This is a genomic window from Aeromonas sp. s9 (assembly GCF_040907765.1).
Classification (GTDB): domain Bacteria; phylum Pseudomonadota; class Gammaproteobacteria; order Enterobacterales; family Aeromonadaceae; genus Aeromonas; species Aeromonas caviae.
The window spans coordinates 56,168-112,023 of record NZ_JBFOCK010000078.1; the positions used below are offsets into that span (position 1 = coordinate 56,168).

The following is a 55,856-nucleotide window of genomic DNA, read 5'->3' on the forward strand; positions in this document are numbered from 1 at the left end:
GGGACTCAAGACCAAGGTGGGAGGGGCCCTCAACATTCGCCAGGATCCCTCCAAGCCGCTCTCGGGCAACGGGCAACTGGAGCTCAGGGACGGGCGCTTCAAGGCCTATGGCCAGAACCTCATCATCAAGGAGGGGCGGATCCTCTTCTCCGGCCCCATTGATCAGCCCTATCTCAACATCGAGACCTATCGGGATCCGGACACCATCGAGGACAACGTGACCGTCGGGGTGCGGGTGACGGGGCCGGCCACCAAGCCGAAGATCACCGTCTATTCCGAGCCGCAGATGGCGCAGTCCGAACAGCTCTCCTATCTGTTGCGGGGCAAGGGATTGCAGACCAGCGGCGAGGATGGCGGCTTCAACGGCCTGCTGGTGGCGGGGGCCGTGAGCCAGGCGAGCGGCGTGGTCTCCAGCATCGGGGAGTCCCTCGGCATGAGCGACGTGGCCCTCGATACCGCAGGCAGTGGTGATGACACCCAGGTGACCCTGTCGGCCTACCTGCTGCCCGGCTTGCAGTTCCAGTACGGGGTCGGGGTGTTCAGCCCCATCGCCGAATTCAAGCTGCGCTACGAGCTGATGCCAAGGCTCTATCTGCAGGCCATGAGCGGGGTGGCCCAGGCGGTGGATATCTTCTATCGCTTCACCCTGTAAGGGGGGCGGATGACAAGACAGATGCCTGGGGGGACGCTTATCCCCCTCTGCCTGAGCGGCCGATGACAGCTGTCTCCAGCAGGTTCGGGGTGAGAGCGTGCATATATTGACGGGAGGCCAGGCCTCCCGTTTTTTTTTGTAGAGAAGAAGGGGATTTGTGGAAGGCAGAAAAGCGAAAACCCGGCACAAGGCCGGGTTATCTGAAAGATGGTGGAGGGAGAAGGATTCGAACCTTCGAAGGCAGAGCCGTCAGATTTACAGTCTGATCCCTTTGGCCGCTCGGGAACCCCTCCCCAAGTGCGAGGCGCATACTAACAGATCTGTCGCGCTTGTGAACCCCTCTGCCGGGATTTTTAATGCTTAAAGGATCGGGTTGATGGCCGATAAGCAATGAAACCTTCATTTCCAAGATTTATCTCATGCTGCCCAGTGCGATTCGTGACCGCTTGCTCGTGGATGAGGCCCAGTTGGGCCAACGGCTCAACCAGGATCTCCGTGCGGGGGACCGTGCCGACTTCAGGCTGCACCTGGCGCTGCTGACCGATGCGGTGGAAGAGCAGCCCTGGTTTGATGCCCCGCCCAAGCCTGCGTCGGGTGAGCTGGATTGGCGCTCCCGTTTCGGTCTGATGCCCCGGGCGTCCCTGCAAGGCGGGGTGGAAGAGAGCGATGCCACCAGCCTCAACGAGCGTCTGCAACAGGGCGGGTGCATGACGGATGTGAGACTCTGGCTGGCGCTGCGCTCCCCGCCACTGGTGAGCCGAATGCCCGCGCTGGATCCCGCGGTGTACGACAACCTCTCGGCACTGGGTCGTGAGCGATGGCAGGCCCGACCTATGGGCGCTGACCCCAGGGAGGAGGCTCCGCTGATGATGCTGCCGCTGCTCGATGAGCTTGCGCAAGGGGTGGATGCCAGGCTGCGCTGGCTGGGGTGACGGCACGGTAGAATGCAAAAAGGCGGGATAACCCGCCTTTTGCTTTATGAGTGGTGAACCTTGTCAGGCGTCTGCTTCGTCCGGTTGGGGCACTTCCTTGCCGGCGGCACGACGGGCGATGGGTTTTTCCGTGTGACGGTTGAGCTGGCGTTCCAGCTTCTGGCCCAGGTCCGTGATGGCGGCATAGAGATCCTCGTGCTCTGCCTGCGCAAACAGTTTGCCGTTGGGAATGCCGATAGTGGCTTCGACGATATACATCAAACGCTCTTTGGAGATGATCACATGGGGTGTGATAAGAGGCACCTGAAGACGCTCGAGCTTTTCAAAACGGGATTCAATGCGCTCGCGGATGGCTGGGGTGATGTCGATGATTTTACTGGTCATTTCGATTTTCATAATGGCCCCCTTCGGGTCGTCTTGCTTGTGTCTTCACCTCCAGATTACCCATGTCGCCAAATCAAAATGTGATCTGCGTCACGAAAAATCCCCTTGGGAATCCCGCTGTCCATAAATTGTGAGCTTTTCCCGTTTCATGCCAAAAACCGCTTGAGCTCAGTGAAACAGGCAGGCAGTATCAGCAAATAGGATCGTTTCTGTCCCCCCTCGGCAGCGCCTTGTGTCGACCCGATGTTTGGTTTTTGCCGCATAGTCTCGAATTTTCTCCACCCACATCGCCTCATCGCATCGCAAAATCATTGCCATGCGCCGGTGGAGATATGCGCGCAAACGGATATGCTTTTCTGCAGGAGTCGGGGTGGATAACGTGGTTGTAGTGGTTGGAGTCGTAGATGAAGCAGCAAGCCACCCAGATGATGTGGTTTTATGATCGGCAGCATGGGCAATGGAGCCTGTCTGATCATGTCTCTTGTGAACCCTGGGCAGGGGAGGGAGCCCACCCCTGGGCCACCCAACTTGAGCGGGAAGATGAAGCGGGTTTCGCCGATTTTCTTGCAAGACTCCACGATTCCGGCCAGCCTGGCCAGTTCATCGGTCACCTGCGCGATGAGGACGGCAAGGTACACCATGCGCTCTGGTACGGCCAGTATGTGCCTGCACAGGGGCTCTGTTGTGGCTGGCTTGCCCCCCTCGAAATGATGCATCGCGAGATGGATCGCGCCAACTCCCCCGCAGGCGTGACACCGCCGCTTCCCATGTTGCAGGCCCCCTTGCTGGCCAAGCTGGCGCAGGCGCTCTCCGCCAAGACGGGGCTCGATTTTTGCCAGACCCTGGTCAACGAACTGGCCCATATCCTGGGAGCCACTGCCGTCTGGCTGACGGAGCGGGTCGGTCTCGACAGGCTCAGAGTGCTGGCGAGCCACGGCATCGACGTCAAGGAGTATGCCCTCTGTGACATGCCCTGCCAGCAGCTCTATCGCCAGGGGGCCTCCTGCGCGGTCCCCGTGAGTGAACCCCTGACCGGGTATCCCGATCTGCCCCCGGGCCAGCACTATTACGCCCAGCCGCTGCTCGATCGCAACGGTCAGATCCTGGGTCATCTCGCCCTGCTGTTCCCGAGCCAGACCCGGACCACGGATCTGGACTCCGTCCTGACCATCTTCTCGGTGCGCATGGTGGCCGAGCTGGAGCGCCTGCAGAGCGATGCCTTGATGCGGCTGTCTGCGGTGGCCTTTGAAACTCACGAAGGGATCATCATCACGGATCCCGAGTTCAAGATCCTGCGGGTCAATTACGCCTTCAGCCAGATCACCGGCTTTGACAACCAGGGGGTGATTGGTTTGCATCTTGGCAACGATCTCTGGTCGGGGTTGGGAGGGCTGGGTTACGAGCTCAACGCCCTGGATCGCTGGCAGGGGGAAACCCTGCGCCTGCACGCCGACGGTCACGCCTATCCCCAGTGGGAGATCGTCACGCCGGTGCAGGATGAGAAGGGGGGGATCAGCCACTATGTCATCTTCTTCGAGGATATTTCCGAGCGCAAGGCGGCGGAGCGCCGCATTCAGGATCTCGCCTTCTATGACGAGCTGACCGGCCTGCCCAATCGTCGTCAGCTGCACGAGACCCTGACCCAGGCGTTCACCGATGCAAATCGCAGTCACCTCATCGGGGCCCTGCTGTTCATCGATCTCGACCACTTCAAGACCATCAATGATTCCCTGGGTCACGCCACCGGCGACTGGCTGCTCAAGGAGGTGGCCAGCCGTCTCAAGCGGCTGGTGCGCCAGGGGGATTGTCTGGCCCGTCTCGGCGGCGACGAGTTCGTGTTGTTGCTGCCAGCGCTCTCCATCAGCCCGCCCCAGGCGGAGATGCAGGCCGACCTCATCGCGGAGCGGCTCATCGGGGAGATCGCCGCCCCCTATGATTTCAGGGGCCAGGTGCTGCACATCGGCGCCAGTGTCGGCATCACCCTCTTCCCCGGTCGGGAGCAGGAGGCGGGGGATCTGCTCAAGCAGGCTGACACCGCCATGTATCAGGCGAAATCGGCGGGCCGCAAGACCCGGCGCTTCTTTGATGCCTCCATGCAGTTGCAGGCCGACCGGCGTCTGCACATTCACAACGAGCTGCGCAGTGCCCTCGACAATGGGGAGCTGACTCTCCACTACCAGCCCCAGCACATGGTAGCGGGGGGGGAGATCATCGGTGTCGAGGCGCTGATCCGCTGGCAACCCCCCGGGCGTGCCCTGGTGTCGCCTGCCGAGTTCATCCCCATTGCCGAGGAGACGGATCTCATTGTCGACATCGGTAACTGGGTATTGCACGAAGCCTGTACCCAGTACGTCTCCTGGGAGGAGAACGGGATCCACGTCCCCCAGCTGTCGGTCAACGTGAGCGCCAAACAGTTCCATGCTCCCGACTTTGTCGATCGCATTCACGACGTGCTGGCTGCCACCGGCATGGATCCCGCCTGCCTCAACCTGGAGATCACCGAGTCGGTGGTGCTGGGTCATGCGGAAGACACCATCAGCAAGATGGCGGAACTCAAGACCCTGGGCATCAGCTTTGCCATCGATGACTTCGGGGCGGGGTACTCTTCCCTGAGCTACCTCAAGCGGCTGCCGGCGGACGAGCTCAAGATCGACCGCTCTTTCATCCAGGACATTCCCAAGGATGGTGACAACATGGCCATCGTCGAGGCCGTGATCGCCATGGCCCGCCACATGGGGTTCAACGTGACGGCTGAGGGGGTGGAGTCCCGCCAGCAACTGGAGTTTCTGCAGGCACAGGGCTGCCATTTCTTCCAGGGATACCTCGCCTCCAAGCCGCTCCCTGTTTCCTACCTTGAACGCTATGTCAGCCGCCAGGTACGCGGTGATCGCCCCGTCTGCACCGATAAAAATAGTGTGGCGTAGCCCCCGTGCTTAGCGGGTAGAATGAAGGTATGTCACCACCGCACTTTGACGGTGGTTATGCCTTCAAGGGGAGAATGCCATTCGTGAAAGTCGTGCAGGGAATCATCTTGTCTGCGCTCTGGATGCCGGGGCTGTTGGCTCCTGCCTTCGCGCAGACCATGGAGCAGTCTCTCTATCGCCAGGCCCATGAGGCCGTGCGTGCCAATGATCAGGTCAAATTCAGCCAGCTTCGGGCACGCCTGATCCACTATCCGCTGTTGCCCTATCTGGATTACTACCAGCTTGCGTTCCGTCCCGGGGCGGCAGACTACAACGATGTGACCCGCTTCATCCGCCAGCACGGGGACACCCCCCAGTCCAACCGGCTCGAGCGCAGCTATCTCACCTATCTTGCCCAGAGCCAGCAGTGGTCCCAGTTCCTGCGCTTCTATCCGGCCAAGCCAAGCTCCACCGATCTGCTCTGTCAGCACTATCAGGCCCGCTACTACACGGGGCACCAAAGTGAAGCCCTGCAGGAGGCAGGCAAGCTCTGGTTGAGCGGTCAATCCAGGCCCGATGCCTGCGATCCCCTGTTCCAGCTCTGGCAGCAGGCAGGTCTGCGCACTCAGGAGAAGATCTGGGAGCGTATGAACCTGGCTTTCGAGGCCCAGAACCCCAACCTCATTCGCCACCTCGGGGCCCAGCTCGGCAGCGGCATGAAGGGGTATGGCGATCAGATGATCGCCCTGTATGACCAACCCGTGCGGGCGATGAATCCTGCCAACTTCACGGCGGCGCCCCCGTCGCGGCATCTGCTCTCCCTGGGGCTGGCCCGCTACGCCAACCAGGAGCCCGACGCGGTTCTGCGCCAGCTGGGGGAGATGACCCGTCGCTTCGGCCTGAACCATGCCGAGGTGAGTCGGGTGGAGAAGGCCGCCGCCCGTCGCCTGTTGCTGGACCGCTCTTCTGACCAGCGCGCCTGGCTGGATACGGCCCTGGTGCGGATCAAGGATCCGGAGCTGGTGGAGCTGCGGGCCCGTCTTGCCATCTGGGAGCAGGATTGGCGCGGCCTCGAAGGCTGGGTCAAGCGGATGCCCATGGGGCTGCAAAAAGAGGATCGCTGGCGTTACTGGATGGCGCGCTCGCTGGAGAAACAGGGGCGGCAGAAACCGGCGCGGGACCTCTATCTCGAGACTGCGAGTCTGCGCGGCTTCTACGGCTTCATGGCGGCCCAGCGCACCGGTGTGCCCTATCGCATGAAGAACCAGAGCGTGGCGCACAAGGTGCCGGACTGGCAAAGTGCCAGCCGCCGCTGGCCCTTCCTGCTGCGGGTGCGTGAACTGCTGGCGATGAACGAGATCACGGCGGCCCGCTCTGAGTGGATCCACAACATGGATCGCAACAGCGTGGCCCAGCGCCTGGAGTTTGGTCACATCGCCCTCAACCAGGGCTGGCACGAGCTGGCGATCCTCTCCAGCATCCGTGCCGAGGCCTGGGATGCGCTGGACCTGCGCTTCCCGCTGCCCCTCAAGCGCACCTTCTCCCAGATGGCACAAGAGCGCACCATGAACACCAGTCTGCTCTACGCCATCTCCCGTCAGGAGAGCGCACTCTATCCCCTGGCCCAGTCACCGGTCGGGGCGAGGGGGTTGATGCAGCTGATGCCTGCCACCGCGAAAGAGACGGCCGGCAAGCTTGGGGTGCCCTATCGCAACGAGCAGCAACTGTTCGACCCGGCCATGAACATTCGTCTTGGCAGCGCCTACCTCAAGCGCCTGCTGGATGTGTATGACGGCAACCGGATCCTTGCGGCGGCGGCTTACAATGCGGGTCCTGGCCGGGTCAAGCGCTGGCGCGAGCAGAGCGACAACAAGCCGATGGATGTCTGGGTGGAGAGCATCCCCTATCGGGAGACGCGCAACTATGTCCAGAACGTGCTCTCTTTCGATCTCATCTATCAACACAAGCTGCAGCAGCCTTTGCGTTTTATGTCGGAACGCGAGCTGAATCACGCCTATTGAGTTCGGGGGCAGTCGTTGTGGCGGCGGCCTCCCATTCTTGCCCCAAAATGGTTATCATCCCTTAAGCTTTGTTACAAAAGGAAACCTGCCAGGTGATCGGGCGCCGCGTCTTGGTCTGTCAGGTTCGATACAATGCCCGATCATCACTGACAGGCTTTTCCAACAAAGGAATCGAGAGTGGCAACGATCAAAGATGTGTCTCAGCTGGCGAATGTCTCCATTTCGACAGTGTCTCGAGTGATCAACAACACGGCGCAGGTGGCGCCCGAGAAGCGCGAGGCTGTCCTCGCGGCCATGAAGGAGCTCAGCTTTCGTCCAAACAGCTTCGCCCAGGCCCTGGTGAGCAAGCGCTCCAACTGTATCGGTGTGCTGGTGGGGGATCTGTGTGGCGGCCCCTTCTTCGCCCAGATGATGCGCGGCATCGAAAGCATGGTCGACAAGGCGAACAAGTTCACCATCGTGGTGTCCGGCAACCACGACGCGACCCGTGAGCGGCACGCCATCCAGGCGCTGCTGCAGCGCCAGTGTGATGCCCTTATCCTTCACAGCAAGGCGCTGCCTGACGAAGAGCTCAGCGAGCTGGCGTCGGGCACGACCCCCATCGTCTTCATCAACCGTCAGGTGCCAGGCTGCGAGGATCGCTGCGTCTGGCTGGACAACCAGGCCGGCATCACCACGGCTTGCCAGCATCTGCTGGACGCGGGACATCGCAAGATTGCCTTCGTCACCTCCGATGACGAGGAGTTTGTGGATGGTCAGCAGCGGATGGCCGGCTATCGCTTCGCCCTGCAACGGGCAGGTATCGAGCTGGATCCTGCCCTCATCGGCCGTGCCTATGCCGACGAAAAAGGTGGCTATGTGGCCATGAGCGAGCTGCTGGCGCGCGGCGTCGAGTTCAGCGCTGTGCTGGGTTTCAACGATGCCATGGTGGCGGGGGCCATCTCCTGTCTGCTGGAGCGGGGTTACAAAATACCCCAGCAGGTCTCTGTGGTCGGTTTTGATGACATCCCCTATGCCCGATACATCTATCCCAAGCTCACCACGGTACGTTACCCCATCGAGGAGATGGGAGAGCGGGCCGCTGAGCTGGCCCTGAGGCTGCTGGATCACAAGCCGGTAGAGGGGCTGGCGCTCAAATTCGAAGCCGAACTGGTACGGCGGGAATCTGTGGCCTGAGTCATGAAGTTGGCCCCGTGCGGGTCGACTTTTTTGCAAAACAGTGAAAGCGCTTTCAGAAATCCTTTTCAACTGTGATCCGCTTCAAAGCTTTTTGACCGCGCTGCCACTAGGATAGGCCCACGAATTAGGAGCGTGCGCTCCCGATTTTCCCGCTGTGGGAGGTAACCGGTTAATCCGGCTATTTCCTTCGTTACTTTCGACGGTCATCATTGGATGGCCGTTTTTTTTGTCAGGATCCGGGTATGACGAACGAATTTGAGTATCAGACGGGTATCGTGGGCGCCGGCTGGCTGGGGTTGCCCCTGGCCAGGGCATTGCAAGAGCAGGGGCAATCTATCGCGGTGACGGTCAGTACGGCCGAAAAGGCTGAACGGCTGCGGGGGGAGGGTATTGCCGCCTGGCCGCTGTTGCTCACCCCTGACATGGGGCCACTGCCTTTTCGTTGTCATGACCTAGTGATCTGCGTGCCCCCCAGCAAGACCGGTGATTACCCGGCGTCCGTGGCCAGTCTGTGCCGACAGGCGAGGGAGGCGGGTGTTCAGAGGGTTCTGTTTATCAGCGCGACTTCGGTCTGGGGGGCCGGACAGGGGGAGGATGATACGCCCGCTCCAGCCCATGACAGAGGCTTGCGGATGCGGGCGGCCGAGCTTGCCGTGCTGGAAGGGCATGTTGACTGCGCCATGATCTTGCGCCCGGCCGGACTCTATGGTCCTGACCGTCACCCCGGCCGTTTTCTGGCGGGCAAGACGCTGGCCGGGGGAGGCCAGGCTGTGAACCTGGTGCATCTGGACGACGTGGTGGCCGCCTGTGAGCTGATGCTGGCCCGGGGGCAGGATGGGGATGCCTACAATCTGAGTGCCCCCGTTCACCCACGCCGGGAGCAGCTCTACCCCTTCGCGAGCCGCCTGCTCGGGCTGGTGCCGCCGCAGTTCGTCGAGCCGGCGGGGGAGTTTGCTCCCATCGAAGGTCAGCGCATCTGCCAGCAGCTTGGTTTCGTCTATCGCTGGCCGGATCCGGCCCACTGGTTTGCGGACGGTGCGGCCTTGAAGGGCTGAACGGGTCGTCGCCATCCGGGCCCCGGAGTCGGTCATCTGGCGTGCAAACCAGATACGGCGCGCGCTCCGGGACAATTGAGGTTTGCCAAGGGGGGGATCGCCCCCTATCATGCCGCCATCCATGATAAAGAGAGCGGTAATGATGGAAGAGACCAAGCGCCACCCCGATGGGGAGCTGTTGCTGAGAACCCTGGCAATGCCAGCCGATACCAACCCCAATGGCGATATCTTCGGCGGGTGGATCATGTCCCAGATGGATATAGGTGGGGGCATCATGGCCAAGGAGCTGGCAAAAGGGCGCATCTGTACCGTCTCGGTGGAGGGGATGACCTTCCACAGCCCGGTCAAGGTGGGTGACGTGGTGTGCTGTTACGGTCGCTGCCTCAAGATTGGTCGCAGCTCCATGCGACTCAAGCTGGAGGTCTGGGTCAAGCCGGTATTGCGGGAGAACGAAGCCCAGCGGTACTGCGTGACCGAGGGCGTCTTCACCTATGTGGCCATCGACGATCAGGGCAAATCCCGCCCCGTCCCGGTCTGAGTCTGCTCAGATGAGCCGGGCATTGATGATGGATATTTCCTGCTCAAGCCCGGTTTTTTGCCGTATCATGCGCTCCAGCATCTCTTCCGACCCCACGCACTGCCGGGTGTCGAACAGACAGAGATCACATTGGGGAGCCCGCCTGATTTGATAGACGGTGGAAAGCTCCACTTGATGACAGGTTCCCTGTTGATCGTAAAATGTCACGCGGTACTGGTGCTGTCTCGCCATCGTTGAATTCCTTCTGGATGAGTCGGGCCGGACACGAATAATGAGACTAGTCGGCGACCGTGGCCTGTGTGAGTGCCATGTCGTCTTGCAGAGGCAGGTGATTGTTAGCCAATGAAAAATAGTTATCGGATTCTGGGAACGTCCCTGCTGACGTTGGGGCTGGTCGGTTGCTTCGAGGTACCGGATCAAGATCATCTGGTGACTGCGGCAGGTATCATACCTGGCGCAAGCTGTGACAGACCGCCTCTGGTGGCGCTCGCCTCCACGGCCTTGCCGAGGGAGTTTGGCATCACCGTCTGGAACCTCTACAAGGGACAACGCAAGAACTGGCGGGAAGGGCTGGATGAGTATGCCAAGTCCCAGGATCTGGTGCTGCTGCAAGAGTCGGCGACCCGGCCCGAGATGCTGGACTGGCTGAAGAGAGGGGATTTCCAGTGGCAGCAGTTGCAGGCCTTCACCCAGGGAGGTGTCTCCTTTGGCGTGATGACAGTGGCGAAAACGCCGCAGGCGTTTGTCTGTGGCGTCCGTTCCCCCGAACCCCTGCTGCGCATCCCCAAGTCAGGTCTGGTCAGTCTCTATCCCTTGCAAGGGGATCCTGACGGCGTGCTGGTGGTGAATCTCCACGCGGTCAATTTCGAACTGGGCATGGCGACCTTCCGCGAGCAGCTCAACGATCTGACTGCATTGATCCATCGCCACCAGGGGCCGGTCATCCTGGGTGGCGATTTCAACACCTGGAGCGACAAGCGCGCGTTCTGGTTGAACAAGCTGGTGGGCGAGCTTGGTCTGCAGGAGGCCATACCTGTGCCTGATCTGCGTCGCACCGCTTTTGGCCGCCCGCTGGATCACCTCTACTATCGCAATCTGGATCTGGTGGAGGTGAGTTCACCGGCTACCGATGCCTCTGACCACAACCCCATTCTGGCGCGCTTTGCGGCCCAGGCCATCACTCCCTGAGTCATCCCTCAGGGGAGAGCGGCGTCGCCGCTGGTTCATGCAGACAAAAAAATACCCCGCATCAAGCGGGGTATTTTTTTGTCTGCGACGAGCGATCAGCTGTTGTTCTTCACGAACAGAGTCAACTCCTGACCCGGCTTGAGATAGTCACTCTTGCCGAGCTGGTTCCAGCGCATCACATCGTTGACGGCGACCTGGAAGCGGGCTGCGATGGAGGAGAGGGAATCACCGCGGCGCACCTGATAGACCATGGACTTGTTGCTGCTCTTGCCCTGCTTGGGCCAGACCACCAGCTTCATGCCAGGCTTGAGGGCCGACTTGGCGTTCAGGCCGTTCCACTTGGCCAGGTCGGCGTGGGTGACCCCGTGTGCCTGGCTGATGCTCCACAGGTTGTCACCGGAGCGCACCTGATAGTTCACCTTGCCACCACTGCGGCTGGCGAGCTGCTGCGGCTTGCTCTGGGCAACCTGGGTTGCGCGCCCGCCATTGGGGATGATCAGGCTCTGGCCACGGCGCAGGTTGTTGCCACGCATGTTGTTGGCCAGCTTGAGCTGTTGCACGGTCACCCCGTGATTCTGGGCGATCCGTGACAGCGTATCACCACTGGTGACCTGATAGGAGCGCACGCCACGGGTACGTTCACGCTGGGGCAGATCGGCCAGGGCCAGCTCCAGGGTGTCGGCGTACTCGACGGGGACCAGCAGGTTGTAAGGGCCCTGCGGCGAGGTCATGCCACGCTTGAGCGCAGGATTGAGCGCCTTGAGCTGGGAGGCGGAAACGCCAGCCAGCTGGGCGGCCACGTTCAAATCAATCTGACCTCCGGTATTGATGGTTCGCAATTGCGGCTTGTTGGCCAGCACCGGCAGGGTGACATTGTATTTGTCCGCATTGCGGATCATGTCGGCCATGGCCAGGATCTTGGGCACATACATCCGGGTTTCGCGGGGCAGGTCCAGCGACCAGTAGTCGGTCGGACGACCAGCCCGTTCGTTGCGGGTGATGGCGTTGCGCACCCGACCTTCACCGGCATTGTAAGCGGCCAGGGTCTGCAGCCAGTCACCGTCGAAGAACCGGTTCAGGTACTCCAGGTAATCCAGTGCGGCATTGGTGGATGCCAGGACATCGCGTCGACCGTCGTACCAGTTGTCGTGGCGCAGGCCGAAATTCTTGCCGGTTGCAGGAACGAACTGCCAAAGACCGACCGCATTGCTGCGGGAGCGGGCATTGGGATCGAACATGCTCTCGATCATGGGGATGGTAATAAGCTCCATTGGCAGCTCACGCCGTTCGATTTCCTCTACCATCAGATACAGGTAGGGCTCAGCCCGGCTGGCAATGGTCGCCATATGCTTATCATTGCGCAACAACCAATCACGCTGTTGGCGAACCCGGGCATTATCGTGCGAGTCCAGCTGCATATCATCGCTGATACGCACCCACAGGTTATCAGTGTCATCCAGCTCTTCTATCTGTTCGTCGCCGAACAGCATCCGCGAAGAGTGTTTTTTGTACGTTTTCTTGCTGACTTGGGGGGATTTGATCGGCTCGATTGCCGTTACCGCCCGGTCATCCTGATGGCTCAGGTTTTGACAGCCGCTGAGAAACAGCGCTGCCAATAAGGCCGTTCGTAGCTTCATCTCGCTCAGGTCATCTGTGGAAAAACAGCTCGCATCATAAGGGGCAATGCCCCCCTGATCAAGGTTTGTTCAAAAAACGTCCTTCCAGGCCCGCAGAACAGCGAAGGTATCCTCTGGATTTTCCAAGCATTTAAGGGCGTATTTCTCAGCAGAAAATTTTACCGAGTCCTGCTCGCATCGCAGAAAAACATTGAAATTCCGCTCATCTCCCAGCCGGGAGGGGAGACTCGGGAGGCCCTGCTGACGCAGTTTGCTGATCACGCCGATCTGCCGCTGGATCGCCAGGTTGTCGGGCTCGACCGCATGGGCGAAACGCAGGTTGGAGAGCGTGTATTCATGGGCACAATAAAGGAGGGTCTCATCGGGCAATGCCGCGAGCCGTTGCAGGGAAGTGTGCATCTGTGCCGGGGTACCTTCGAACAGACGGCCGCAACCGGCGCTGAAGAGGGTATCGCCACAAAACAGCATGCCCTGGCCGTAATAGGCGATGTGCCCCAGGGTATGACCGGGCACATGGAGGACATCCAGACTCAGGCCATGCCAGTTGATCTGAGCCCCATCGTCGAGCCACTGGCCGTGATGGTCCGGCATGGGGTCATGCTTGGGACCATAGAGACGAGCGTGGGGGAAGTGTTGCAGCAACTCGGATACGCCCCCGACGTGATCGCGGTGGTGATGGGTCAGGAGGATGGCATCCAGCACCAGATCCAGCGCAGCCAGCCGCTCCAGCACGGGAGCGGCCTCGCCCGGATCGACGACCAGGCAGTGATTTTCATGACGGATCAACCAGATGTAGTTGTCGCTGAAGGCGGGAACTGTGATGACGGTATACATGGGTCGAGGTCTCTTGTGTTCTCTTTAAGGAAGGGATCTTATATAACTGGATGGCATTCGCCCCCGAGTTGGTCCCATTATGCAACTGGCACGTACCGAACAACAGATCGCGCTTCCGACCAGTTGGTCCGCACTGCCCATGGGGGACTGGGTGGCCGCCGAGCTTCAGGAGCGCCTCGACAACTGGTGCCCCCACCTCTTTGGCTATCACTTGCTCAAGATAGGTGCCCTGAGCGCCGAACTCTCCTGCGGCTGCTCCACCATTCGCCATCAAATAGGTGTCGCTCCCGGCGGACGGCTGCTGGACATCCAGGGGGATCCGCTCGCCTTGCCGGTGCGATCGGGGAGCGTGGATGCCTGCCTGCTGGCTCACTGCCTCGATTTCTCGCCGGATCCTCATCAGGTGCTGCGGGAGGCAGAACGGGTGCTGACCGACGATGGCTGGCTCATTGTCAGCGGTTACAACCCGCTCAGCCTGGTGGGGCTGGGTCACTATCTGCCCTTCATGCGGCGGCATCTGCCCTGGTCTGCCCGCATGTTCACGCCCGCACGGGTGACCGACTGGCTGCAATTGCTCGGCTGCGAGGTGATGTTCGACGAGCGGTTCGGTTTCTCCTTCATGGGCAGGCAGAGCAAGATCGGCTGGTGGCGGGAGAGTCTGGGGCGGGACTATTGCCGCTCCCTGGCGTCTGTTTACGTGATTGCCGCCCGCAAGCGGCGTTTCCCCGTGACACCGGTACGTCGCCGCTGGCGGCTGCCGGAGTCGATGGCCGCGCCAGGCATGGCGCGCCAGGGCGGCTAGCGGGCATCAGGGCTGGTAACCGCTGTCTTCGGCAAGCTGCTTGCCGCTGGCGGCCTCACGGGCCAGCTCGTCACAGCGTTCGTTTTCCGGGTGGCCTGAGTGTCCTTTCACCCAGAGCCATTCGATCTGGTGACGGGCCACTTCCGCATCCAGGGCCTGCCAGAGATCGACGTTCTTGACCGGCTGACGGTTGGCGGTCATCCAGCCCTTCTTCTTCCAGCCGATGATCCATTGGGTGATCCCCTGGCGCACATACTGGCTGTCGGTGGTGAGCCGCACCTGGCAGGGTTCGTTCAGGGTCCGCAGCCCCATGATGGCGGCCATCAGCTCCATCCGGTTATTGGTGGTCAATCGAAAACCGGCGGAGATCTCCTTGCGATGCTTGCCATAGACCATGACGGCACCATAGCCGCCGGGGCCCGGGTTGCCTAAGCAGGAGCCATCCGTGAATAAATCAATCTGTTTCAACATGAGCAATCAATCTGTTTTAGCGAGAGGCTTGGGGTAAACTAGCGAGTAAAACCGAAGTTTGACATGGATTTGATCATGAGCACACCCCAACTGAATCGCCAGATCATTCTGGATACCGAAACCACCGGCATGAACACCGCGGGCGGCCCTGTCTATCTTGGGCACCGCATCATCGAGATCGGCTGTGTGGAGGTGATCAACCGCAAACTCACCGGCAACCATTTCCACGTCTACATCAAGCCGGATCGGCTGGTGGACCCCGAGGCCATCGCCGTGCACGGCATCACGGATGCCTTCCTGGCGGACAAGCCCTCTTTTAGCCAGATAGCGGACGATTTCATCGAGTTCATTCGCGGCGCCGAGCTCATCGCCCACAACGCCCCCTTTGACGTGAGCTTCATGGACTATGAGTTCAGCAAGCTCGGTCTGAACTTCAAGACGGCGGATATCTGCGGCATCACGGATACCCTGGCGATGGCGCGGGATCTCTTCCCGGGCAAGCGCAACAACCTGGACGTGTTGTGCGATCGCTACGGCATCGACAACTCTCACCGTACCCTGCACGGCGCCTTGCTCGATGCGGAGATCCTGGCGGACGTCTACCTCCTGATGACGGGTGGCCAGACCAAACTCAATCTGGCGAGCGAAACCAGCGAGAGCGAGACCAGCCAGGATACCGGCATTCGTCGTCTGGAGAGCAATCGCCCGCCGCTCAGGGTGGTGCGCGCCAGCGACGAGGTGGCGGCTGTCCATGAAGCGAGGCTGGATCTGGTACAGAAAAAAGGAGGTGCCTGCCTGTGGCGGCAATGAGATCGCTTTGGGGGCTGCTGCTGCTGGCCTCCCTCCCGGCCGCGGCCAACGAGGTGTTTGCGCCTTCCGACATTCCTCTGCTCGACAACCGCTTTCGCATCGATTACGGCGTGAAGGAGATCACCTTCATCATCAAGCGCAAGCCGGGGACGCCCTCGGTGATCCTGGTGCGACCCGATGGCAGCAAGCTCTATGTGGGCAAGGTCAAGCCGCCCGACGTGGGCTGGTTGCCCCTCAAGGATCAGGATCTCATCACCATCCGCGACCCTATGCCCGGCCCCTGGCAGGCGATCGGGGAGGTGGACCCCGACAATCGGGTGCGCCTGCTCACCGACATCCAGGTCGAGAGCGAGCCGCTGCCGGCCCGCCTCTATCAGGGTGAGCGGGTCAAACTGCAATCCCGTCTGCTGATCGATGGCGCGGCGCCTGGGGCGGGTTACTACCTCACCGATCTGGGCATGACCGTCAAGCTGCAGCAGTTCAACGATGCCAGCCAGAGCGGCGATCCCGTGTTCGAGGAGACCCTGGGACGCTACATGGATGATGGCAAGGGGGTGGACGAAGTGCCGGGGGACGGTATCTTGACCGCCGAGGCGGTACTGGACGTCCCTGCGGGAAAATACCGAGCCCTCTTCAGCACCGGCAATGAGGTCTTCTCACGAGCCCAGTCACAGCAGGTGCTGCTCTACCCCTGGCCGGTCAGCTATTCCCTGAATCCCCCCTCCGGGGAGGGGGGAGCCAAGCTCTCTCTGGTCATCGATGTGGATGAACTGGATCCCGCCTCCGTGGTCATCCAGGGCAAGGCCATCGACGGCGGGGGCAGTAGCATGACGTTCAACGAGGTGGCGACAGCGCCGCGTTTTGGCGTGGATCTCTCCGCCCTCAAGGCGGCAGGGCAGTACAAGGTGGAGGCCACCCTCTTTGGAACAACCCGGCTCGGTCGCGAGGTGCAACTGCAATTGCCGGCCAAGTCGTTCACCATAGCACCGCCTCCCCCCCCTCCTGCACCCTCTGCGGCCATGCCCGCATCCGCCGCCACCCCCGACCGGTTCGAGGAGCGGGAGAGTCCGGTCTGGCTGCCCTGGGCGTTGGGGGGAGGTGGCGTGTTGCTGCTCTTGCTGGGGGCCGGTGGTTTCATTCTGCTGCAAAAGCGCCGCACCCTGCACAAGGCGATGGCGGCGCAGAAGGCGCAACTTGAAGAGACGCCAGTAACCCCCAAACTGGATCTCAATCTGCCGGAGCAATAATTCCGCGCACATTGCAAAGAAGCCGCCCAATGGGCGGCTTCTTCATGGTGGCAAGTGGATGGGGTGAATCCGATATCAGTGAGCGCCGATATAGATGTCTTTGTACTGCTCGCGAATATCGAGGAACTTCTCCAGATTGGCCAGCATCAGGTCCACCAGGAGGGGGTCGAAGTGCTCTCCTTTCTCCTCCTTGATCAGCGCCAGCACCTGATCCAGCGGCCAGGCCTGCTTGTAGCAACGATCCGAGCCCAGGGCATCGAACACATCCGCCAGGGCGACGATGCGTCCTTCCAGCGGAATGTCCTCTCCCTTCAACCCGCGGGGATAGCCGCTGCCATTCCACTTCTCGTGATGGTTGCCCGCGATGGTCGCGCCTATCTGGAACAGGGCCAGGTCACTGCCGGAGAGCATGTCCTGCCCAAGCTGGGCGTGGGTTTTCATGATCTCCCACTCCTCGGGAGTGAGTTTGCCCGGTTTGTGCAAGATGGCGTCCGGGATCCCCACTTTGCCGATGTCGTGCAGGGGAGAGGCACGCTTGATGAGCTCGCACCTGTCCTCATTCATGCCGAGCAGCTTGCAGAACAGTTCGGTGTAGAGGGCCACCCGCTTGACGTGCAAGCCGGACTCTTTCGAGCGGCTCTCCACCAGTTCGCCGATGCGATAGATGATCTCTCGCTGGTTGTCACCGATCACCTCGTTGAGCCGGATATTCTCCAGCGCCACTATGATGTTTTCGGTGAACAGGCTGAGCAGCCCGGTATCCATCTGGCTGAGCGGGCGAGTGGTCTCGATGTGGAACAGCAGGTGATGACGGGCATTCTGGCAATAGAGCACCATCTGGTTGCCATCGTAGACATTGGCTCCCTTGGCCATGGCACAGCGCAGGATTTCCGGCGCATCGACGAGGCGCAGCATGGGACCATCGCTGAGCAGAGGCTCGAGCACCTGATCCCGCACCTCATACGCCAGGTGCTTCACATCGTAAATCTGGGACTCTTCCAGATTGAGCAGGGCGCTGAGCTGGGTCTGGGCTCCTTCGACGAACTGGCGCAGGGCACGCTGCTCGAAGATCCCCTTGGACGCCTCGATGACCTTCTCCAGCCCCTGTCGATTGCTCTCAAGGGTTCGGATGTCCCGGTAAGAACGCAGGCTGGCGCGCAACAGGGTGCGCAGTTTCTGGGAGGTAAGTTCGGTCTTGTCCTTGTAGTCGTTGATGTCGTAGTTGGTCACCACGTCATCTTCCGGGGCCTGACCGGGCTGACCGGTTCGCAGCACGATGCGCACCATCTTGTTTTGCAGCTCGTCGCGCACGAACTTGACCACCTCGAGACCGGCATGGTCGACCTCCATGACGACGTCGAGCAGCAGCAGGGCGACATCCGGGGTGAGGGCGAGCAAGGCTTTGGCTTCAGCCGCAGAGTAGGCGTGCAGAAAATCGATCGGCTTGCCGTCGAATTCAAACTTGTTCAGGGTGATTTTGGTGATGCGATGCACTTCGGGTTCATCGTCCACTATCATCACCTTCCAGCCGGCGGGACGCGGTGCTGATTGGGGAAGATCTTCATCATCAATAATCAGGATTTGATCATCCATTATGCAATCCTGTGTGTGATCCTGTGCTTACCTTAACCGCTTCATTCAATATAGGAAACGGATTGATATCCAAAATATGATCCAGTCGGTTTCTCTTTCTTCGTATCGAATGCCATCCACCAGCCCTTTCATGAAAAACGCCTCCACAAGGGAGGCGTTCTGGCATCAGAGGCATCAAGCTGCCCTGTGATAAGCGGAGGCTTCAAACAGTGCCTTGTTGGCCACCAGGTCGACGGGATCGAAGTCATCGACGTTGATGGTGCGAAGGCGACTCTCCTCGGCGCGCCGCAGCAGGTCCGCTTCGGCCTGGTTGATGACACCGAGGCTCAGGCCCGCCTCTGCCACCTTGTCGAGCTGGGTGAAGGGGCGTTTGCTCCCTTCGGCTTTGCACACCTTGTCAAACAGCGGCTCTGCGGTCAGCACATCGTCCAGCGCCTGTTCCAGCAGCCCGAAGGGGTTGCCCTCCTCGCGCGTCAGATATTGGCCCTCGGCCAGACGGCTGCGCGTGGCACTTGGCACCTGGAGCAGGCGGGCCACCTGGCTGTCGAGCTTGTCGGAGGGACGCTTCAGGTCGCGACCAAGGGGCAGCACGATGGCGCGCAGGGCCAGACCAATCCAGCGGTTCGGGAAGTTGCGCAGCAACTCGTCGATCGCTTCCTGAGCCTTGAACAAAGCGTCTTGCAGTGCCCAGTGCAGCAGCGGCAGGTCGGCTTGCTGGCGTCCTTCATCCTGATAGCGCTTGAGGGCGCTGGAGGCCAGATAGAGCTGGCTCAGCACATCGCCGAGGCGGGCAGAGACCCGCTCCTTGCGCTTGAGCTCGCCACCCAGGGTGCCCATCGCCATGTCTGACAGGAAGGCCAGGTTGGCGGAGAGGCGGGATAGTTGCTGATAGTAGCCCTTGGTCTGATCCTTGTAGGGCGCGGCGGCGAAGCGGGCACCGGTCAGCCCCAGCCAGAAGCTGCGCACCAGGTTGCTGATGGCAAAGCCCACGTGGCTGAACATCGCCTTGTCGAAATCTTTCAGCGCCTGCTCTTTGTCGGGGTGGCTGGCGGCCAGCATCTCCGGCAACACGTAAGGGTGGCAACGGATGGCTCCCTGACCGTAAATGATCATGCTGCGGGTCAGGATATTGGCTCCCTCGACGGTCACGGCGATGGGCGCCCCCTGATAGCCACGGGCCAGATAGTTGTTCGGCCCCATGCAGATGGCCTTGCCGCCATGAATGTCCATGGCATCGATGATGCACTTCTGGGCGCGGTCGGTGAGGTGATACTTGACGATGGCGGAGATGACCGAGGGTTTTTCACCGAGATCGATGCCGGTGACCGTCAGTTTGGCGGCGGCGCCCATGATGTAGGCGTTGCCACCCAGGCGTGCCAGCGGCTCTTCAATCCCTTCCATCTTGCCAATCGGCAGCTTGAACTGGCGACGGATGCGGCTGTAGGCTCCGGTGGCCAGGGCCAGCATCTTGACGCCGCCCGTGCTGTTGGAGGGCAGGGTGATGCCGCGGCCGACGGAGAGACACTCCACCAGCATGCGCCAGCCCTGACCGGCCATGGCTGGACCGCCGATGATGAAGTCGAGCGGTACAAACACGTCCTTGCCGCGGGTCGGGCCGTTCTGGAACGGCACGTTGAGCGGGAAGTGGCGGCGACCGATGTCGACTCCCTTGATGTGGGTCGGAATGAGGGCGCAGGTGATGCCGAGCTCTTCTTCCTCACCCAGCAGGTGGTCAGGGTCACGCAGCTTGAAGGCGAGGCCGAGTACGGTGGCGATGGGAGCCAGGGTAATGTAGCGCTTGTTCCAGGTCAGGCGCATGCCGAGCACCTCTTCCCCTTCCCACTCGCCTTTGCAGACGATGCCGAAGTCGGGAATCGAGCCCGCATCAGAACCCGCTTCCGGGCTGGTCAGGGCGAAACAGGGGATCTCCTTGCCGACAGCCAGACGGGGCAGATAGTAATCCTTCTGCTCGTCAGTGCCGTAGTGTTGCAGCAGCTCCCCCGGCCCTAAGGAGTTGGGCACGCCGACGGTAGAGGCGAGCACGGCGCTGGCGCCGCACAGCTTTTGCAGCACGCAGGACTGGGCGTAGGCGGAGAACTCCAGCCCGCCATATTTCTTCTTGATGATCATGGCGAAGAACTTGTTGTCCTTCAGGTATTGCCACACTTCGGGGGAGAGATCGGCACGCTCGTGGGTCACTTCCCAGTCGTTGACCATGCGGCACACTTCTTCAACCGGGCCGTCCATGAAGGCCTGCTCCTCGGCGCTGAGGGTGCTCACCGGAATGGCGTGCAGCTTCTTCCAGTCCGGGTTGCCGGCAAACAGATCCGCTTCCCACCAGGTCGTCCCCGCTTCGATGGCTTCCTTCTCGGTACGGGACATCTCCGGCATGATGGACTTGTAGATCTTGAACAGCGGCTTGGTCAGCTGGTTACGGCGAAACTCCACCAGATTGAGGGGCAGGGCTATCACCGCGAACAGCGCCCACACCAGCAGGGGTACATGGCCATAGAAGGTGCCGGCGACCAGGGCGGCGGCCGTGGCAAGCGTGGCGGTGAACAGGGACGCACGGCGATAGGCCATGGCGCCGATCACCAGGATCACCCCGAGCAGAGTGAGGGTCGTCGTCATTATTTGCTCCTTGCATGAATTGCCGAGGTTGGGAAATTGGCGTTAACTGATCCAGAGGTCTGACCTGTTGGATGTGGCCCCTGTTGTAATTCATACGCACAAACTTATCAAGCTGTTTACAAGCCTGTTACCTTGGCTCTGTGATCGGCATAACGCGCTGCCCGCCCGATCTTGGCGGGCGGGGGGCGACGATTGGACTGGCTTGTGCGACAATGCCGCCACCCTATGTTGGACGACGAGATTTCAAGAACCATGTACCAAGAACTGATCCGCAACGAGTTGACCGAGGCTGCCAGCGTGCTTCAGGCGTTCCTGGCAGATGAGCAAAATCTGAAAAACATCGAGGCGGCGGCCAGGCTGCTCGCCGACTCCTTCAAGCAGGAAGGCAAGGTACTCTCCTGCGGCAACGGTGGCTCCCACTGCGATGCCATGCACTTTGCCGAGGAGCTGACCGGTCGTTATCGCGAGAACCGCCCAGGCTATGCCGGCATCGCCATCTCCGACCCCAGCCACCTCTCCTGCGTCTCCAACGACTTTGGCTATGACTATGTCTTCTCCCGCTATGTGGAGGCCGTCGGCCGCCGTGGTGATGTGCTGCTCGGCATCTCCACCAGCGGCAACTCCGGCAACATCCTCAAAGCCATCGAGGCGGCCCGTGCCAAAGGGATGAAGGTGATTGCCCTGACCGGCAAGGACGGCGGCAAGATGGCTGGTCTGGCCGATGTGGAGATCCGTGTACCGCACTTCGGTTATGCCGACCGCATCCAGGAAGTGCACATCAAGGTGATCCACATCCTGATCCAGCTGGTTGAAAAAGAGATGGCCAAGTAATCAACGATCCGGGATTGAGAGGGGGGGATGGGTGACCATACCGGCCCTCTCATCCAGCCGTGACGGTTGATTGACGAAACCAGAGTCAAGACATTCAGGGAGTGGATGGTATATGTGCGAACTGCTCGGCATGAGTGCCAATGTGCCGACCGACATCTGCTTCAGCTTTACCGGGCTGATGCTGCGGGGCGGCAAGACCGGTCCCCACAAGGATGGCTGGGGGATCACCTTCTATGAGGGGCGGGGTTTTCGCACCTTCAAGGATCCCGAACCCAGCGCCCAGTCTCCCATCGCCAAGCTGGTCCAGGCACTGCCCATCAAGAGCCGTGCCGTGGTCAGCCATATCCGGCAGGCGAACCGGGGGTGTGTCTCCCTGGAAAACACCCACCCCTTTACCCGCGAACTGTGGGGCCGTTACTGGACCTTTGCCCACAATGGCCAGTTGACCGGTTACAAGAGGCTGCCCACGGGGCGGCACCGCCCGGTAGGCGACACCGACAGCGAGCACGCCTTCTGCTGGCTGCTCGACAGGCTGGAGCACAAGTACCCCAAACGGCCGGCAAATTTCCCCGCCATGTTCCGCTACCTCGCGACCCTGTGCGACGAGCTGCGCGGGCTCGGGGTGTTCAACATGCTGCTGTCGGACGGAGAGTTCGTGATGACCTATTGCAGCAACAATCTTTACTGGTTGACGCGCAGGGCTCCCTTTGGCGAAGCCCGTCTGCTGGATGAGGATGTGGCCATCGACTTTCAGAGTGAAACCACGCCGAACGATGTGGTGACCCTGATCGCCACCCGGCCGCTCACCGGCAACGAGAATTGGGTGAAGATGGTGCCCGGGGAGTTCTGCCTGTTCAGGCTGGGCGAGCTGGAATATGGCAATGCAGCCAACTTGTTGAACCAGAAATAAAAAATACCAGGGTAGATGTCTACCCTGGTTCTTCGCAGCAGCCATACAGGCAAAAAGGGATGAGAGAGGTGTTGCTGAGCCGCATCATTCTCATGGGTTGCATTGTTACTTTAATGTTAATTTTGTGACAACCTTTATCTCTCTCCATTCTGGCTGACATACCGATAACTTGAAGCTGCTCACATTCTGGTGTCGCAAGAGCATCCGGAGCGATACGGGCATGCCCGAAGGACGGGTGACAGCGGGGCTGTGGGTCCGCTATATTGTGGTCTGTTTGAATACCATCATAGGGAAGAGAAGATGGAGTGGCTGGATCAGAAAGTGCTGCGACAACTGGCAGATGACATCGGTCACGAGATGATGCCGGTCGTCATCTCGGTGTTTGTCGAAGAGGTAGGCGAGCAGTTGGCCCAATTAAGGCCGCTTTTTGAACAGCGGGACTGGTCAGCCCTGGCGCGTCTCGCCCACAGCATGAAATCGTCCTGTGGCAGCTATGGCGCCAAACCCAGCTATCAGCAGGTGATGGATCTGGAGTCCGCCTGTCGCCGGGAAGATGAGCAAGAGGCCGGCAGACTGCTGGCTGAGCTGGAGCACTCCCTGCCCCAGGTCTTCACCCATCTGGCCCAGTTTCACTGATCCAGAAGGGCATCAGCCCGCCATGTCGCGCTCGCCAAGCCTGCTCAGGATCACGGTGTCGAGTGCCAGCCGCAGCTTGAGGCGGTCGTGGCGGTGGGGGAGGGCCGCTTCACCCAGCTCGGCCCGAACGAGGCAGTGCTGCAGCTCGGGTACCTGGGGACCCTCGGGAGCCAGAATGGCATCGATCCGGCCGCTGCCTATCCGCTCTTCCAGCCAACGATGCTGACTGGACAGTGACAACTGGCCAGCCGGACCCTCTTCGTCCACCAGATTGCTGATGAACACGACGATGGCGCGGCTGCTGCGGATCGCCTCCGCAATCTCGCGCAGCAGCAGAGGAGGCATGATGGAGGTGAGGAAGCTGCCTGGCCCCAGGATGATCATGTCGGCCTGGCTCAGCGCCTCGACCGCTTCGCGCGTGGCGGGCACGACCGGTTTCAGGCTCAGGGCCCGTGGCGGCGTGGTGAGCTGATCGATGGAGACCTCCCCCAGGATCTGATCGCCACAGACGGTGTGGGCGCACAGATCGGTGGGATGCTCGGACATGGGCAGCAGATTGGGTTCAATTTCCAGCATGTCGCTGATGAGCCGGATGGCATCCAGGGGGCGCACGCAGAGGTTGTCGAGGGCCAGCAGCATCAGGTTGCCGAGGTTGTGGCCCGCCAGCTCGCCGCGGCCGGTAAAGCGGTGCTCGAACAGCTGGCTACCGATGCTGGGGGTGGTCACCAGCTGGTTGAGGCAGTTGCGCAGATCCCCCCAGGCGATGCACTCCTGGCTTTTGCGCAGGCGTCCGGTGGAGCCGCCATCATCCGTGGTGGTGACGATGCCCGTCAGCCGGGATCCCAAGAACGACAGGGAAGAGAGCACCCGGCCCATACCGTGCCCGCCGCCGATGGCGACGACCCGGTCGAAGTCATTGATATTTTTCTGCCACATGCAGTGATCCCGTGGGAGGCCAGTGGGCACTATTCTAGTCTCCATGGCCAGGTAATTGTTTGATAAGGGTATGATTTTTGCTTGATGCCAGCATCCCGTACCCCTAGGAGACGATGTTGAACTTCCTGACGGCTCACTCGCTTGCCGAGACGACCCCATTGGCCGCCCAACAAGTTACAGAGCGGTTGTATGCCCAGTCATCCCATGTTCCATCGCTGTTGCTGGTCTATTTTACCCAAGCACACGAGGCGGCGGAACTGCGCCGTGCGCTCAAGGCACGTTTTCCCGATACCCGGCTGATCGGTTGCAGCTCCTGCGGCGGTATCCTGACCCAGGATGGCCATCATGGTCGGCATGGCTGGAGCCTGTCGGTCGCCGCCCTTTATGATGACAAGGGGACCTATGGCGTGGCTGGCCAGATGGGGGATCAACCGGATGTGCGGGCATTGCTGCGCCGCGCTATCGCCGATGGTGGCCGACCGGGAGAGCTGCCGCAGCTCGTGTTGCTGCACACCAGCCCGGGGCTGGAGGAGGTTGTGCTCGCGGGGATCGACGCCGAGTTTGGCGCGACCGTTCCCGTCGTCGGCGGGTCGGCGGCAGACGATGGCGTGGCCGGGCAGTGGCAGCTGTGCTGGGACGAAGGGGAGGGATCACAAGGGTGCGTGTTGGCGGTGCTTTACCCCGACTGCCAACTGGCGTTCCAGTTTCATTCAGGCTATGTACCCACCGAGTGTCGCGGCATCATTACCGGGATAGACGGGCGGGAGGTGCTGACCATCGATCACGAGCCGGCGGCCCGGGTCTATGGTCGCTGGACCGAGCGTGCGACGCCCTGGCCGGTGGGCCCCATCCTCAGGGAGACGACGCTCTCGCCACTGGCCCGTCAGGTCGGCATGCTCGATGACCTGCCCTACTACAAGCTCTCCCATCCCGAGGCGGTGACGGCGCGGGAGGGGCTGCGCCTCTTTACCGAGACCCGACTGGGAGAGCGGCTGCTGCTCATGTACAGCAGCCAGGAAGGGTTGTTGCAGCGCAGCCTGAATGCGGTGAATATCGAGCCTGAATATGGCATGGCGAGCAATATGCGCCCCTTTGGCGCCCTGGTGGTGTTTTGTGCCGGTTGTCGGCTGGCACTGGGGGACAGGCTGGGGGACATCGTCAGTCAATTCAGTCAGAGGCTGGGTGAGATCCCCTTCATCACGCCCTTTACCTTCGGTGAACAGGGACGATTACCCCATGGTGAGCTGGCACACGGCAACCTCATGGTGTCGAGCGTAATCTTCCTCGAGAGCTGACACTGTGCTGGATTCAAGATGATAGGCAATAGCGAACTCGAAACCCTGGGTGACAAACTGCAAACCACGCTGGTGGAGCTGATGCGTTGCCGGGAGCGGGAGGCCAGATATCGGGAGGAGTCCCAAGCCCTGCTGTGCGGGGTGGCGACCCTGGCACAGGCCCAGAGTCTGGAGCAGGTACTGGAGAGTCTCATTCTTGCTCTCAAGCCCTTTATCGGATTCGAACAGGCGGACGTGGTCGCCTGGGAGGCCGTGAGGGGCAGCACCCATCTGAGCACCCAGCCGGACGAGGTGGGCCGGACCTGGTCGCTGACACCGCTCTTCTCCAGGGCCATCGAGGGGGAGACCCTGGTCATCTATGATCCCGCCCAACTGCCTGAGCTGGCGCCGCTGGCAGGGGCGCCGGGCTGGGCCAGCGTCATGATGACAGGCTTGCAGGGACCGGGGTTTTCCGGTGTGCTCATCTGCCGGCACAGCGTGGCGGGCACCTTCGATCTCAAGAGCAAGGCGGCGATGCAGCGTTGTCGCCCGCTCATCTCCCAGGCTCTGGTCAACATCGCCTATCGGGCTCGCCTGCAAGAACAGGTTGACCTCAAGACCCTGGCCCTGCAGGCCAGCGAACAGCGTTTTCGCAGTTTTGCCGCCATGGCCTCTGACTGGTTCTGGGAGACCGATCCCCAGCACAGGCTCAGCTATGTCTCTGCCCCTGGCTATCAGGGGGAAGTGCTGGCCCGCCAGACGGGGAGAAGCCTCTATGATTTTGCCCACGACAAGCAGGACCCGGCCTGGAGCCACTATCGGCACCTGATCGCCCACCATCTGCCGGTGCGGGGAATGCGGGCCCAGGTGATGCTGGCGGGCGGGCCTTGCTGGATGGAGATCAATGCGGAGCCTTGCCATGATGCCGGTGGCCGCTTCCTCGGCTATCGGGGCACGGCGCGGGAGATAGGCAGCCAGATCCGCCGCGAGCAGGAGCTGGCGCGGGCGCGGGACGATGCCGAGACGGCCAACCGTGCCAAATCCCAGTTCCTCGCCATGATGACCCACGAGATCCGCTCTCCCATGAACGCCGTGCTGGGGATGCTGGATCTGCTGCAGCACGGCCGGCTCGACACTCCGCAACAGACCCTCATCGGCCATGCCACCCACTCTGCGCATCTGTTGCAGACCATCATCGACGATGTGCTCGATTTCTCGAAAATAGAGTCACATACCCTGACGCTGCACTGTGAACCCTTTCAGCCAGCCGAGCTGTGCCGTGCCCTGGTGGAGCCCTTGCAGGCACAGGCCAGTGCCAAGGGCATCACACTGCACTGGCATCTGGATGAGACGCTCCCTGAACGCCTTCAAGGGGATGCCGTCCGCCTCTCCCAGGTGATAGGCAACCTGCTTGGCAATGCCGTCAAGTTCACCTCCGTCGGCAGCGTGCGTCTGGCGTTGACCTGGGAGGAGGAAAAGCTGGGGGTCATGGTCAGCGACACGGGGATCGGCATCTCCACCGAGGATCAGGCGTTGCTGTTTGAACCCTTCTATCAGGTCGACAGTTCGGCAACCCGCCGCTTCTCCGGCTCGGGGCTCGGGCTGGCCATCTGCAGGCGGCTGGTGCAGCTAATGGGGGGAGACATTTGCGTGCAGAGCACGCCTGGGCTGGGAAGCTGCTTCTGGTTCGAGCTGCCCGGGATGGCCTCTCCCTGTGCTCCGGCCACCGCCCCCGGCAGTGAAGAGTGCGCCAGACTGGAGCTGGATGTGCTGGTGGTGGAAGACAGTCCGGTCAATCAGCTGGTGGTATCCCTGATGCTGCAGAAGCTGGTGTGCAGGGTGAGGCTGGCAGGCAATGGTCTGGAGGCCCTGGCACAGGTGGCGAAGCAGCAGCCGGACCTTGTCCTGATGGATATGCGGATGCCGCAGATGGATGGGCTGGAGGCGACCCGGCGCCTGCGGGACATGGGGTGCGAGATGCCCATCGTCGCGTTGACGGCCAATGCCATGATGGAGGACAGGGCCCGCTGCCTTGCCCAGGGCATGAACGATTTTCTGGCCAAACCCATCAGTCTTGCCAGGCTGCGAAGCTGCCTGCTCCGCCATTGCAGGTGATGCCGGCCGATTTTTGGTAAAAAAAATGGTCAACCTGGTGGTTGACCAATTCTTCAGCAAATACTGAAGAGAGCACGGGATAAATCGGGTTGTACGGTTTTATATGAAAAAGTCGTGCCAACTTTTCAAAACCTGTTATTTGCGGCCTGTAGCTGAATTGTGTGTTATTTATCGCTACCGTGATTGCAAAATGCAATTCTCATTTTTTCATTATAAGAATGCAGTGCCGAGAATTCGCGTTTTGCAAACCAACCGTTGACTCACTTTTTGACTCACTGTGCGATCAGTCGGCGCAAGAACTGACGCGCCGCTTCACTGTTCTGCTTGGCAATCAACATCTGTTTTTCATAGATCGGCATGGGCAGGATCTCGAGCCAGCGTTGGCAGAGCCAGGCTGCATCGTCGAACTGCTTGTCCGGGTAGAGCTCATCCAGTTCCGGGTATTGTGCAAAGACCTCTCTCAATCGGCTGACCAGCTGGTTGTCGCTGACATCAGAATCCGCACTCGGCCAGTTGGGCAGTGGCTCGACCTGGGCGTGCCTGAGGCCTGCGTCATCCGTTTCCATCTCGTGGATGCAGAAGCGTTCAAGGCCGAGCACGGTGACCCCGAGCAAACCGTCGTTGAGGGTATAAAAATCAGTCACCTTGACGCGGGTTCCGACCGGGAGAATCCGTCCGCAGGTGCCCGTGCTGGTGGTCTCTTCCATCACGATGCCAAAGCCACGATCCTCGAGGAAGGACTCCTTGAGCATCTGCAGGTGGCGCGGCTCGAACAGGCGAAGGGGGAGCTTGCCACCGGGCAGAATGTGGGACGGCAAGGGGAACAGTGCCAGTTGTTGAAGTTTCATGTTCCATCCTCCTAATCACTCATTGCTGAATGTGACAATGCAGTGACCGTGCCAGAGAGAGGTGGCGTGGCGAAGGGGTGAGCCATTTCCCGTGGTTATTTTTAATATCCATTTAAAATCAATCTATTGTGATTTTGTATCACGAACGCAGGCAAGGTAGTGCGAAAGGGATTCAGGTGAGGTGTTAGGGCGCCGAACATACCCCGTGTGCAGAATGAGTCTATTTTCGCATATTGCAAATTTGATTCATGCAAAATGCCTGTTACAGACCCATTCAGCGATTGGAGACCAAGGCTAGGGGATCAGGTGGTGAATTCGGTGTGCTGTGTCATGCCGTCCAGCATCAGGGCGGCTATTTCGTCATACATCTGCGACCAGGCCTGTGCCAGTGCCAGTGCCAGTGCCGGGGTAAAACCACTGCCGAGACGCCGTGCCAGTACCTGGGTCAGCGCCTGTTTGAGCAGCGCATTGAACGTTGAATCGCTGGTGACGCCTGCCGAGATCGCGAATGATGAAACCCAGTGCATCCAGCTGGGAGAGGCTGGTGATGACGGTGTTCAGGGTGTCCGACACCTTGGCAACGGGCAGCTCCTGATGTGGGGGAAAGAGGGCCCTGAGTTCGGGGGGCCATCTGAACAGCTCTTCATACACCTCCTGGACATAGCTGTTGTTCAGGGCGCTCACCCTGCCCCAGGCTTTCTGGACCAGCTCTATCTGCTCAAAGGTCATGTCGATGTTTCCTTCCCGTTCGATGTCATGAAAATAATAATCCATCTACTCAATAGAGCACCGGGTTCCGCGCCATTTGGGGAAAAGGAGAGGGGGCCAGCAAGGAGGCACGGATGGTGACCCCTTGCTGGCAGGAGGCCGGGACCTCAGTTGCGCTGTTCCAGGTACATGACGGCTGCTTCGACGCGGCTTTGGGCCTCGAGCTTTTTCAGCAGGCTCTTGACGTGGACCTTGACGGTTCCCTCGGAGATATGGAGCACGGAGGCGACCTGCTTGTTGGACAACCCCTTGGCGATTTCACGCATGATCTGCATCTCGCGTCGGGTCAGGCTCTCCAGCTTCTGCTGCAGGTGGTCCAGCTCGTAGATGTTCTCGAGATAGGGACGTAGCGGCTCGCTCAGGATCTGCTTGCCGGTCATCACGTCAGCCAGCTGGGCCAGCAGCATGTCAGGCTCGGTGTCCTTGAGCAGATAGCCGTCCGCGCCTGCCTTGAGCAGGGCAACCACATCCTGGCGGGTGTCAGAGACGGTCAGGATTACCACGCGGGAAGTCACCTCTTCGGCCCGCAGCGCCTTGAGGGTATCGAGACCTGACAACCCCTTCATGTTGAGGTCGAGCAGGATGAGGTCCGGTTCGGACTCCTTGGCCATGGCCACGGCGTCGGTGCCGTTGGAAGCCTCGCCAACCACGTCGATGTTATCTTCCAACTCCAGCAGTTGCACAATTCCCTTGCGCATCAGGGGGTGGTCATCCACGACCAGAACACTGTATTTCATCTCGTCCATCAGGCGTCTCTTGTTAGGCTGGTGGGAAAGGTCAGGTGTATGCGGGTGCCCCCGGAGGGCGGTTCACTGATGGTCAACTGGCCGCGCAATTTGCTGGCGCGTTCATTCATGATGCTGAGACCGTAGTGATTCACCGCCGAGCTTGCGCCCCTTATTCCAACACCATCGTCTGCAATCTGAACCTGGATGTTACCATCAGCCAGGGTCTCACAGCTAACGTCAATGTGCCGCGCGCTGGCATGCTTGATGGCATTGAGCACTGCCTCACGGATCAGCTGCAGGATGTGGATGTGCTGCCCCGCTTCAAGGTCGGTGTCCGTCAGTCCGTACTGGAGCCTGATGTCGGCGTGCGTCTGGGGTTTGAGCTGCTCGAGCATGACCGCGATGGCTTCACCCAGGTTGGCATCGCCGATGCTGAGGCGGAAGGTGCCGAGCAGTTCGCGCAACTGGGTATAGGCATTGCTGAGTCCCTCGTCGATCTGCTCCATGGCTGCCTCGGTCTTGGCTCTGTCCCCCTTGGCGAAGGAGCGCTTGAGCAGAGTGGCCTGGATCTTCAGGTAGGAGAGGGCCTGGGCGAGGGAGTCGTGCAGTTCACGGGCGATGACGGCGCGCTCTTCCATCAGGAGCAGGCGCTGGTGCTGCAGCAGGGTCTGATCCTTGTGCAGCACCTGGGCCAGCAACATGGAGAAGTTCTTCATCAGCCGCTCGTCGATGGGGTGGCCGCTTATCATGTCGAGTCGGCCGTACTCCTCGTCATCCATCTGCAGGTAAAAGCTCACCACGGCGTCCAGATCCCCCGGCCACCCCTTGCGCCCAGTGATGTAGACCGGCATCGCATTGTGCTCGAAGCGGGTGAGGCGGATGTACTCGATGTGCTGGTGGGCGGCGGCCCGCTCCAGCAGCTTTTGCAGGGTGCGGCGGCTGAGGGGCGCCGCGTGCAGTTTCTGGGCGGTGGAATAGAGGAAGGAGAGGGTGTCGTTGGCCTGTTGCAGCTTGGCCGTTTTCTCCTCCACCTTGCTCTCCAGCTCCCGGTAGAGTTTGCCAAGCTCGTCGGCCATGGTCGCGAACGCCCCCGACAGCTCTCCCAGCTCGTTTTCACAGTGGGGGGGCAGGGTGAGATCGAACTCCTGACGCTGGATCTGGCGTGCGCAATAGACCAGCTGATTGAGGGGCGCCACCACCTGCTGGCGGGTGAAGCGCACCGTGCACCAGGCGATGGTGATGATGGCGAGCAGCCCTAGCCCCTCGGCCAGGGCCAGCATGCGCACCTTGAACTCCACGTGGTACTGCATCTGGTTGACGAAGTCATCGATGGCGGCGACGAACTGTTCCGTATTGTCGATATAACGGCTGGGAGTGGCATTCTCGATGTGTTCGCGCATCACTTGCCATTGCAAGAGGACTTCACCATAGGTGCGGCGCAGGGAGGCGGGCGTGATCCAGCGCTGGGTCTCCTGCAGCTCGGGGGCATGAAGGGTCTGTTCAAACTGGGCGAGCCGGCCGAGGACGACCTGATCCTTCTCGATTTCATAGGCCATGCGGTAGGCCTGCATGCGCAGAGATCCCGACAGATTGATGGCCTTGGCATCGGGAACCGAATAGAAGAGGGTGACCATGGCCACCACGGCGATCAGGCTGGCCATGAACAGGATCAGCACCATGGAGCGACCGATGGCGCTGCTGACCGACTGCACTCTGAACCATTTTCCCATGCCGACCGGCTCCCTTTTCACCCACAAAGACCCCACAAAGTAGCATGGGAGTGTACTCCAAGTTGTGCTAGCATCGAAAAACTAGATGAACTCCGAGCGATTTTGCCTAAGTCATTGAGATAGGGGGAGATCGCCGTCAGCCGATGCTCGAGCTGAAAGGGTCAGGAAAGAAATGCCCTGGCCTCCCGTATTTGGAAAGGTGTTTATGTTGCCACTTGAAGATGGTTTTTCCCGTCGCTTTTACTATTTGCGTCTGTCGGTCACCGACGTCTGCAATTTCCGCTGTACCTACTGTCTGCCGGACGGCTATCACCCGCCGAAAGGAGATGGTGAGGGGCGCCAGTCCTTCCTCTCCCTGGAGGAGATCCGTCGCGTCGTCTCCGGGTTTGCCGCCATGGGGACGCGCAAGGTGCGTCTGACCGGAGGCGAGCCCTCCCTGCGCCGCGACTTCACGGCCATCATCGAGACCGTGGCCAATACCCCCGGCATCGAGAAGGTGGCCATGACCACCAACGGGTATCGCCTCAAGGAGCGTGCCCGCGAGTGGTTCGATGCGGGGCTGACGGCCCTGAACGTCAGCGTCGACAGCCTGGATCCCCGTCAGTTCCACCAGATCACCGGCGAGAACAAGCTGGCGGAGGTGATGGCGGGGATAGACGCCGCCCTGAGTGCCGGTTTTCGGTCGGTCAAGATCAACGCCGTGCTGCTCAAGGGGCTCAATGATCATCAGCTCGAGACATTCCTCGCCTGGATCCGCGACAAACCCATCGAGCTGCGTTTCATCGAACTGATGCAGACCGGCGAGATGGACGCCCTGTTTCGCGATCACCATACCAGCGGTGAACTCATCAAGCAGCGCCTGCAAGAGAGCGGCTGGGTGCAGCAGCTGCGCGGCCTGGATGATGGCCCTGCCCAGGTGTTCACGCATCCAGACTCGAGGGGCGGGGTGGGGCTCATCATGCCCTACAGCAAGGATTTTTGCGCCGGTTGCAACCGGCTGCGGGTCTCCTCCAAGGGCAAGCTGCACCTGTGTCTCTTTGGCGACAACGGGGTGGAACTGCGGGATCTGCTCACCGATGACAGCCAGCAGGAGGCGCTGCAATGGCGTATTCGCCAGGCGCTGACCGGCAAGGCCGCCACCCATCGCCTCCATGAAGGCAATGCAGGCATGACCCCCCACCTGGCCTCCATCGGCGGCTGACAGCCGCCGTGCACCTCAAATAACCTTCGATTAATTATCAATCCTCACATAGGGGTAATTTACCTTGCCCCTGCTGTGTCTAATTACGCCAAGGGTTTGATCCAGCGCAAGAATCCCCCCTGTTTATCTCCCTGGTGGTATATCCCCTGACTTGTCAGGGCCGCAATATACACCCACGCTTATAATTGGCATTGAAAATGCCAGTCACGGGATCCGCGCGGGGGCATCCGTCCCCGAAAAGAGGAGTCGATATGACCGACGGGGTCAACTTGTCACGCAGAGGCCTGTTTCGGGGACGCCTGAGCGCCCCCAAGGCTGGGATCCAGTTGCCCTGGTCCGTCTCCTGGGACGAGTTCGTGGCCGGCTGTACCCGCTGCGGCGACTGTCTGGCGGCCTGTCCCGAGCAGATCCTGATCAAGGGAGACGGGGGCTTCCCCACGGTGGATTTTCACCGCGGCGAGTGCACCTTCTGCACCGAGTGTGTCAGCGCCTGCCAGGCGCCGGTGTTCAGGCCGACAATCCAGACACCCTGGGAGTATGTGGCCCATATCGAGGCGGGCTGTCTGGCCACTGCCCAGGTGTTCTGCCAGCGTTGTCAGGACAGCTGCGAGCAGCAGGCCATCCGCTTTTCCCCCCGGCTGGGGCGCGTACCCACCCCCGGCATCCATGCCGAGTCGTGCAACGGCTGCGGGGCCTGCGTAGCGGATTGCCCAGTGGGCAGTATCAGCATCGGTCTGTCTCGTGGCGAGGCTTCGCGATGACCCAAGAGACGAACAAGTTGGAAAACGGTGATATGACGCGAGAAGAGTTCCATGTATCCAGCCTGGTGGTGCTGACCCAGCCCGATCTGCGCCACGCCCTGGCAGAGCGGATTGCGACCCTGGACGGGGCCGAGATCCACGCCGTCAGCGAGGAGGGCAAACTGGTGGTGACCTTGGAGGGGCCGAGCCAGCGCCCCATCATGGCGGCCATCGACACCATTCAGGGGTTGCCCGGGGTGCTCTCTGCGGCCCTGATCTACCACCAGTTCGATGAAATGGACGCCGAAGATGGGGAATAAGGCGTCATGTGGCAGAAGCGCAAGAGTCGTTCGCTGACCGCCACGGGTAATACACGGGATGCCGGGTCTGTTGTCTGCGTTCGATGAACGAAAAGCCCAGAGCAAAGGAATAAAGCGCCATGGAGCTGAGCCAGCGCGGCTCGTCACAATGGCTGTCATTGATGTGATTAAGCAATGCGAGGATATGTCATGAAGCTGAGTCGACGCGACTTTATGAAGGCCAATGCGGTGGCGGCAGCCGCTGCCGTGGCCGGTGTCAGTGCCCCCACTCTGGCGGCGAACCTGATCACCAGTACCGACAAGACCGCCATCACCTGGGACAAGGCACCGTGCCGCTTCTGCGGGACCGGCTGTTCCGTGCTGGTGGGCTCCCAGGCTGGCCGCGTCGTGGCGACCCAGGGGGATCCCGATGCACCGGTCAACCGTGGCCTGAACTGCATCAAGGGCTACTTCCTCTCCAAGATCATGTACGGGGAGGATCGCCTGACCCAGCCCATGCTGCGCATGACGAACGGCAAGTTCGACAAGAACGGCAACTTCGCCCCCATCAGTTGGGATCAGGCCTTCGACATCATGGCCGAGAAGTTCAAGGCGACCCTGAAAGAGAAGGGCCCGACCGCCGTCGGCATGTTCGGCTCCGGCCAGTGGACCGTCTGGGAAGGCTATGCCGCCGCCAAGCTGATGAAGGCAGGCCTGCGCTCCAACAACCTGGATCCCAATGCCCGTCACTGCATGGCCTCCGCGGTAGTGGGCTTCATGCGTACCTTCGGCATGGATGAACCCATGGGCTGCTACGACGACATCGAGCAGGCCGACGCCTTCGTGCTGTGGGGCTCCAACATGGCCGAGATGCACCCCATCCTCTGGTCGCGCATCTCCGATCGCCGTCTGTCCCACCAGGATGTGCAGGTGCACGTGCTCTCCACCTTCGAGCACCGCAGCTTCGAGCTGGCGGACAACGGGCTGGTGTTCACCCCCCAGACCGATCTGGCGATCCTCAACTACATCGCCAACTACATCATCCAGAACGACAAGGTGAACTGGGAGTTCGTCAACAAGCACACCCAGTTCCGCAAAGGGGTGACCGACATCGGTTACGGCCTGCGTCCCACCAACCCGCTGCAGCAAAAGGCCAAGAACCCGGACAGCGGCGACTCCACCCCCATGAGCTTCGACGACTTCGCCAAGTTCGTGGCGGATTACGATCTGGAGTCCGTCTCCAAGCTCTCCGGCGTGCCCAAGGACAAGCTCGAGAAGCTGGCCCAGATCTATGCGGATCCGGACAAGAAGGTGGTCTCTTACTGGACCATGGGGTTCAACCAGCACACCCGTGGCGTCTGGGCCAACAACCTCTGCTACAACATCCACCTGCTGACCGGCAAGATCTCCCAGCCGGGCTCCGGCCCCTTCTCCCTGACCGGCCAGCCCTCCGCCTGTGGTACCGCCCGTGAAGTGGGTACCTTCGCCCACCGTCTGCCGGCGGACATGGTGGTCACGGATCCCAAACACCGCGCCATCGCCGAGAAGATCTGGAAGCTGCCGGAAGGCACCATCCCGGAGCAGGTGGGCTACCACGCCGTGCTGCAAAACCGCATGCTCAAGGATGGCAAGCTCAACGCCTACTGGGTGATGTGCAACAACAACATGCAGGCCGGCCCGAACATGAACGAAGAGGCGCTGCCCGGTTATCGCAACCCGGCCAACTTCATCGTGGTCTCCGACCCTTATCCGACCGTGACCGCCCAGGCGGCCGACCTCATCCTGCCCACCGCCATGTGGGTGGAGAAAGAGGGGGCCTATGGCAACGCCGAACGTCGCACCCAGTTCTGGCACCAGCAGGTGAAGGCACCGGAAGGGGCCAAGTCCGACCTGTGGCAGCTGATGGAGTTCTCCAAACGCTTCACCGTGGAAGAGGTGTGGCCGGCTGAGTTGATTGCCAAGATGCCGGAAGTGAAGGGCAAGACCCTGTTCGACGTGCTCTATGCCAACGGCCAGGTGAACCAGTTCCCGAAAGAGCAGAGCAAGGGGGCCCTGAACGACGAGGCCGAGCACTTTGGTTTCTACGTCCAGAAGGGGCTGTTCGAGGAGTACGCCTCCTTCGGTCGCGGCCATGGCCACGACCTGGCGCCGTTCGATCAGTATCACGAAGCCCGTGGCCTGCGCTGGCCGGTGGTGGACGGCAAGGAGACCCTGTGGCGCTATCGCGAAGGGTTCGACCCTTACGTGAAGGCGGGGGAGGGGGTGCGCTTCTACGGCAAGCCCGATGGCAAGGCGGTGATCTTCGCGCTGCCCTATGAGCCGGCTGCCGAAGCTCCGGACAAAGAGTACGACATGTGGCTCTCCACCGGTCGCGTGCTGGAGCACTGGCACACCGGCACCATGACCCGTCGCGTGCCCGAGCTCTATCGCGCCTTCCCGGATGCGGTGCTGTTCATGCACCCGGAAGATGCCAAGGCCCGTGGCGTGCGCCGTGGTGAAGAGGTGATCGTCTCCTCCCGCCGGGGCGAGGTGAAGACCCGGGTCGAGACCCGTGGCCGCAACCGTCCGCCCAAGGGACTGGTGTTCATGCCCTTCTTCGATGCGAGCCAGCTGGTCAACAAGCTGACCCTGGACGCCACCGATCCGCTCTCCAAGGAGACGGATTACAAGAAGTGCGCCGTCAAGGTCATGAAGGCCTGAGGCGGGGGAGCGCGAGATGAGTCGTAGTCGGCGCCAGTTTCTGGCCGACATGGCCAAGGGGGTCTGCGGTGTGGGCCTGCTTGGCGTGGGGCTCGGCGGCGTGGCGCGCCAGCAGGTGCAGGCTTTGCCTGCCCAGGCGCTGCGCCCGCCGGCCGCCCTCGACGAGGCCGAGTTTCTCGGCGCCTGCGTGCGCTGCGGGCTCTGCGTCGAGGCATGCCCCTACGACACCCTCAAGCTCGCCCGGCTGTTTGAACCCGTGACCACCGGCACCCCCTACTTCAAGGCGCGCGCCGTTCCGTGCGAGATGTGTGACGACATCCCCTGCGTGGCGGCCTGCCCGAGCGGGGCGCTGGATCGGGCCATGACCGATATCGATCAGGCGCGGATGGGGGTGGCGGTGCTCATCGATCACGAGACCTGCCTCAACTACCTGGGGCTGCGCTGCGACGTTTGCTACCGGGTCTGCCCCCTCATCGACAAGGCCATTACCTTGGAGCTGCAGCACAACCCGCGCACAGGCAAGCACGCCATGTTCCTGCCCACGGTGCACAGCGATCTCTGCACCGGCTGCGGCAAGTGCGAGCACGCCTGCGTGCTGGAGGAGGCGGCCATCAAGGTGGTGCCTCGCCAGCTTGCCAAGGGGGAGCTGGGTCACCACTACCGGCTCGGCTGGGAAGAGAAGGCGAAGGCGGGCAAATCGCTCATCGGCGACAGGCTCACCCTGCCGACCCGCAAACCGGAGGGTCTATGAGTCGGTATCCAGGGGCCGAGGCCACGGCCAGGCTGGGGTGGTGGCGTGCCCACCGCTTCCTGCTGCTGCGCCGGCTTTGCCAGTTCGGGGTGCTGGGGCTGTTCCTGCTGGGGCCGCTCGCGGGCATCTGGATCCTCAAGGGCAACCTCTCCAGCTCCCTGCTGCTGGAGACGGTGCCCCTCACGGATCCCCTGACCCTGTTGCAGTCGGTGGCGGCGGGCCAGTGGCCCATCCCCACCCTGTGGCTCGGGGCCGGGCTGGTGCTCGCGGGTTACTGGCTGGTCGGGGGGCGGGTGTTCTGCTCCTGGGTCTGTCCAGTCAACCTGGTCACCGATGTCGCCGCCTGGCTCAGGGGGCGGCTCGGGCTCAAGGGCAATGGTCAGTTCAACCGCGCTACCCGCTACTGGCTGCTGGCCATGGTGCTGGTGGCGCCGGCCATCACAGGCGTGCTGGTGTGGGAGCTGGTCAATCCGGTGTCGCTCACCCTGCGGGGCCTGCTGTTTGGCATGGGGGCGGGCTGGGGCCTGCTGGCGGTGCTGTTCCTGTTCGACCTTTTTGTGGTGGAGCGGGGCTGGTGCGGCCACCTCTGTCCGGTGGGGGCCTTCTATGCCCTGGTCAACCGGGTCGGGTTCATCAAGATTGCAGCCTCGGGGCGCGAGCGGTGCAGCAACTGCATGGATTGTTATGCGGTCTGCCCGGAGCGTCCCATCCTGCGCGGCCCCGTTCACGGTGCCAGGCGTGGTCACGGGCCCTTGATTGCGGCTCAGGAGTGTACCAACTGCGGCCGTTGCATCGATGTCTGCGCGGAGCAAGTTTTTGAAATCACTGTAGGTTTTGCCGTCAAGGCAGAGAAAACGTCGGAGAACACATAATGAAGAAGCTGATTGGAGCAATGCTGGCCTGCCTGATGGCGGGTTCCTTGATGGCGGCCGTCCCCGAGATCACCAACAGCACGGGGGGCATCAAGTCGGAGCGGGGAAGCACGGATCTGGTGACGGATGCCGACGCGGCCCCTCTGAAGAACTTTCGCAAGGATGGCGACCTCTACGATCGCCAGTACATGCACCAGCCCCCGCTGATCCCCCACGACACCCGCAACTATGAAGTGGACAACAAGGTCAACAAGTGCCTGGCCTGTCACAGCTTCAAGAACGCCAGTGCCATGAAGGCCCCCAAGATAAGCCCCACCCACTTCGAGACCCGCGACGGCATGACCCTGGGCGAAGTCTCTCCGCGCCGCTACTTCTGTCTGCAGTGCCACGTGCCGCAAGCGGACGCCAAGCCGCTGGTGAACAATACCTTCAAACCGGTTGAAGCGCTGAACTGAGGAGCCCATAGATGAAATTACCCGGCTTTGTGAAGCGTCTGTGGACCACCTTCAAGTCACCGTCGAAGGCGGCCCTCTGGGTCATCCTGCTGATGGGCTTCTTCGGTGGCGTCATCTTCTGGGGCGGGTTCAACACCGCCATGGAAGCGTCCAACACCGAGGCCTTCTGCACCGGTTGCCACGAGATGAAGGACAACGTGTTCGTGGAGTACCGCGACACCATCCACTACGCCAACCGCTCCGGCGTGCGGGCCAGCTGCCCGGATTGCCACGTACCCCACGAGTGGACCTACAAGATCATCCGCAAGGTGCAGGCCTCCAAGGAGCTGTGGGGCATGATCACCGGCAAGGTGGATACCCGCGAGAAGTTTGAATCCCACCGGCGGGAGATGGCCGAGCGGGAGTGGCAGCGGATGAAGGAGACGGATTCGCGCGAGTGCCGCAACTGCCACAACTTCGAGTACATGGACTTCTCCCTGCAAGGGCGTCGGGCCGCCCAGATGCACTCCACCAACCTGGCAAGCGGGGCCAACACCTGCATCGACTGCCACAAGGGGATTGCGCACCAACTGCCTGACATGAAAGGGGTGCCAGGCTTCTGATGGGAAGGCCGCCGGATCCTCGGGATCCGGCGGCCTTCGAGATTAATGGGCAATGACGCCCCCCAGCCAGACATCTTTTGATAGAATCCCTTCCCGGCAACGCGGCGCCCACCGGCTCCTTTCATGGCTGGCACCACGGTGCGGCGCGTTCACCTCATCCTCTCGTGGTCAATGATTGACAGGAATGGCCCCAATGGCACCCAAACACAGCGAATTCATCCCTCTCAAGATCGCCGTCCTGACGGTTTCCGACAGTCGCACCGCTGCCGATGACAGCTCGGGGGACTATCTGGTCGAGGCCCTGACCCAGACCGGCCACGTGCTGGCCGATCGGGCGCTCTGTCCAGACAACCTGTTTCGCATCCGCGCCCAGGTGAGCGACTGGATTGCCGACGAGGGAGTCCAGGTGGTGCTCATCAACGGCGGCACCGGCTTCAACGAGCAGAACCGGGTGCCCGAGGCGGTCGGCGTGCTGTTCGAGCGCACGGTGCAGGGTTTTGGCGAGATGTTCCGCCAGCTCTCGTTTGCCGAGATAAAAGGCTCCGCCATGCAGAGCCGTGCCCTGGCCGGGCTCGCCAATCGCACCCTGATCTGCTGCCTACCCGGCTCCACCGGCGCCTGCCGCCTGGGCTGGGAACAGCTTATCCGGGATCAGCTCGACGCCCGTACCCGGCCGTGCAACTTCGTGACCCATCTGTGATCCCGGGAGTAAACCCGGATCATCCATCTTATTTTTCGATAGGGGCATAGATGAACCTGACCCATCTCAACCAGAGCGGCGAGGCCCACATGGTGGATGTCACCGACAAGCAGGTGACCGAACGCGAGGCCCGCGCCGAGGCTTTCGTGACCATGGCCCCCGAGACCCTGGCGTTGATCCTGAGTGGTCAGCACCACAAGGGGGACGTGTTCGCCACCGCCCGCATCGCCGGCATCATGGCGGCCAAGAAGACCGCCGACCTCATTCCCCTGTGCCATCCCCTGGCCCTGACCCGGGTGGAGGTAGAGATAGCCCCCCAGGCGGCGCACAATCGGGTCCATATCCGCACCCTGTGCAAGCTCTCGGGCAAGACCGGGGTGGAGATGGAGGCGCTCACCGCCGCCTCGGTGGCGGCCCTGACCATCTACGACATGTGCAAGGCGGTGCAAAAGGACATGGTGATCGAGCAGGTGCGTCTGGTGGAGAAAAAGGGCGGCAAGTCCGGTCATTTCCAGCTGGGTGCGACCAAAGGAGAGCAGGCATGATCAAGGTTCTGTTTTTTGCGCAGGTGCGTGAGCTGGTCGGCTGCGACGAGCTCAGCCTGCCTTGCGACTACGCCAGTGCCGATGCCCTTCGCGCCGCCTTGAGCGAGCGGGGTGACAAGTGGGCGCTGGCGCTCGAATCCGGCAAGCTCCTGGTGGCGGTCAACCAGACCCTGGTGCCGCTGGATACCCCCCTCCATGACGGGGATGAGGTCGCCTTCTTCCCGCCGGTGACCGGAGGTTAAGGATGAACGAGATAATGACCGTAGATCGCACCACTGAGCTGCGGGACTGTGGTGAGGCCGCCTTCTTCCCTCTCCTTCCAGTGACGACCGGAGGCTGACCATGACCGATCGCATTCTGGTGCAGCGGGATGACTTCTCGCTGGCCGACGAATATGCCCGCCTTGCTGCCCGGCAGGACACAGGCGCGATTGTCAGCTTTGTCGGCAAGGTGCGCGACTTCAATCAGGGAGAGCATGTGAAAGGGCTGGCCCTCGAGCACTACCCCGGCATGACCGAGAAGGCGCTGACGAACATAGTGGCCGAGGCCCGCAGCCGCTGGCCCCTGCAGGAGTGCACCCTCATTCACCGCATCGGCGAGCTGCTGCTCGGGGATCAGATCGTGCTGGTGGTGGTGAGCAGCGCCCACCGCGAGGCGGCTTTCGAGGCCTGCCACTTCATCATGGATTTCTTGAAGACCCGGGCGCCGTTCTGGAAAAAAGAGCTGACCGCCGACGGGGTGCAACGCTGGGTCGAGGCCAGGGCGAGCGATGACGCCGCCCTGGCCCGCTGGCAACAAGGGGAGTGAGCCTCGAGCTCGTGTCAATCGATCCGGCGTGCCGGAACATAAGGAGCAAAGGAATGAAGAGATGGGTATCCGTGTTGGTGCTGGGGGCCGGTGCCATGTACAGCGGTGCTGTGCTGTCTGACGAGGTCAAGGTGGCGGTGGCGGCCAACTTCAAGGGCACCATAGAGCGCATCGGCAAGGAGTTCACCGCCAAGACCGGCCACAGCGTCGTCATCAGTTCGGCGGCCACCGGCGTGCTCTATACCCAGATCACCCACGGTGCGCCCTTCGATCTCTTCCTCTCGGCCGACGTGGCGACCCCTCAAAAGCTGGAGTCGGAAGGCAAGGGGAGCGAGCGCTTCACCTATGCCATCGGTCAGCTCGGCCTCTGGCAGAAGGGGGGGCCTGCTCCTGATGAGGCCACCTTGCGCCACTGGCAGGGGGAGCTGGCCATCGCCAACCCCAAGACAGCGCCCTATGGCGCTGCCGCCATGGCGACCCTGGCTCACCTCAAGATCGATCCCAAGCAGTATCGGGTGCTGACCGGCACCAACATCAGCCAGACCTGGCAGTTTGTCGATACCGGCAATGCGAAGCTGGGCTTCGTCGCCTGGGCCAATCTGGTGGAGGCGGGCAAGACCGGCGAAGCCTGGGCGGTACCGGCCAGCTTCTATCCCCCCATCGAGCAGCAGGCCCTGGTGCTGAAGAAAGGGGCGGCGGTGGATGCCCTGGTCGCCTGGCTCAAGGGGCCGGGACAGGCGCAGATCAAGGCGGCGGGTTACGCCCTGCCGCAGTAAGCGCCCGGCGTCTGCCGGCCAGCCCCGTGCTGGCCAGATCCGGTGCCTGATGTGTCCCAAGGCGGCGCCCGTCATGACGGCGCCCTGTTTTTTATCGACACCCGAGAGGGGACCCTATGAGTGAAGGGGATCTGCTGGCGGTCTGGCTGACCCTGAAACTGGCGGCCAGCACCACTGCCATCCTGCTGCTGCTGTCGCCGCCGCTCGCCTGGTGGCTGTCTCGCAGCCAGCACCGGCTGCGCCCCCTGGTGGAGGCCATGGTGGCCCTGCCGCTGGTGCTGCCGCCCACCGTGCTCGGTTTCTATCTGCTGCTGGCCTTCTCCCCGGAGTACGGCTTGGGTGGCTGGTGGCGGGAGACCTTCGGGGCCCCGCTCGCCTTCAGTTTCCTCGGCCTGCTCATCGCCTCCGTCATCTATTCGCTCCCCTTCGTGGTACAACCCCTCACCTCCGCCTTCGTCAACATGGGCAGCAAGGAGCTGGAGGCTGCTGCCACCCTGGGGATGGGCCCGTTTGAGCGCTTCTTTCGCATCATCCTGCCGATGACGCTGCCGAGCTTCGTGATGGCGGCGGCGCTGGGCTTTGCCCACACCCTGGGGGAGTTCGGGGTGGTGCTGATGATCGGCGGCAACATTCCCGGGGAGACCCAGGTGCTCTCCATCGCCCTGTTTGATCACGTGGAGGCGATGGACTACGACCACGCCCATATTCTGGCAGGCGGCCTGATGGGCTTCTCCCTGGTGATGCTGGTGCTGGTCTACGGCGTGCTGCAACGCCGGCAACGGAGGCTGTTCGGATGAACCTCTACCTCAAGGCCAGACGTGATTTCGGCCCCTTCACCCTGGCGTGTGATCTGGCGTTGCCCCCCAGCCGCATCCTCGGCCTGTTCGGTCCTTCGGGCTGTGGCAAGAGCACCCTGCTGCGCATCATCGCCGGGCTCGACAAGGCCCCGGGCGATGCCCTGCGCTGGCAGGGGCGCGAGCTTGCAGCCCTGCCCCCCGAGGCGCGGCGCATCGGGATGGTGTTTCAGGATGCCCGTCTCTTCCCCCACCTGAGCGTGCTCGGCAACCTGCAACTGGCGGCTCGCAAGGGGAGGGGGCGCTGGCAGCCAGAGGATCTGGCTGCGCGCCTCGGCTTTGCCGAGCTGCTGGGGCAACCGGCCCATGGCCTCTCCGGCGGTCAGCGTCAGCGGGTGGCATTGGCCAGGGCCTTGCTGGCCGAGCCCGACTTGCTGCTGCTGGATGAACCCTTCTCGGCGCTGGACAGGCGCAGCCGCATCCATCAGGCCCACGTGCTCAAGGGCTTGCAGCAGGAGAGCGGCATCCCCATGATCTTCGTCAGCCACGCCATGGAGGAGGTGAGCCTGCTCTGCGATGGACTGGTGCTGCTGGCAGAGGGACGGGTGGAGGCCCAGGGCACCCCAGAGGAGATCTTCGCCCGCACCGACCTGTCGCTGGCCAGTCGCGACGACGTCGGGGTCATGCTCTCTGCGACCCTGTCCCACTACGACGAGCACGAGCAGATGGCGACCCTGCGACTCGGGGAGCAGACCCTGATGGTGACCATGGAGCATGCCCCCGATGAAGCGGGCCCCTTGCAGATCAAGGTGGCGGCGCGGGATCTGGTGATCGCCACCGAGCCCATCGTGCACTCCAGCCTCTCCAACTGCCTCGAGACCCGGCTGCTGGAGGTGCGGGAGGTGCGACCCGGGCAGACCCTGTTGCAGTTGGCTCTCGGGCAGCAGATACTGCTGGCCCGGATCACCAGCCGCTCCGCGCAGCGGCTCGCCCTGATGCCGGCCATGCGCCTCTACGCCTACATCAAGGCGGTGAGCCTGGTGGGAGAGGGGTAGACAGGGGACCGGAGTGCGGATTGGCTGGCCATGAGTGGCCGGCATGGCGTCGAGAAAGGGGGGACGGGTGCGTCGCAATCAGGTAATGAAATCCCATGGCTTGGCCCTGCGCAGTGCGGGGGAGGGGCCCTTGCTGCTCTTGCTGCACGGGCTGGGCTCTTCCAGCCTCGACTGGCAGGCGCAGATCGAGCGTTTTTCCGAGCGTTACCGGGTGGTGGCCATCGACTTGCGCGGCCACGGCCAGAGCATGCAGGAGGGGCCCTTTGACGTGCCCACCCTGGCGGCGGATGTGGCCCGCTGGCTCGACGAACAGCCCGAGCCTGCCTGGGTAGTGGGGTTGTCGCTCGGTGCCATGGTGGCGCTGGAGCTGGCGCTGCAACTGCCCCACAAGGTGCAGGGGCTGGTGCTGGTCAACGGCTTCAGCGAATTTCTGCTGGAGACGCCAAAGGAGCAGGAGCGCTATGCCATGCGCCTCAAGTGGCTGCGCTGGTTCGGCATGCGGCCGCTGGCGTGGTGGCTCGGTCGCGAGCTCTTTCCCGGCCCCGATCTCGCCCAGGTGCGCCACACCTTCCGGGGGCGCTTCGTGCGCAACAAAAAGAAGACCTACAAGGCGCTGCTGGAGGCGCTGCCCGGCTGGTCGGTGCGGGCTCGTCTCGGCACCCTCTGGCAGCCGGTGGCCATCATCTCCACCAGTCACGACTATCTGCCCCTGGCGCGGCGGGTGGAGCAGTTCGCCTCCCTGCCCAATGCCACCATCCACACCCCGGATGGTCACCACGCCTGGCCGGCGGAAGATCCTGCCGGGTTCAATCATCTGTTGCAGCGGATCCTCTCAACCCATTGAGGGGAGCAGACAGCAGAGGTAGATAAAAAAGCCGAACCCCGGGGTTCGGCTTTTTTGTGGGCGCTGCTCAGGGCCTTGAGCAGACCGGGCAGTCGGGGCGCTTGGGCAGTTTCAGCTCGCGAAAGCTGCCACCCAGACCGTCGATCATCAGCAGGCGGCCACTGTAGCTTTTGCCCATGCCCGCCAGCAGCTTGATGGCTTCGAGCGCCTGCAGGCTGCCCACCAGCCCCACCACGGGGGCCAGTACCCCCGCCTCGACACAGGTGAGGGCCTGATCGCCAAAGAGGGCGCTGAGACAGGCGTAGCAGGGTTCATCCTCCTGCCAGGTGAAGCTGCAGAGCTGCCCTTCCAGCCGGATGGCGGCGCCGCTGACCAGGGGCACCTTGTGCTGGCGGGCACGCTGGTTGAGGAGGTTGCGGATGGAGACGTTGTCGGTGCAGTCGAGCACCAGCTGATGGCCTGGCAGCAGGGCATCGAGCAGCACCTCGTCGGCGAGGGCGGCGTGGGTCTCCACCTCGAGCCAGGGGGTGAGGGCGCGCAGGGACGTCGCCGCGGACTCCACCTTGAGCTGGCCGATGCGCGCGTCGCTGTGCAACACCTGGCGCTGCAAATTGGAGAGCTCCACCCGATCGAAATCCACCAGGGTGAGGTGGCCGACCCCGGCCACCGCCAGATACTGGCTGGCGGCGCAGCCGAGGCCCCCGGCGCCGATGACCAGCACGCGGGATTGCTTGAGCGCCTCCTGCCCCTCGAAGTCGAAGGATTTGAGCACGATCTGGCGGTTGTAGCGAAGGAGCTCGGCGTCGCTCAGGATCTCGCTCACAGCAGCAGCCCCGAGAAGGGCTCGACGGTGACCGTCTCACCGGCGGCCACCTTGCCGCGCTCCTGTTCGAGCACGATGTAGCAGTTGGCCCGGGACAGGGAGCTGAACACCCCGGAGTCCTGGGAGCCGGTGCTGCGTACCTCGAGGCCATTGGGGCCCACGCTCAGGATGCCGCGCTGGAAGTCCAGGCGCCCCGGGCTCTTCTTGAGCGGCTCTGTCGCCAAGGCCTGGAGGGGGTGCGGGCGTGCAAACTGCTGACCGGCCAGTCTGGCCAGGGCCGGTTGCACCAGCTGATCGAAGGTGACCATGGCGGAGACCGGGTTGCCCGGCAGACCGAAGAACCAGGCGTTTGGCAACCGGCCAAAGGCGAAGGGTTTGCCCGGCTTGATGGCGAGCTTCCAGAAGCCAATTTCCCCGAGCTCTTCGAGCAGTTGTTTGGTGAAGTCCGCTTCCCCCACCGAGACTCCCCCGGTGGTGATCAGGGCATCGGCCTCGCGGTCGGCCTGCAAGAAGGCGGCGCGCAGGGCAGCCGGATCGTCGGGGATGATGCCAAGGTCCAGGCACTCACAGCCCATGCGGCTCAGCATCGCCTTGACCCCGTAGCGGTTGGAGTCGTAAATGTCTCCGTGCTGGAGCGGGGTGCCCAGAGGCTTGAGCTCGTCCCCTGTGCTGAAGATGGCGACCCTGAGGGGACGGCGCACCGTGACGTTCGCGATGCCAAGGGAGGCGAGCAGCGGCAGCTCTCTGGGACTCAGGCGCAGGCCGCTTTCGAGCACCCTGTCACCCTGCGCCAGATCCTCGCCGCGGCGACGGATGTTCTGGCCGGCAACGGGGCGGGTCAGGAAAGTGATCCCGTTGTCGCCGGCTTGCGTTTCTTCCTGCATCACCACAGCGTCTGCACCCGGGGGCACAGGGGCCCCGGTCATGATGCGGATGCAGTGGCCGGCGGGCCACTCCCCCTCATAGGGCTGGCCCGCAAAGGCCTTGCCCGCCACGGGGAGCGGCACCCCGGCGGCGAGATCCGCCAGGCGCACGGCATAGCCGTCCATGGCGGCGTTGTCGAAGGGGGGGACGAAGAGGGGGGAGCTTATCTCCTCGGCCAGGATCCGATCCAGCGCCTGGGGCAGGGGCAACCGCTCCGTCTCGCAGCAGCAGGTGAGTTGTTCCAGCATCCCTTGCAGGGCCTTGTCCAAGGGGAGGAGTGCACCGGTATCGAATCCCATCATCATGACCTCTCTGGTGTGTAGGGGGCGGATTATCCCAAAAATCCGCTCCGATGGGCAGGCCGAAGGTGCGGTAATGGGGGGCAGATGCCCCGGTGTGATCGGATTCTGGGGCGCTATCCCGTTGAATTACCTCCTGATGGGTAACCAGAGCGAGGCTTGTGCGAGATGGTGGCTGGGGAAGAGGCGGCACGGCCGTGCGCCTTGCCCCCGAATGGGCAGGCCGGTGCGGACAAAACGAGGTGGTTTGGCATAAAGTCGGGCACCGGGCTTGAGTTAGACAGAATTATGACAATAATCGCCCTGTAAGATTGCGCCGCGGCACCATGCCGCAGGCCAGCACAGTCCCTGAGCGTGGGAGAGAAACACGATGACGAGCTTAAGCCAGGAAGCCCTGTTGGTCAGGGCGGCGCTCGAGGCCGAGGGCCTTGAGACACCTCTGGTGGCCAATGAATTGAGCGGCCAGCAGAAAAAGGAAAAAATCGAAGGTCATATGCGCGCCATCATGGAGACGCTGGGACTGGATCTGGCCGACGACAGTCTGGCCGAGACCCCGCACCGCATTGCCAAGATGTACGTGAACGAGATCTTCTCCGGCCTCGACTATGCCACCTTCCCCAAGGTGACGGTGATCGAGAACAAGATGAAGGTGGACGAGATGATCATGGTGCGGGACATCAGCCTCACCAGCACCTGCGAGCACCACTTCGTCACCATAGACGGCTTTGCCCACGTGGCCTACATTCCCCGCGGCAAGGTGATTGGCCTGTCGAAGATCAACCGCATCGTGCAGTTCTTCGCCCGTCGTCCCCAGGTACAGGAGCGGTTGACCCAGCAGATCCTGCTGGCGTTGCAGACCCTGCTTGGCACCAGGGACGTGGCCATCAGCATCAAGGCGACCCACTTCTGCGTGAAGGCCCGTGGCGTGATGGACTCCACCTCCTACACCACCACCACCTCCCTAGGCGGCGTCTTCAAGACCCAGCCCGACACCCGCGCCGAGTTTCTCGGTGGTCTGAAAGGGTAGTGCTCCCGGGGGCTGTCGCCGACAGGCCCCGTCTCCTTTTCCTCACTTTTTTTGAAAAATACCTAAAGTTGTGACCGTGCCGGTCGCTATGGCTCTGTGTGTTGTCGGACGGTCTGGTTGACGCCGACACCCCGGGCCCGCCCTTGTGCGCGCCGACAGGGACGAGATGTGCTGCCAAGGAGGGTAGTGAAGGCGCAGGCCAGGCCTGCGCCGAGCAATGCCACTTGTTTTCCCCATGCAGGACATGCCATGAACACCATGACGATAGGCAAAAAACTTACCGCCGGCTTTGCCGTACTCGGCCTGATGATGGCCTTTATCGGCGGCTTCTCGCTGTTTGAATTCAGCAAGATGAACCGCGCCGCCATCGGCTTTACCGACAGCATCCTGCCCGCCGTCGTGCGCACCAGCACCCTCGGCGAGACCATCAATGCCCTGCGCCGCTACGAACTGGATGTCTTCCTGGTGGCGGACGATGCCCAGCAGAAGGCCCGCTATCGCAACGAGAGCGAGAAGAGCCTGCAAGAGGCTGCGCGCCAGATAGTGGCCCACGATGGCACCATCTGGGCGGAGGATCGGGAGGAGCGCCGCGCCTTTGACATCGTCAAGGCGGACTGGGAGCGATATGTCGCCCTGCACCAGCGCATCCGGCAGATGCAGGACTCGGGACAGATGGCCGAAGCCCAGCACCTCTTCATGGGGGAGGGGGTCACCCTCTATACCAATCTGACCAAGTCGGTGGGTGAGCTTATCCGCATCAACCACGGCTACTCCGTGGGCTCCCGTGCCGAGGTGGTGGACGCCTTTGACAGCGCCAAGCTGAGCGTGACCCTGGCCCTGGTGATCGGCCTGGCCCTGGTTGTCGCCCTCTCGGTGGTGCTGACCCGTCAGATCCGCGACCCGCTCATCATGCTGGCCCGTCAGGCCCAGCGCATCGCGAGCGGGGATCTCGGTCGGGGCGAGCTGCAGGAGTGGGTCCGCGGCAACCGCTTCAACCGCGACGAGCTGGGTCAGCTGGGGTCGGCCATCGACCGGATGCAGGGGGCACTGGCAGAGCTGGTGAGCGAAATCTCCGGCTCGGTGAGCCAGCTCAGCAGCGCGGTAGAGGAGGTGAGCGCCATCTCCGAGCAGTCCGCCAAGGGCATGGCAAGCCAGCAGGGAGAGGTCTCTCAGGTCGCCACCGCCATGAACGAGATGCAGTCCACCGTCAATGAGGTGGCTCGCAACACCACGGACGCCATGGGGGCGGCCAAGCAGGCTTCCCGCACCTCCACCCAGGGCAACCAGGTGGTGCGCAGCGCCATCGGCAGCATAGAGCAGGTCTCCCGTCAGATAGAGCAGGCCGGGAGCGTGGTGCAGCAACTGGAGACCGACAGCGCCAGCATCAGCATGGTGCTGGACGTGATTCGCGGCATCGCCGAGCAGACCAACCTGCTGGCCCTCAACGCGGCCATCGAAGCGGCCCGGGCCGGCGAGCAGGGTCGTGGCTTTGCGGTGGTGGCGGACGAGGTGCGCAGTCTGGCCCAGCGCACCCAGGCATCCACCGCCGAGATCAGCAAGATGATCGAGGTGCTTCAGGAGCGCACCGCCGAGGCGGGCAGCGCCATGCAGCTGAGCCGTCAGCAGATGCAGGAGAGCGTGGAGCTGGCGCGGGAGGCGGGGAGCAGCATCGACAGCATCAACGGTGCCGTCACCCAGATCACCGACATGAACACCCTGATCGCCACCGCCACCGAGCAGCAGAACGCGGTCACCGAGGAGCTCAATCGCAGCATCGTCAAGATCCACACCGCCGCCGACGAGAATGCCCAGGGGGCGCAGCAGACCGCCCAGGCCTGTGTCGAGCTGAGCAGGCTGGCCACCTCGCTGCACCATATGACCCAGCGCTTCACCCTCTGAGTCTTGCTGCCACCCGGCACAGCGCAGAAGGCCCCGCCAATCGGCGGGGCCTTGTTGTTTGTCATCGCCCTCCCTGTGCCCGTTTCAACCGGCCCGCCTGCCCCTTCACCTACCGGATGGGGGATGACAGGCCGGATGTTCGACTTCGCTCACAAATCGGCGATTAATTTCATGCAGGGCCGTTTGCGACCTGTTTGCGAGCCCGTATAATGCCCCTGTTTTGGCTCAAGAGACCCACCATCCGTCATGTTCCGTTCCATCAAGTATCAAGTCATGTTCTTTGCGGGTTGCATCCTGCTGACCACCGTCCTCAGCGTGGTGGGTTACAGCTATGTTTCCCTGGCCAGCATGCAGGAGAAGATCCAGCAGGAGAGCCACGACGCGGCCCGCCAGCAGGCCAGGCAGTGGCTGCTGACCCTGGCGGATGGTCAGGCGAGCGAGGTGGCACGCTCCTTCGAACTGGCGCTGGATGCGGCCGAAACCCTGGCGGCACTGCTGGCGGGCAATGTCCATCAGCCCGAGCCTCTCGATCGGGACGAGGTCACGGCCCTGCTCAAGGACATAGGGGATCGCAACCCGGATTTCCTCAGCATCTACAGTGGCTGGGAGGCGGATCGTTTCGACGGTCAGGATGCGCTCCATACCGGTGATGGCCGGCATAGCCAGGCATCGGGCAACTTCGCCCCCTACTGGAGCCGCGGCCCGGCCGGTTTTGACCTCAAACCCCTGGGGGATTTCTACAGCAAGACGCCGAGCGCGACCGGGATCCGGGCCTCCGAGTGGTATCTCTGCCCGCAGGAGAGCAAGGCAAGCTGCGCCGTCGACCCCTCCGTCTACCAGGTCAACGGTCAGCCCACCCTGCTCACCTCCTTCGTGGTGCCTGTGCTGAACGGGGATCAATACCTCGGCATGGTGGGCATCGACTACTCCCTCAACTACCTGCAACGGCTGGCCGCTGACATCAGCCGACGGGTATTCGACGGGCAGGGCAGGGTGCGCATTATCAGCCCCATGGGCATCATCGCCGCCGACTCCCGCGATGGCGACGGGGTAGGGCAGCGCTTGCAGGATCCATCCTTGCTGGCCCAGTTGCAACGTGGCGAGAGGGGCAGCGACGAGCACGCCGATGGCTTGAGGGTCTTCGCACCCATCAGCCTCAACAAGGTCACACAGGCCTGGGGGATCGCCATCGAGGTGCCGGGCAGCGCCCTCTATGCCGAGTACGAGCGGATGGCGCAGGCCCGTGCCGAGGCCTTTGGCAAGGGGGTCTGGACCCAGCTGATGGTGGGCATCCTGGTGGCTGGTATCGGTCTGGTCGGGCTCGCTTTCGCGGCAGGGTCCATCTCCCGGCCGGTGCAGGAGACGGCTCGCATGGTGGCGCGTCTCTCCAGCGCCGGAGGGGATCTGACCCAGCGGCTGACCCAGCACCGGCGCGATGAGACCGGGGTGCTGGCGGAGGGGATCAACCAGTTCGTCGCGACCGTGCAGGGCATAGTGACCGACACCGCCACCAGCGTGCACGAGTTGCAGCAGGCGGCGGTGAACTCGGCCAGGCAGGCCCAGCAGGGGCTGGCGAACAGCCATCACCAGCTGGAGCAGGTCGAGCTGGTGGCCACGGCCATCCATGAAATGTCATCGACCGCAGACTCCGTCTCCAGCAGCGCCCAGATCACGGCCCAGGCGGTGGATGAGACCCGTCATGCGGTGCACAAGGGTCAGCAGGTGGTGAGTGCCTCTGCCAACGGCATCCGCCAGTTGAGTGCCCAGGTCAGCGAGGTGTCGGACAGGATCACCGCCTTGCAGCAGCAGGGGGTGCAGATTGGCAGCATCCTGGATGTGATCCGGACCATCTCTGAGCAGACCAACCTGCTGGCGCTGAATGCAGCCATCGAGGCGGCACGGGCCGGTGAACATGGTCGCGGTTTCGCCGTGGTGGCCGACGAGGTGCGTACCCTGGCCTCCAAGACCCGGGCCTCGACCCAGGAGATCCAGCAGATGATAGACAGGCTGCGGGACACCACGCGCGCCGCGGTCGACACCATGACAGAGGGGCGCCAGTTGAGCAGCCTGGCGCTGCGTGATGCCGAGCAGGCGGTAAGCGAGCTGGCGACCATAGTGCAGGCCGCCGACCGTATCCAGGACATGGCGACCCAGATTGCGAGCGCCGCCGAGCAGCAATCCAAGGTGAGCGAGGAGATTAACCAGAACGTCAGCAACATCCACGAGCTGGCGAGCGCCTCCACCCGGGTGGCCCGGGAGCAGGATGCCCAGAGCAAGCAGATGCACGGGTTGACCGAGACGGTCATGAGCAAGCTGGGGCGCTTCCACTACTGATGGCGTTCTGATACGCACAACAAGGCCCCGCCAATCGGCGGGGCCTTGTTGTTGATGGCGGGTGTGTTGATGTCAGGGTCGATTAGCGCCGCGTCATCGGTCGGCGCCAGACTGCTTGTCCGATCATGTGGCGCAACCGGACTATCTCGCCGTCAGGCGCTCAGGGAGGGCAGGCTGCCAGCCTGCACGTCAGCTCAGGCCGACGATGTCGCCGTCATCGTCGATGTCCATATGGTGTTCAGGGACGGCAGGCTGCCAGCCTGCGCGTCAGCTCAGGCCGACGATGTCGCCGTCATCGTCGATGTCGATATGGCGATAGGCCGGCAGGCTGCCCAGGCCCGGCATGGTCATGATGGGGCCCGCCAGGGCATAGACGAAGCCTGCCCCCGCGCAGAGTTTCACCTCCTCGATGGGCACCTCGAAGTCCGTCGGCACGCCCTTCCTGGCGGGGTCATGGCTGATGGAGAGCGGCGTCTTGGCCATGCAGACGGGCAGGTGATCCTGGCCCTCTGCCGAGAGTCTGGCCAGTTGCTGGCGCGCCTTGTCCGAGAGGGTGACGCCCCGGCCACCATAGCCGCACTCCACCAGGGTGGCGAGCTTGGCGACAAGGCTCATCTCATCGGGGTAGAGCAGCCTGACCTCACTGGGCTGCTTGCAGGCCGCCACCACGGCGTGAGCCAGATCCGCCGCACCCGCGCCACCGTCAGTGAAGGCCCGGGAGAGGGCGACGCCACAGGCACCGGCCTGGCGCGCCGCCTCCTCCAGCAGGGCCAGCTCGGCATCGCTGTCGGTGGGGAAGCGGTTGATGGCGACCACCACGGGCACCCCGTAACGGCGGGCGTTGTGAATATGCCAGGCGAGGTTGGCGCACCCCGCTGTCAGGGTGGGCAGATCTTCCCCTTGCAGGCTGGCCGGCAGCGGCTGGCCCGGCCGGATGTCGAGCAGGCCGCTGTTGGCCTTGAGGCCGCGCACCGTGGCCACCAGCACCACGCAGGCGGGGGCGAGGCCGGACTGGCGATACTTGATGTTGAAGAACTTCTCCAGCCCCATGTCGGAGCCAAAACCCGCCTCGGTCACCACATAGTCGGCAAGACCCAGCGCCATGCGATCGGCGATGACGGAGGAGTTGCCGTGGGCGATGTTGGCAAAGGGGCCGGCGTGGACCAGCACAGGGGTCTGCTCCGTGGTCTGCATCAGGGTGGGCTTGAGGGCGTCTTTGAGCAGCACCGTCATGGCCCCCGCCACTTCCAGCTGCTCGGCGGTGACGGGCTTGCCGCGCTGGTCGAGGGCGAGCTGGATGCGGCCGATACGCGCGCGCAAGTCCTTGAGATCCCTGGCCAGCGCCAGAATGGCCATCAGCTCGGAGGCGGCGGTGATGACGAAGCGATCGGGGCGCTCGACACCATCGGCAGCACCGCCCTGGCCGAGGGTGAGGTGGCGAAGCGCCCGGTCGTTCATGTCCAGGGTGCGGGGCCAGAGGATGTTGGCCGGGTCGATATCGAGCCGCGCCAGGCCGGTTCTGGCGCTGAACTGGTCACCGAGTTTGCGTTCATGGAACAGGCGGGCATCCAGGGCGGCAGAGGCCAGGTTGTGGGCGGCGGTGAGGGCGTGAAAATCCCCGGTGAGGTGCAGGTTCATCTCCTCCATCGGCACCACCTGGGCCATGCCGCCCCCGGCGGCGCCCCCCTTGACCCCGAAGACGGGGCCGAGGCTCGGTTGGCGAATGGTGGCGATGCTGGGCTGGCCGATGTGGTTGAGCCCCATGGAGAGGCCGATCGTGGTGACCGTCTTGCCCTCCCCAAGGGGGGTGGGCGTGATGGCGCTCACCAGCACCAGCTTGCCGGGCTCGCGGGCGGGGGCGTGATGGAGCAGCGCGAGGTCGAGTTTGCCCTTGTAATGGCCGTGGGGGTGGAGATGGGCGGCCGCTATGCCGAGCTGCGCTGCCACCTCGGCGATGGGCAGGCGGGGGGACTGGCGGGAGATCTCGATATCGCTTAGCATCAGCACCTCGTTGGCATGTCAGGTCAAATATGCGGCGAAGTCTAGAGGAATCAACAGGGTAATCCAATGAGCAATACTATTTTATCCGGCAGTCGTGAACCCCATCAAAGCCCCATCCTGCTGGATCTCAACGCCCTCTATCACCCGCCCAAACGGCCCCTCACCGCCCTTGGCATCGTCAGCGCCTTCATCCCGCTCTTTGGTTACGGCTGGCAGGCGATGACTCAGGATCCCGAGACCCACTTTCGCCACGAGCTCGGCAAGCGCATCAACAAGCACAAGAGCGACGAGGCAAACCTCGCCCTGATGATGCAGTTGGCGGCCATGCTGGATTGCCATTGCCTGCACGTCACCCTGCCCTATGCGCTGGGGGAGGCCGAGCTCGCCGCCTTGCGCCAGCGTCTGCCACGCTGGCAGATGAGCCAGCAGGATCACCTGCTGGTGGCCGAGCTGATGCCCACCCCCTGAGCCCGGGCTCAGGTCTCCCTGTCCCAGTAGTGGGGCGCCAGATAGCGCTCCTGCACGAATTCGATGAAGCAGCGCACCTTGGCCGACACGAAACGGCGGTGCGGATAGAGGGCATAGAGCCCCACCTGCCCCTTCTCCCACTCCAGCAACAAGGGGACCAGCGCCCCCGAGCGCAGCGCATCCCCCACGATGAAGGTGGGCTGCAAGATGATGCCCTGGTGGTCGCAGGCGGCCCGGGTCAGGGCCACCCCGTTGTTGGCGCGAAGGGGCCCCTGGGGACGGATGCTGTGCTCCTCCCCATCCCGTTTGAAGACCCAGTCCGGCTGGGTCAGGGTGTAGATGAGGCAGTCGTGCTGCTTGAGATCCTCCGGGGTCTTCGGCCTGCCCCGGCGGGCCAGGTAGTCGGGGCTGGCGCACACCACCATCTTCATCATGGCGAGCGGCTTGGCCACCAGGGAGGAGTCCGGCAGGTTGCCGATGCGCAGGGCCAGATCGAACCCCTCCTCCACCAGGGCCACCCGCCGGTCGCTGTACTCAATCTCGAGCTTCAAGTCCGGGTAGCGCTCGCGAAACAGGGGCAGGGCGGGGGAGAGGTGCAGGTAGCCGAAATCCATGGGCACCGAGAGCTTGAGGGTGCCCTGGGGCTGCTGGTTGTTGTGGGTGAGCTGGCTGTGGGTCTCTTCCAGCTCCGCCAGCAGGGCCAGGGAGCGCTGGTAGTAAAACTGGCCCGCCTCGGTGGGGTTGACCTGGCGGGTGGTGCGCGACAACAGCCGGGTGGAGAGGGACTCCTCGAGCTGCTGCATCAGCTTGGAGGTCATGGCGACCGAGATCCCGAGCTGATGGGCGGCCTTGGTGAAGCTCTGGCACTCCACCACCTTGATGAAGGTGCGCATGGCGGCTATCTGATCCATATTCCACTCTCGGTTGATAATTATTTTAATAAATCGATGATTATCTATTCTCGATAGGAGGTTAGCATTTTGTTCACCGTTGTGAACCCCCAATGAAGGAACGATCGGAATGAAAATGACCAAGGCCCTGCTGGCCTCCTGCCTGTTTATGGCGGCTCCCCTGATGGCTGCCGATTACGATGTCGATGCAGCGCACACCACAGTCCAGTTCAAGGTGGGCCACCTCGGCTTCTCCGAACTGGTCGGCCGGTTCAACACCTTCAGTGGCACCTTCAGCATGGACGACGCCAACCCGGCGGCGGCCAAGGCGAGCTTCGAAATCGATGCCGCCAGCGTGGATTCCAACCACGAGGCCCGCGACAAGCACCTGCGCAGC

At 62.4% G+C, this 55,856-nt stretch carries 54 protein-coding genes, 1 tRNA gene and 1 riboswitch (2 of these 56 running past the window's edge); of the genes, 38 read left to right on the plus strand and 17 right to left on the minus strand.

Annotated elements, in window-relative coordinates; all coding sequences use genetic code 11:
• Window positions 1–652, plus strand: partial view of a translocation/assembly module TamB domain-containing protein gene (locus tag AB5Y54_RS16360; RefSeq protein WP_368154029.1) — the final stretch only. Its footprint begins 3,122 nt before the window's first position; 652 of the gene's 3,774 nt are visible here — the last part of the coding sequence; its start codon lies beyond the left edge, outside the window; it ends in the stop codon at window positions 650–652.
• Between the two features lie 208 nt (window positions 653–860).
• Here AB5Y54_RS16360 and AB5Y54_RS16365 read toward each other — a convergent pair.
• A tRNA-Tyr gene (locus tag AB5Y54_RS16365) sits at window positions 861–945 on the minus strand.
• Window positions 946–1,071: 126 nt separating this feature from the next.
• On the opposite strand from AB5Y54_RS16365, the gene AB5Y54_RS16370 reads away from it, so the two are divergent.
• Complete coding sequence (locus AB5Y54_RS16370; RefSeq protein ID WP_368154030.1) at window positions 1,072–1,584, plus strand: VC2046/SO_2500 family protein; 513 nt, start codon at window positions 1,072–1,074, stop codon at window positions 1,582–1,584.
• 63 nt (window positions 1,585–1,647) lie between these two features.
• Here AB5Y54_RS16370 and raiA read toward each other — a convergent pair whose 3' ends face one another.
• The gene (gene raiA / locus AB5Y54_RS16375) at window positions 1,648–1,980 is read right to left on the minus strand and encodes a ribosome-associated translation inhibitor RaiA (RefSeq protein ID WP_010674126.1); all 333 of its coding nucleotides are present in this window, start codon (window positions 1,978–1,980) and stop codon (window positions 1,648–1,650) included.
• Window positions 1,981–2,372: 392 nt separating this feature from the next.
• On the opposite strand from raiA, the gene AB5Y54_RS16380 reads away from it, so the two are divergent.
• The 5 genes from AB5Y54_RS16380 (at window position 2,373) to yciA (ending at window position 9,664) form a co-directional block, all read left to right on the plus strand.
• Window positions 2,373–4,892 (plus strand): EAL domain-containing protein, encoded by a 2,520-nt coding sequence (locus AB5Y54_RS16380; protein ID WP_323957627.1) that lies wholly within the window; start codon window positions 2,373–2,375, stop codon window positions 4,890–4,892.
• Window positions 4,893–4,975: 83 nt separating this feature from the next.
• A complete protein-coding gene (locus tag AB5Y54_RS16385) occupies window positions 4,976–6,892 on the plus strand; it encodes a transglycosylase SLT domain-containing protein (protein ID WP_368154042.1) in 1,917 nt (638 codons plus the stop codon).
• Window positions 6,893–7,069: 177 nt separating this feature from the next.
• Complete coding sequence (locus AB5Y54_RS16390; RefSeq protein WP_039038828.1) at window positions 7,070–8,068, plus strand: LacI family DNA-binding transcriptional regulator; 999 nt, start codon at window positions 7,070–7,072, stop codon at window positions 8,066–8,068.
• Window positions 8,069–8,313: 245 nt separating this feature from the next.
• Window positions 8,314–9,126, plus strand: a complete 813-nt coding sequence (locus AB5Y54_RS16395; RefSeq protein WP_124813597.1) for an NAD-dependent epimerase/dehydratase family protein — start codon at window positions 8,314–8,316, stop codon at window positions 9,124–9,126.
• Between the two features lie 139 nt (window positions 9,127–9,265).
• Window positions 9,266–9,664: an acyl-CoA thioester hydrolase YciA gene (gene yciA / locus AB5Y54_RS16400; RefSeq protein ID WP_029314261.1), complete on the plus strand. Its 399-nt coding sequence runs from the start codon at window positions 9,266–9,268 to the stop codon at window positions 9,662–9,664.
• 6 nt (window positions 9,665–9,670) lie between these two features.
• Here the strand turns inward: yciA and AB5Y54_RS16405 are convergent, their stop codons facing one another.
• Window positions 9,671–9,895, minus strand: a complete 225-nt coding sequence (locus AB5Y54_RS16405) for a hypothetical protein (protein ID WP_368154031.1) — start codon at window positions 9,893–9,895, stop codon at window positions 9,671–9,673.
• 111 nt (window positions 9,896–10,006) lie between these two features.
• On the opposite strand from AB5Y54_RS16405, the gene AB5Y54_RS16410 reads away from it, so the two are divergent.
• Entirely contained in the window at window positions 10,007–10,852 is an 846-nt protein-coding gene (locus tag AB5Y54_RS16410) for an endonuclease/exonuclease/phosphatase family protein (protein WP_029314263.1), read from the plus strand.
• A 95-nt stretch (window positions 10,853–10,947) separates the two neighbouring features.
• Here the strand turns inward: AB5Y54_RS16410 and AB5Y54_RS16415 are convergent, their stop codons facing one another.
• A complete protein-coding gene (locus tag AB5Y54_RS16415) occupies window positions 10,948–12,270 on the minus strand; it encodes a LysM peptidoglycan-binding domain-containing protein (RefSeq protein WP_223302529.1) in 1,323 nt (440 codons plus the stop codon).
• On the opposite strand from AB5Y54_RS16415, the gene AB5Y54_RS16420 reads away from it, so the two are divergent.
• Window positions 12,199–12,471, plus strand: coding sequence for a hypothetical protein (locus AB5Y54_RS16420; protein ID WP_010674135.1), 273 nt, complete (start codon window positions 12,199–12,201; stop codon window positions 12,469–12,471). The two genes, AB5Y54_RS16415 and AB5Y54_RS16420, sit on opposite strands and share 72 nt — an antisense overlap.
• 87 nt (window positions 12,472–12,558) lie before the next feature.
• On the opposite strand, the gene gloB is transcribed toward AB5Y54_RS16420, so the two are convergent.
• On the minus strand, window positions 12,559–13,323 hold the full coding sequence (gloB, locus tag AB5Y54_RS16425; RefSeq protein WP_368154032.1) for a hydroxyacylglutathione hydrolase: 765 nt from the start codon (window positions 13,321–13,323) through the stop codon (window positions 12,559–12,561).
• 79 nt (window positions 13,324–13,402) lie between these two features.
• Here gloB and AB5Y54_RS16430 point away from each other — a divergent pair, with 79 nt between their 5' ends.
• Window positions 13,403–14,125 (plus strand): class I SAM-dependent methyltransferase, encoded by a 723-nt coding sequence (locus tag AB5Y54_RS16430; RefSeq protein WP_010674137.1) that lies wholly within the window; start codon window positions 13,403–13,405, stop codon window positions 14,123–14,125.
• A 6-nt stretch (window positions 14,126–14,131) separates the two neighbouring features.
• Here the strand turns inward: AB5Y54_RS16430 and rnhA are convergent, their stop codons facing one another.
• Window positions 14,132–14,596 carry a ribonuclease HI gene (gene rnhA / locus AB5Y54_RS16435; protein WP_010674138.1) on the minus strand — a complete coding sequence of 155 codons (465 nt, stop codon included), beginning with the start codon at window positions 14,594–14,596 and terminating at the stop codon, window positions 14,132–14,134.
• A 75-nt stretch (window positions 14,597–14,671) separates the two neighbouring features.
• Between rnhA and dnaQ the strand changes: the two genes are divergently transcribed.
• Both dnaQ and AB5Y54_RS16445 read left to right on the plus strand, forming a co-directional pair.
• Window positions 14,672–15,406 (plus strand): DNA polymerase III subunit epsilon, encoded by a 735-nt coding sequence (dnaQ, locus tag AB5Y54_RS16440; protein ID WP_041212726.1) that lies wholly within the window; start codon window positions 14,672–14,674, stop codon window positions 15,404–15,406.
• Complete coding sequence (locus tag AB5Y54_RS16445; RefSeq protein WP_368154035.1) at window positions 15,403–16,653, plus strand: TIGR03503 family protein; 1,251 nt, start codon at window positions 15,403–15,405, stop codon at window positions 16,651–16,653. Before dnaQ ends, AB5Y54_RS16445 begins: the two co-directional genes overlap by 4 nt.
• 75 nt (window positions 16,654–16,728) lie before the next feature.
• Here AB5Y54_RS16445 and AB5Y54_RS16450 read toward each other — a convergent pair whose 3' ends face one another.
• The gene (locus AB5Y54_RS16450) at window positions 16,729–18,246 is read right to left on the minus strand and encodes an HD domain-containing phosphohydrolase (RefSeq protein ID WP_039038835.1); all 1,518 of its coding nucleotides are present in this window, start codon (window positions 18,244–18,246) and stop codon (window positions 16,729–16,731) included.
• A 174-nt stretch (window positions 18,247–18,420) separates the two neighbouring features.
• A complete protein-coding gene (fadE, locus tag AB5Y54_RS16455) occupies window positions 18,421–20,877 on the minus strand; it encodes an acyl-CoA dehydrogenase FadE (RefSeq protein ID WP_053288599.1) in 2,457 nt (818 codons plus the stop codon).
• Window positions 20,878–21,129: 252 nt separating this feature from the next.
• Here fadE and lpcA point away from each other — a divergent pair, with 252 nt between their 5' ends.
• From lpcA to AB5Y54_RS16470, 3 genes are all read left to right on the plus strand, one after another.
• The gene (gene lpcA / locus AB5Y54_RS16460) at window positions 21,130–21,708 is read left to right on the plus strand and encodes a D-sedoheptulose 7-phosphate isomerase (protein ID WP_010674142.1); all 579 of its coding nucleotides are present in this window, start codon (window positions 21,130–21,132) and stop codon (window positions 21,706–21,708) included.
• 112 nt (window positions 21,709–21,820) lie between these two features.
• A complete protein-coding gene (locus AB5Y54_RS16465) occupies window positions 21,821–22,618 on the plus strand; it encodes a class II glutamine amidotransferase (protein WP_010674143.1) in 798 nt (265 codons plus the stop codon).
• 300 nt (window positions 22,619–22,918) lie between these two features.
• Window positions 22,919–23,254: an Hpt domain-containing protein gene (locus AB5Y54_RS16470; RefSeq protein WP_010674144.1), complete on the plus strand. Its 336-nt coding sequence runs from the start codon at window positions 22,919–22,921 to the stop codon at window positions 23,252–23,254.
• Between the two features lie 12 nt (window positions 23,255–23,266).
• Here AB5Y54_RS16470 and yvcK read toward each other — a convergent pair whose 3' ends face one another.
• On the minus strand, window positions 23,267–24,190 hold the full coding sequence (gene yvcK, locus AB5Y54_RS16475; protein ID WP_029314269.1) for a uridine diphosphate-N-acetylglucosamine-binding protein YvcK: 924 nt from the start codon (window positions 24,188–24,190) through the stop codon (window positions 23,267–23,269).
• 113 nt (window positions 24,191–24,303) lie between these two features.
• Here yvcK and AB5Y54_RS16480 point away from each other — a divergent pair, with 113 nt between their 5' ends.
• Window positions 24,304–25,485: an FIST signal transduction protein gene (locus tag AB5Y54_RS16480; protein ID WP_113978476.1), complete on the plus strand. Its 1,182-nt coding sequence runs from the start codon at window positions 24,304–24,306 to the stop codon at window positions 25,483–25,485.
• Window positions 25,486–25,503: 18 nt separating this feature from the next.
• A complete protein-coding gene (locus AB5Y54_RS16485; RefSeq protein WP_201984648.1) occupies window positions 25,504–27,579 on the plus strand; it encodes an ATP-binding protein in 2,076 nt (691 codons plus the stop codon).
• 272 nt (window positions 27,580–27,851) lie between these two features.
• Here AB5Y54_RS16485 and AB5Y54_RS16490 read toward each other — a convergent pair whose 3' ends face one another.
• The 4 genes from AB5Y54_RS16490 to narQ form a co-directional block, all read right to left on the minus strand.
• On the minus strand, window positions 27,852–28,427 hold the full coding sequence (locus AB5Y54_RS16490; protein ID WP_041212730.1) for an LON peptidase substrate-binding domain-containing protein: 576 nt from the start codon (window positions 28,425–28,427) through the stop codon (window positions 27,852–27,854).
• A 302-nt stretch (window positions 28,428–28,729) separates the two neighbouring features.
• Complete coding sequence (locus AB5Y54_RS16495; protein WP_232092909.1) at window positions 28,730–28,954, minus strand: hypothetical protein; 225 nt, start codon at window positions 28,952–28,954, stop codon at window positions 28,730–28,732.
• 348 nt (window positions 28,955–29,302) lie between these two features.
• Window positions 29,303–29,941 (minus strand): two-component system response regulator NarL, encoded by a 639-nt coding sequence (gene narL, locus AB5Y54_RS16500; RefSeq protein ID WP_053288596.1) that lies wholly within the window; start codon window positions 29,939–29,941, stop codon window positions 29,303–29,305.
• Entirely contained in the window at window positions 29,941–31,653 is a 1,713-nt protein-coding gene (gene narQ / locus AB5Y54_RS16505; RefSeq protein WP_266139564.1) for a nitrate/nitrite two-component system sensor histidine kinase NarQ, read from the minus strand. Before narQ ends, narL begins: the two co-directional genes overlap by 1 nt.
• Window positions 31,654–31,731: 78 nt before the next feature.
• A riboswitch (molybdenum cofactor riboswitch) is annotated at window positions 31,732–31,871 on the plus strand.
• On the opposite strand from narQ, the gene moaA reads away from it, so the two are divergent.
• The 16 genes from moaA to AB5Y54_RS16585 all read left to right on the plus strand — a co-directional run bounded on the left by moaA (window position 31,859) and on the right by AB5Y54_RS16585 (window position 44,794).
• Window positions 31,859–32,854 (plus strand): GTP 3',8-cyclase MoaA, encoded by a 996-nt coding sequence (gene moaA, locus AB5Y54_RS16510; RefSeq protein ID WP_010674152.1) that lies wholly within the window; start codon window positions 31,859–31,861, stop codon window positions 32,852–32,854. (Overlaps the previous riboswitch by 13 nt.)
• 251 nt (window positions 32,855–33,105) lie before the next feature.
• Window positions 33,106–33,615, plus strand: a complete 510-nt coding sequence (gene napF, locus AB5Y54_RS16515; protein WP_124814055.1) for a ferredoxin-type protein NapF — start codon at window positions 33,106–33,108, stop codon at window positions 33,613–33,615.
• Window positions 33,612–33,914, plus strand: coding sequence for a chaperone NapD (locus tag AB5Y54_RS16520; RefSeq protein ID WP_010674154.1), 303 nt, complete (start codon window positions 33,612–33,614; stop codon window positions 33,912–33,914). Before napF ends, AB5Y54_RS16520 begins: the two co-directional genes overlap by 4 nt.
• A gap of 189 nt (window positions 33,915–34,103) precedes the next feature.
• Window positions 34,104–36,593, plus strand: coding sequence for a nitrate reductase catalytic subunit NapA (gene napA, locus AB5Y54_RS16525; protein WP_041212735.1), 2,490 nt, complete (start codon window positions 34,104–34,106; stop codon window positions 36,591–36,593).
• Between the two features lie 16 nt (window positions 36,594–36,609).
• Window positions 36,610–37,344 (plus strand): ferredoxin-type protein NapG, encoded by a 735-nt coding sequence (gene napG, locus AB5Y54_RS16530; protein WP_049636342.1) that lies wholly within the window; start codon window positions 36,610–36,612, stop codon window positions 37,342–37,344.
• Complete coding sequence (gene napH / locus AB5Y54_RS16535; RefSeq protein WP_049636341.1) at window positions 37,341–38,216, plus strand: quinol dehydrogenase ferredoxin subunit NapH; 876 nt, start codon at window positions 37,341–37,343, stop codon at window positions 38,214–38,216. Before napG ends, napH begins: the two co-directional genes overlap by 4 nt.
• Window positions 38,216–38,671 carry a nitrate reductase cytochrome c-type subunit gene (locus tag AB5Y54_RS16540; protein WP_041212738.1) on the plus strand — a complete coding sequence of 152 codons (456 nt, stop codon included), beginning with the start codon at window positions 38,216–38,218 and terminating at the stop codon, window positions 38,669–38,671. Before napH ends, AB5Y54_RS16540 begins: the two co-directional genes overlap by 1 nt.
• Before the next feature lie 11 nt (window positions 38,672–38,682).
• Window positions 38,683–39,273 (plus strand): cytochrome c3 family protein, encoded by a 591-nt coding sequence (locus AB5Y54_RS16545; RefSeq protein WP_010674159.1) that lies wholly within the window; start codon window positions 38,683–38,685, stop codon window positions 39,271–39,273.
• 193 nt (window positions 39,274–39,466) lie between these two features.
• On the plus strand, window positions 39,467–39,973 hold the full coding sequence (moaB, locus tag AB5Y54_RS16550; RefSeq protein ID WP_039038846.1) for a molybdenum cofactor biosynthesis protein B: 507 nt from the start codon (window positions 39,467–39,469) through the stop codon (window positions 39,971–39,973).
• 50 nt (window positions 39,974–40,023) lie between these two features.
• The gene (moaC, locus tag AB5Y54_RS16555; protein WP_039038847.1) at window positions 40,024–40,518 is read left to right on the plus strand and encodes a cyclic pyranopterin monophosphate synthase MoaC; all 495 of its coding nucleotides are present in this window, start codon (window positions 40,024–40,026) and stop codon (window positions 40,516–40,518) included.
• The gene (gene moaD / locus AB5Y54_RS16560; protein ID WP_010674162.1) at window positions 40,515–40,760 is read left to right on the plus strand and encodes a molybdopterin synthase sulfur carrier subunit; all 246 of its coding nucleotides are present in this window, start codon (window positions 40,515–40,517) and stop codon (window positions 40,758–40,760) included. The genes moaC and moaD overlap by 4 nt, the downstream gene beginning before the upstream one ends.
• Window positions 40,761–40,860: 100 nt before the next feature.
• The gene (gene moaE, locus AB5Y54_RS16565) at window positions 40,861–41,325 is read left to right on the plus strand and encodes a molybdopterin synthase catalytic subunit MoaE (protein ID WP_109112512.1); all 465 of its coding nucleotides are present in this window, start codon (window positions 40,861–40,863) and stop codon (window positions 41,323–41,325) included.
• Window positions 41,326–41,378: 53 nt separating this feature from the next.
• Complete coding sequence (modA, locus tag AB5Y54_RS16570; protein WP_113070472.1) at window positions 41,379–42,101, plus strand: molybdate ABC transporter substrate-binding protein; 723 nt, start codon at window positions 41,379–41,381, stop codon at window positions 42,099–42,101.
• Window positions 42,102–42,217: 116 nt separating this feature from the next.
• A complete protein-coding gene (gene modB, locus AB5Y54_RS16575) occupies window positions 42,218–42,898 on the plus strand; it encodes a molybdate ABC transporter permease subunit (protein ID WP_109112510.1) in 681 nt (226 codons plus the stop codon).
• A complete protein-coding gene (gene modC, locus AB5Y54_RS16580; RefSeq protein ID WP_128343476.1) occupies window positions 42,895–43,950 on the plus strand; it encodes a molybdenum ABC transporter ATP-binding protein in 1,056 nt (351 codons plus the stop codon). Before modB ends, modC begins: the two co-directional genes overlap by 4 nt.
• A gap of 67 nt (window positions 43,951–44,017) precedes the next feature.
• Window positions 44,018–44,794: an alpha/beta fold hydrolase gene (locus AB5Y54_RS16585; RefSeq protein WP_049636339.1), complete on the plus strand. Its 777-nt coding sequence runs from the start codon at window positions 44,018–44,020 to the stop codon at window positions 44,792–44,794.
• Between the two features lie 67 nt (window positions 44,795–44,861).
• On the opposite strand, the gene moeB is transcribed toward AB5Y54_RS16585, so the two are convergent.
• Together moeB and moeA are read right to left on the minus strand one after the other, a co-directional pair.
• Entirely contained in the window at window positions 44,862–45,617 is a 756-nt protein-coding gene (gene moeB / locus AB5Y54_RS16590; RefSeq protein WP_053288587.1) for a molybdopterin-synthase adenylyltransferase MoeB, read from the minus strand.
• Window positions 45,614–46,840 (minus strand): molybdopterin molybdotransferase MoeA, encoded by a 1,227-nt coding sequence (gene moeA / locus AB5Y54_RS16595; RefSeq protein WP_324037813.1) that lies wholly within the window; start codon window positions 46,838–46,840, stop codon window positions 45,614–45,616. The genes moeB and moeA overlap by 4 nt, the downstream gene beginning before the upstream one ends.
• A 370-nt stretch (window positions 46,841–47,210) precedes the next feature.
• Between moeA and folE the strand changes: the two genes are divergently transcribed.
• The 3 genes from folE (at window position 47,211) to AB5Y54_RS16610 (ending at window position 52,100) form a co-directional block, all read left to right on the plus strand.
• Window positions 47,211–47,867: a GTP cyclohydrolase I FolE gene (folE, locus tag AB5Y54_RS16600; protein WP_010674171.1), complete on the plus strand. Its 657-nt coding sequence runs from the start codon at window positions 47,211–47,213 to the stop codon at window positions 47,865–47,867.
• 249 nt (window positions 47,868–48,116) lie between these two features.
• Window positions 48,117–49,766, plus strand: coding sequence for a methyl-accepting chemotaxis protein (locus tag AB5Y54_RS16605; protein ID WP_053288586.1), 1,650 nt, complete (start codon window positions 48,117–48,119; stop codon window positions 49,764–49,766).
• A gap of 246 nt (window positions 49,767–50,012) precedes the next feature.
• Window positions 50,013–52,100, plus strand: a complete 2,088-nt coding sequence (locus AB5Y54_RS16610) for a methyl-accepting chemotaxis protein (RefSeq protein WP_201920336.1) — start codon at window positions 50,013–50,015, stop codon at window positions 52,098–52,100.
• A gap of 267 nt (window positions 52,101–52,367) precedes the next feature.
• On the opposite strand, the gene AB5Y54_RS16615 is transcribed toward AB5Y54_RS16610, so the two are convergent.
• On the minus strand, window positions 52,368–54,101 hold the full coding sequence (locus tag AB5Y54_RS16615) for a formate--tetrahydrofolate ligase (RefSeq protein ID WP_324034013.1): 1,734 nt from the start codon (window positions 54,099–54,101) through the stop codon (window positions 52,368–52,370).
• A 66-nt stretch (window positions 54,102–54,167) separates the two neighbouring features.
• Here AB5Y54_RS16615 and AB5Y54_RS16620 point away from each other — a divergent pair, with 66 nt between their 5' ends.
• The gene (locus AB5Y54_RS16620; RefSeq protein WP_010674174.1) at window positions 54,168–54,569 is read left to right on the plus strand and encodes a hypothetical protein; all 402 of its coding nucleotides are present in this window, start codon (window positions 54,168–54,170) and stop codon (window positions 54,567–54,569) included.
• An 8-nt stretch (window positions 54,570–54,577) separates the two neighbouring features.
• On the opposite strand, the gene AB5Y54_RS16625 is transcribed toward AB5Y54_RS16620, so the two are convergent.
• The gene (locus tag AB5Y54_RS16625; protein ID WP_039038856.1) at window positions 54,578–55,480 is read right to left on the minus strand and encodes a LysR family transcriptional regulator; all 903 of its coding nucleotides are present in this window, start codon (window positions 55,478–55,480) and stop codon (window positions 54,578–54,580) included.
• Between the two features lie 109 nt (window positions 55,481–55,589).
• On the opposite strand from AB5Y54_RS16625, the gene AB5Y54_RS16630 reads away from it, so the two are divergent.
• Window positions 55,590–55,856: the beginning of a YceI family protein gene (locus tag AB5Y54_RS16630; RefSeq protein ID WP_010674176.1), read on the plus strand. The gene runs 294 nt beyond the window's last position; 267 of the gene's 561 nt are visible here — the first part of the coding sequence; its start codon is at window positions 55,590–55,592; the stop codon falls past the right edge of the window.

Coding starts and splice junctions, on each gene's coding strand:
- napF (WP_124814055.1), top strand. CDS start 33,106: ATGACCGACGGGGTCAACTTGTCACGCAGAGGCCTGTTTCGGGGACGC.
- AB5Y54_RS16470 (WP_010674144.1), top strand. CDS start 22,919: ATGGAGTGGCTGGATCAGAAAGTGCTGCGACAACTGGCAGATGACATC.
- AB5Y54_RS16625 (WP_039038856.1), bottom strand. CDS start 55,480: ATGGATCAGATAGCCGCCATGCGCACCTTCATCAAGGTGGTGGAGTGC.
- narL (WP_053288596.1), bottom strand. CDS start 29,941: ATGGACGAGATGAAATACAGTGTTCTGGTCGTGGATGACCACCCCCTG.
- moaA (WP_010674152.1), top strand. CDS start 31,859: ATGTTGCCACTTGAAGATGGTTTTTCCCGTCGCTTTTACTATTTGCGT.
- rnhA (WP_010674138.1), bottom strand. CDS start 14,596: ATGTTGAAACAGATTGATTTATTCACGGATGGCTCCTGCTTAGGCAAC.
- napG (WP_049636342.1), top strand. CDS start 36,610: ATGAGTCGTAGTCGGCGCCAGTTTCTGGCCGACATGGCCAAGGGGGTC.
- folE (WP_010674171.1), top strand. CDS start 47,211: ATGACGAGCTTAAGCCAGGAAGCCCTGTTGGTCAGGGCGGCGCTCGAG.
- raiA (WP_010674126.1), bottom strand. CDS start 1,980: ATGAAAATCGAAATGACCAGTAAAATCATCGACATCACCCCAGCCATC.
- lpcA (WP_010674142.1), top strand. CDS start 21,130: ATGTACCAAGAACTGATCCGCAACGAGTTGACCGAGGCTGCCAGCGTG.
- AB5Y54_RS16480 (WP_113978476.1), top strand. CDS start 24,304: ATGTTGAACTTCCTGACGGCTCACTCGCTTGCCGAGACGACCCCATTG.
- fadE (WP_053288599.1), bottom strand. CDS start 20,877: ATGACGACGACCCTCACTCTGCTCGGGGTGATCCTGGTGATCGGCGCC.
- AB5Y54_RS16520 (WP_010674154.1), top strand. CDS start 33,612: ATGACCCAAGAGACGAACAAGTTGGAAAACGGTGATATGACGCGAGAA.
- napH (WP_049636341.1), top strand. CDS start 37,341: ATGAGTCGGTATCCAGGGGCCGAGGCCACGGCCAGGCTGGGGTGGTGG.
- moaB (WP_039038846.1), top strand. CDS start 39,467: ATGGCACCCAAACACAGCGAATTCATCCCTCTCAAGATCGCCGTCCTG.
- AB5Y54_RS16490 (WP_041212730.1), bottom strand. CDS start 28,427: ATGAAACTTCAACAACTGGCACTGTTCCCCTTGCCGTCCCACATTCTG.
- yciA (WP_029314261.1), top strand. CDS start 9,266: ATGATGGAAGAGACCAAGCGCCACCCCGATGGGGAGCTGTTGCTGAGA.
- AB5Y54_RS16415 (WP_223302529.1), bottom strand. CDS start 12,270: ATGCAGCTGGACTCGCACGATAATGCCCGGGTTCGCCAACAGCGTGAT.
- AB5Y54_RS16540 (WP_041212738.1), top strand. CDS start 38,216: ATGAAGAAGCTGATTGGAGCAATGCTGGCCTGCCTGATGGCGGGTTCC.
- AB5Y54_RS16410 (WP_029314263.1), top strand. CDS start 10,007: ATGAAAAATAGTTATCGGATTCTGGGAACGTCCCTGCTGACGTTGGGG.
- dnaQ (WP_041212726.1), top strand. CDS start 14,672: ATGAGCACACCCCAACTGAATCGCCAGATCATTCTGGATACCGAAACC.
- AB5Y54_RS16380 (WP_323957627.1), top strand. CDS start 2,373: ATGAAGCAGCAAGCCACCCAGATGATGTGGTTTTATGATCGGCAGCAT.
- AB5Y54_RS16420 (WP_010674135.1), top strand. CDS start 12,199: ATGCTTATCATTGCGCAACAACCAATCACGCTGTTGGCGAACCCGGGC.
- moaC (WP_039038847.1), top strand. CDS start 40,024: ATGAACCTGACCCATCTCAACCAGAGCGGCGAGGCCCACATGGTGGAT.
- moeA (WP_324037813.1), bottom strand. CDS start 46,840: ATGGGATTCGATACCGGTGCACTCCTCCCCTTGGACAAGGCCCTGCAA.
- AB5Y54_RS16620 (WP_010674174.1), top strand. CDS start 54,168: ATGAGCAATACTATTTTATCCGGCAGTCGTGAACCCCATCAAAGCCCC.
- AB5Y54_RS16405 (WP_368154031.1), bottom strand. CDS start 9,895: ATGGCGAGACAGCACCAGTACCGCGTGACATTTTACGATCAACAGGGA.
- AB5Y54_RS16615 (WP_324034013.1), bottom strand. CDS start 54,101: ATGCTAAGCGATATCGAGATCTCCCGCCAGTCCCCCCGCCTGCCCATC.
- napA (WP_041212735.1), top strand. CDS start 34,104: ATGAAGCTGAGTCGACGCGACTTTATGAAGGCCAATGCGGTGGCGGCA.
- AB5Y54_RS16605 (WP_053288586.1), top strand. CDS start 48,117: ATGAACACCATGACGATAGGCAAAAAACTTACCGCCGGCTTTGCCGTA.
- AB5Y54_RS16485 (WP_201984648.1), top strand. CDS start 25,504: ATGATAGGCAATAGCGAACTCGAAACCCTGGGTGACAAACTGCAAACC.
- moaE (WP_109112512.1), top strand. CDS start 40,861: ATGACCGATCGCATTCTGGTGCAGCGGGATGACTTCTCGCTGGCCGAC.
- AB5Y54_RS16450 (WP_039038835.1), bottom strand. CDS start 18,246: ATGGATGATCAAATCCTGATTATTGATGATGAAGATCTTCCCCAATCA.
- narQ (WP_266139564.1), bottom strand. CDS start 31,653: ATGGGAAAATGGTTCAGAGTGCAGTCGGTCAGCAGCGCCATCGGTCGC.
- AB5Y54_RS16370 (WP_368154030.1), top strand. CDS start 1,072: ATGCTGCCCAGTGCGATTCGTGACCGCTTGCTCGTGGATGAGGCCCAG.
- moaD (WP_010674162.1), top strand. CDS start 40,515: ATGATCAAGGTTCTGTTTTTTGCGCAGGTGCGTGAGCTGGTCGGCTGC.
- modA (WP_113070472.1), top strand. CDS start 41,379: ATGAAGAGATGGGTATCCGTGTTGGTGCTGGGGGCCGGTGCCATGTAC.
- AB5Y54_RS16445 (WP_368154035.1), top strand. CDS start 15,403: ATGAGATCGCTTTGGGGGCTGCTGCTGCTGGCCTCCCTCCCGGCCGCG.
- AB5Y54_RS16430 (WP_010674137.1), top strand. CDS start 13,403: ATGCAACTGGCACGTACCGAACAACAGATCGCGCTTCCGACCAGTTGG.
- modC (WP_128343476.1), top strand. CDS start 42,895: ATGAACCTCTACCTCAAGGCCAGACGTGATTTCGGCCCCTTCACCCTG.
- AB5Y54_RS16545 (WP_010674159.1), top strand. CDS start 38,683: ATGAAATTACCCGGCTTTGTGAAGCGTCTGTGGACCACCTTCAAGTCA.
- modB (WP_109112510.1), top strand. CDS start 42,218: ATGAGTGAAGGGGATCTGCTGGCGGTCTGGCTGACCCTGAAACTGGCG.
- gloB (WP_368154032.1), bottom strand. CDS start 13,323: ATGTATACCGTCATCACAGTTCCCGCCTTCAGCGACAACTACATCTGG.
- AB5Y54_RS16610 (WP_201920336.1), top strand. CDS start 50,013: ATGTTCCGTTCCATCAAGTATCAAGTCATGTTCTTTGCGGGTTGCATC.
- AB5Y54_RS16465 (WP_010674143.1), top strand. CDS start 21,821: ATGTGCGAACTGCTCGGCATGAGTGCCAATGTGCCGACCGACATCTGC.
- yvcK (WP_029314269.1), bottom strand. CDS start 24,190: ATGTGGCAGAAAAATATCAATGACTTCGACCGGGTCGTCGCCATCGGC.
- AB5Y54_RS16395 (WP_124813597.1), top strand. CDS start 8,314: ATGACGAACGAATTTGAGTATCAGACGGGTATCGTGGGCGCCGGCTGG.
- AB5Y54_RS16495 (WP_232092909.1), bottom strand. CDS start 28,954: ATGCACTGGGTTTCATCATTCGCGATCTCGGCAGGCGTCACCAGCGAT.